Genomic DNA, 56,154 nt, shown 5'->3' with positions numbered 1-56,154 from the left:
CGGCCCAGCAGCGCGCTTACGAGGTCGCCCAGTCCATTCAATTTGACGGCGCCCAATACCGCAAGGACATCGGCCACCGGGCCATCAAGTCCTGATGGGCGCAGCTTGGCGCCCAGGGCTGGCGGTGCCGGATTCCGGTGCCCTGTCGGTGCCGGGTGCCACTGCGGCCTGTAACATGGGTCATTACGTGGGTCAATGAGATGACTGATCTTTTGGGCGTTCGCACCTTTTTGCTGGGACTGCAGGAGCGCATCACCGCAGCCGTTGCTGAACTCGATGGCGGGCAATTTTTGGCCGACCCCTGGCAAAAGGAGCCGGGCGAGCCCTTGCAGGGAAACGGCATCACCAAAATCCTGGAGCAGGGCCAGGTGTTTGAGCGCGCGGGTTGCGGGTTTTCGCATGTGCGCGGCCCCAGGTTGCCTCCCTCGGCGACGCAGCACCGGCCCGAGCTTGCCGGCGCGCCGTTTGAGGCCATGGGCGTGTCGCTGGTGTTTCACCCCCGCAATCCCTATGTACCCACCGTGCACATGAACGTGCGCATGTTGGCTGCCACACCGATTTCCGCCGGTCCGGCAGATGCTGTGTGCTGGTTTGGCGGCGGTATGGACCTGACGCCCTATTACGGGTTTGACGAGGATGCCGTGCATTTCCATCAGACCTGCAAGGATGCGCTGGCGCCGTTCGGCAGCGACAAATATCCGCGCTTCAAGCAATGGTGTGATGAGTATTTTTATCTCAAGCACCGCCAGGAGCAGCGCGGCATAGGCGGCATATTTTTCGATGATTTCCAGGAGCTGGGCCTGGACCAGAGCTTTGCCATGATGCAAAGCGTGGCGGACTCCTTCCTTCAAGCCTACCTTCCGATCGTGAGGCGGCGTCAGAACCTGCCCTATGGGGAGCGCGAGCGCAATTTCCAGCTTTACCGGCGTGGCCGCTATGTGGAATTCAACCTGGTTTGGGATCGCGGCACGCATTTTGGCCTGCAGTCGGGCGGTCGCACCGAGTCCATTTTGCTGTCCATGCCGCCGCTGGCCAGCTGGGCCTACCAGCACCAGGTTGAAGCCGGCTCCCCCGAAGAGCGCCTGTACAAAGAGTTTCTGATCAGGCGGGACTGGGTTTGAGTGCCGCGACCCCTTCCCCGGAAGAGCCTGCCGTCCAGCAGCAGGAGACGCAGGTGAGACGCATCGGGGTGTTTGGTGGGGCGTTCGATCCGCCGCACAATGCCCACGTGGCGCTGGCGCTGGTGGCCCTGGCCCAGCTGGAGCTGGACGCGCTGCACATCATTCCTACCGGGCAGGCCTGGCACAAGGCCAGGCAGCTCAGTGCGGCTGTTCACCGGCTGGCCATGACTCGGCTGGCGTTTCAGGACCTGCCGCGCATTGTGCTGGACGAGCGCGAATTGCAGCGTGCGGGGCCGACCTTCACGATTGATACGCTGGAGGCTCTACAGGCGGAAAATCCGCAGGCCCGGCTCTACCTGATCATCGGTGCGGACCAGTTTTCGGCGTTCCGGCAATGGCACCGCTGGAGGGATATTCTGCAACTTGCTATAATTTGTATAGCTGGTCGCATAGAATCCACGCTGGATCAATCCAAATTTGATGCCTATCCGGGGCAAAGCAGCCGCTTTTTGACGCTGGAACTGCCCCTGATGCCTGTCAGCGCAACCCATATCCGCCATCTGATGGCTTCGGGTGCAGCTACCGCCGGGGAAATCGCGCACTTGGTCCCTGAGCCGGTTGCGCGTTATATTTCGCTCCACCAGCTTTACAGTCTCCCTTAATTCCACCCTCATTGAAGCAAAGCCCTGCATGACCTCTATCACTGTCAAAACCACCAGCACCGCCGACAAGAAAGATGTGCAGAAATTGCAGCGGGCCATCATTGACGGCCTGGAGGATGTCAAGGCGCAGGACATTCAGGTATTTGACACAGAGCACATCACCTCGCTCTTTGAGCGCGTGATCGTTGCTTCCGGAACCTCCAACCGCCAGACCAAGGCCCTTGCGGCCAGCGTGCGCGATGCCGTGCGCGACGCGGGTTTTGCCAAGCCCCGGATTGAAGGAGAAGACAACGGAGAGTGGATCATCGTGGATTGCGGCGCTGCCGTCGCGCACATCATGCAGCCCACGATCCGCCAGTACTACCATCTTGAAGAACTCTGGGGCGAGAAGCCGATCAAGTTGAAGCTGGGAGCACCCGCACCGTTGGTGAAGGCGTCAAAGCCCGAACCCGCGGCAGAGCCCAAACCGAAAGCCGGTGCAAAACCGAAAGCAGGCGCCAAGGCCGGAACAAAATCCACCGCTGCACGCGGCGCGCGCATTGCCAAGCCGGCCGTGAAAACAGTGGTCAAGGACCATGCCCCGGGGTATGTGGGCAAGGTCGGAAAAACCAGTGACTGGACCGCCAAACGGAACCAGGCAACACCCGCCGCCGAGCCGGTAGCGAAAGCGGGCAGGGCAACGGCCAAGCCTGCGGCCGCGAAATCCGCTGCAAAACCTGCCGCAAAGCCGGCTACCAGGACACCGATCGTGAAAGTGCCTGCGCCCAAAAGGGCTCCGGCCAAGAAAGCTGCCGCCAAGACCGCGGCCAAGACTGCAGCCAAGAAGCCGGCAGCCAGGAAATCCGCCCCCCGGAGCAAATGAGGCTGACGATCGTAGCCGTCGGCCAGAAAGTGCCCGACTGGGCGCAAACGGCTTACGACGACTACGCCAAGCGTTTTCCGCCCGAGCTGAAGGTCGAACTCAAGGCGGTTAAAACCGAGCCGCGCGCATCCAAAACCCTCGAGAACCTGCTGGCGGCTGAACGCGCACGCATTGAAGGCGTCATCAGCCGCGGAACCCGCGTGGTGGCGCTGGATGAACGCGGTACCGCAGTGACCACCGTGGCGCTCGCCGAAAAACTCAAGGTATGGCAATTGTCGGGTGACGACGTGGCCATCGTGATCGGTGGGCCGGATGGGCTGGATGCCGCCTTCAAGCAGTCAGCGCATGAACGCCTGCGCCTTTCCGATCTGACCCTGCCACATGCCATGGTGCGGGTGTTGCTGATCGAGCAGCTTTACCGGGCCTGGAGCATCACCATCAACCATCCCTATCACCGCGAATAGCATGGTGTTCACGTCTGACGCCGTGTCTGGTTTTTTACGGGCTGCCCGCGGGCAACCGGGTCCCCGTGTGAGTAGCCATGCCTGCTGCTGATTTTGTTTACCTGGCTTCGCAAAGCCCGCGGCGAGCCCAGTTGCTGGAGCAGCTCGGCGTGCGCTACCAGCGTCTGGCGCCCGCTGCCGGCGAGGACACCGAAGCGCTGGAAGCCGTGCTGGGCAAGGAGTCTCCGGTGGCTTACGTCAAGCGGGTAACCCGCCTCAAGCTGGACGCGGCGAGCGAACGCGCGAAGCGCCAGGGGCTGGCCCCGGCACCTATTCTGTGCTCGGACACCACCGTGGCCCTGGGCCGGTCGATTCTGGGTAAGCCCGAAAACGCGGCTGAAGCGACCCGCATGTTGCGCCAGCTCTCCGGTGCCACCCATCGCGTGCTCACCGCAGTGGCCGTGCAGCAGGGACGCCGGCGGACTGAGGCGCTCAGCATTTCCCGCGTCACGTTTGCACCGATGACCGCGGCCCAGATCAGGTCCTACGTCGCGTCGGGCGAACCCATGGGGAAAGCCGGCGCCTATGCGGTGCAGGGCAGGGTGGCCATGTACATCTCGCATATCAGCGGCAGTTATTCCGGGATCATGGGATTGCCCCTGCATGAGACTGCATGGCTCCTGCGCGCCGCCGGCCTCAAAATCTAGCAGTGGCCAGCCAGCAGCGAAGCCACTAGCGGCTACGATAGAGCCATGCAACAAGACATACTGATCAACTGGTCGCCCCAGGAAACCCGTGTGGCCGTGGTGGAGCTCGGTGCGGTCCAGGAGTTGCAGGTCGAACGCACGCTGGAGCGCGGCCTGGTTGGCAATGTTTACCTGGGCAAGGTCGCACGCGTGTTGCCGGGCATGCAGTCGGCCTTTATCGACATTGGCCTGGACCGGGCGGCTTTTCTGCATGTTGCCGATCTGATGAGCAGCATCAACAGCCGTCATGCAGAGACAGAACTCCAGGCTGCCGGCACATCGACCTCTACCTCGGCATCGCCGGCAATGGCAGCCCTTCAGCCCATCGAAAAACAGCTCTTTGAGGGACAGGCCGTGATGGTCCAGGTTCTCAAGGATCCGATTGGCACCAAGGGCGCGCGGCTGACGGCGCAAATCAGCATCGCCGGCAGGCTGCTGGTTTTTTTGCCGCAGGACAATCACATTGGCGTGTCGCAAAAAATACCCCCGCGCCAGCGCGAGGACCTGCGCCAGCGTGTCCAGGCCCTGACCGGGGACATGGGCGGCGGCTTTATCCTCCGGACCAATGGCGAGGATGCCACCGATGCCGAACTGGGAGAGGACATTGCCTACCTGCGCAAAACCTGGTCGCGCATCAAGGAGGCCTCGCTGCGCCTGCCGCCTGCGTCTGTGCTGCACCAGGACCTCAACCTGCTGCAGCGCGTGTTGCGTGACGTGGTGGTGGAGGGCACGCAAACCATCCGCATCGATTCCCGCGAGCAGTTTGACAACCTGAAGGCCTTCGCGGTGGAGTTCATGCCGGCAACTGTGCAAAAGCTTCAGCTTTACAGCGGTGAACGCCCGATTTTTGACCTTTACAACATTGACGAAGACATTGCCAGGGCGCTGGGCCGGCGTGTTGACCTCAAGTCAGGCGGCTACCTGATCATTGACCAGACCGAAGCCCTGACGACTGTCGACGTCAATACGGGTGGATTTGTCGGTGCCCGGAATTTTGACGACACCATCTTCAAGACCAACCTGGAAGCCTCGCAGGCGATTGCCCGGCAGCTTCGCCTGCGCAATCTCGGCGGCATTGTGATTGTCGATTTCATTGACATGATCAAGGAAAACCACCGCGATGCGGTGCTAGCCGAGTTCCAGAAGCAGCTGGCGCGGGACCGCATCAAGACCGCAGTCAACGGGTTTTCGGCGCTGGGACTGCTGGAAATGACCCGCAAGCGAACACGCGAGTCTCTGGCCCACCAGTTGTGCGAGCCGTGCAGCGCCTGCATGGGAAAAGGCGTGGTCAAGACGGCGCGCAGTGTGGGTTACGACATCCTGCGCGAGATCCTGCGCGAAGCGCGCCAGTTCAACCCGCGGGAATTCAGGGTGGTGGCTTCCCCCAAGGTGATTGAGCTTTTCCTGGACGAGGAAAGCCAGCACCTGGCCGGCCTGAGCGACTTCATCGGCAAGCCCATTTCGCTGCAGGCTGAAGCGGCCATGGCGCAGGAACAGTACGACATCGTTTTGCTATGAGCGCAAGCGACCTTCCGGCCATTCTCGCAACAGCTTGCACCGCGAACCGCAGGCCCATTCCCATTCTGGTCTATCACCAGATTGCCGAAGCGCCGCCCAAAGGCAGTCCTTTTCGCAGCCTCTATGTGTCGCCCAAGGCGTTTGCCCGGCAAATGGCCTGGCTTAAGCTGCTGGGCTACACCGGCTTGTCCATGAGCGGCCTGCAGCCTTACCTCAGTGGCGAGCGCGACGGCCGTGTCGTTGGCATTACCTTTGACGACGGCTACCAGAACAACCTCACGCATGCCTTGCCAGCTTTGCTGAAACAGGGCTTTTCGTCCACCTGCTATGCGGTGAGCGGGCTGCTGGGCAAGACCAATGTGTGGGATGCGGGTTTGGGTATTGCGCAGACGCCGCTGATGAACGAAGCCGAAATACGCCAATGGGTGGCAGCCGGGCAGGAGATTGGTTCGCACACGCACCAGCACGTGAATTTGCTGGCGACTGACGAGGCCGGGTGCCGCGTGGAGATGGCCCAGGGAAAAGCCGGGCTTGAATCGGTCATCGGGCAGCCTGTGCGGCATTTTTGTTATCCATATGGCAGCTACGAGTCCAAGCACGTGGCCATGGCGCGTGAACAGGGCTTTGTGACGGCCACGACCACCGCGCGGAGTCGCTGCCATGCGCAGATGGATCTGTTGCAACTGCCACGGGTGCCCGTGCTTCGCTCGACCAGCCTGCCGGTTTTCTGGCTCAAGATCGCGACCGGCTACGAAGACCGCCGACATCAATGAGCCCGCCTTCCCTGAATCCGGCGGAGCATCCAGGCCCCGCCCGGCAAAAACTGCGCATTGCGGTACTCAACCGGACTTTCTCATCCACCGGCGGCGGCGCGGAGCGCTACTCCATTGCGCTGGTCGAGCAACTGTCCGCCGTACACGAGATGCATGTGTTTGCCCAGGAAATAGACCACCAATGGCCGGGCGTTAGCTACCACCGTGTTTCTGCGCCTTTGCGCAAGCCCCGTTGGATCAACCAGTTGTGGTTTGCCACGGCCACCTGGTGGGCCACGCGGCGCGGCTTTGATGTGGTGCATTCGCATGAAAACACCTGGCATGGGAACGTCCAGACGGTTCACGTGTTGCCGGTCAAATACAACCTGCTCCATGGGATCAATGGCTGGCGCCTGCTGCTGCGGTGGATCAAGATCGTGACCAGCCCGCGTTTGCTGACCTATCTGGCTCTGGAGCGCTTGCGGTATGCGGCCCGCCCCGGCCGTCAGGTGGTGGTGACCTCGGGCAGCCTGCAGGCCATCATGGCCGCCAGTTATCCAGCCTGCAAGGAAATGGTCTCGGTTATCACGCCGGGCATCACGATGCCGGCGCAAGCTGTGACGCTCGCGCTAAAACGGGAGGCGCGGGCGATGCTGGGCTTGCCGGTTGAGGCGCGCTGCCTGCTGTTTGCAGGGAACGATTACCGCAAGAAAGGCCTGCAGGCCCTGCTGGAGGCGATGGTGCACTTGCCTTCCGATGTGGTGCTGGCGGTGGTTGGTAACCCGGCGCATATTCCAGCGTTCAGGGCGCAGGCTGAGGCCTTCAAGCTGGGTGCGCGGGTCCTTTTCCTGGGTTCGCTGAAGGAGGTTGGGCCTGCCTACACAGCCGTGGATTGCCTGGTGCATCCAACGCTGGAAGATACCTTTGCCATGGTGGTCCTGGAGGCTATGGCGCATGGCCTGCCGGTGGTGGTAAGCGGCCCTCGCTATTGCGGTATTTCCGGGCTGCTGCAGCATGGTGTTAACGCCATGGTCCTTGACGACCCCAGGGATGCCGACAATTTGGCGCAAGTCATTCAGCAGGTGCTGGTCCAGCCAGCGCTTCACGACGGGCTGACGCACGGCGCCGTGGAGTTCGCCACGCATTACCAGTGGGGTGAACTCGCTTTACAGCAGGAAGCACTCTATTTGTCAGCACTTGCTGCCACAAAGGTTGCGAGCAGTGCGTCGTGACCGCTGGCAAATGACTACGCGCTGCGGGGCGCTAGTCAGGCTACCAGTTTGAAATGCTTGCGGCTGAAATCCAGCCCGGTCAGCGTTTCAACCTGCCGCATGAAGTGGTACTTGTTTTCCTTGGGCGTCGGTTTGTACGCCGGATCGATGTTTAACACCGGCTCGGCCTCCGTGGCGAGCCATTCCTGCACGGCCAGGGGGTGCGTACCGGTAAACGGCCTGAGCGCACGGCGGTCAAACTGGCTATAGGTGATTTGCGCGGCAGCCTCTTCGCCCCAGTACTTGCTCACCTGGTCGAGTTTTTTCTGCATCTCTTCGTTGCGGCGTATCCATCCGTAGTGGTAGATGTGGGCATTGGCGAGTGCGGCGCGCGGGTTGCGGCCGCGCTTGTGATCGGTGGTGACCAGCCAGTACTGGCCATCGGGCGCGTAGCTGCGAATGGTGTTGCGGATCAAACGGCATTCGCGGCGGTACCAGCCCGGGCTGATGGAGATCCAGTCGGGTGAACCGTAAAAATGATGGTAGTCAAACACCAGCGCTTCGACGGCGGGGTTGGCGTGATGGCGCTCGACGCTGGCGCGTATGGCGGCCAGCTCACCCTCATGCACGACTTCATCGCCTTCCAGGTAGAACGCCCAGTCGCCCGTGCAGGAGTACTGGGCAATCATTTTCTGCTGCGCGTAGACAAATCCGCGGTCGGCCATGCGTTCGTTCCACCGGGTCTCGACGATTCGTATCTTGGGGTCTGCAATGGCCCGCACACGCGCCAGCGTCTCGTCGGCGCCCTGGCCAACGGCCACGACAAACTCATCGACCAGGGGTAGCAGGGAGCGTATGGACGCCTCAAAAGGAAAACCGAGGTCTACGCCGTTGCGAATGAAGGTGAAGCCGCTGATCGAAACACTCATCTTGAAGCACTCATCTGAATTGACTCTTGGATATTCGCTGGATGGCAACGCACGGGAATACATGGGAACGTCACGCCAGGTGTCAGGTATTCTGGAAACCAAGCCGGTAAAGGTGGGCGTAGGCGCCATTTTTTGCCAGCAACTCCGCGTGGGTGCCGGATTCGATCATGCGGCCAGCCTCCATCATGATGATGCGGTCGGCATGCTGCACGGTGGACAGCCGATGCGCAATGACCAGCGAGGTGCGGCTGGCGGTGAGCCGCTTGATCGCTTCCTGCACAGCCAGTTCTGATTCGGTATCCAGCGCCGACGTGGCTTCATCCAGCACGAGAATGGGCGCGTCTTTATAAAGGGCGCGTGCAATTGCCAGCCGCTGGCGCTGGCCACCCGACAGCTGCATGGCGTTGTGGCCGAGCATCGTGTCCATTCCTTCGGGCAGTTCGGCCAGCAACCCGGCCAGATTGGCGGCGGCCAGGCACTCCTTCACCCGGTCGCGCTCGACGGGCTGGCCCAGTGCAACGTTCACAGCGATGCTGCTGTTGAGCATCACCACATGCTGGCTCACAAATGCAAACTGCGCACGCAGGGACACCAGGTTCCACGCACGAAGGTCCTGACCATCGAGGTAGATATTGCCCGAACTCATTTCGACAAATCGGGGCAGCAGGTTGACCAGGGTCGTCTTGCCGGAGCCGGATGCGCCTACGATGGCGAGCGTTTCTCCTGCCTTGATGGAAAGGCTGAACTGATCAAGGGCTGGAACGGCATCGGCTTTGTAGATGACGCTGGCATCGGCAAACTCGATGTCGCCATGCGCCCTGGCCTTGACAAACGAGCCGCCGCTTTCGTCAGGCGTCAGATTCATCAGGTCAAGGCCGCGCTCGAGTGCAGCCAATCCGCGGGTCACCGGCGTGGCAGCATCCGACAGGCTTTTGACGGGTGCAATCAGCAGCAGCATGGCCGTCACAAAGGCCACGAACCCGCCGACGGTTGTCGTATTTTCGGCGCTCTGCAGCAAGGCGATGGAAATGACTGCCGACAGCGCCATCGCGGCCAGCACCTGGGTGATCGCACTCATGCCCGCGTAGGCGGCGGTGGATTTCATCGACAGACGGCGCAGCGAGTTGCTGAGGTGATTGAAGCGGCTGGCCTGGCCGGCCTGCGCGCCATGCAGGCGGACATCGCGGTGCGCCATAACGTTTTCTTCGACGACATACGCGAGATCATCTGTAGCGGTCTGGCTTTCCTTGGTGAGTCGGTAGAGGCGCTTGGACAGCACCTGGATGACAAACGCCACGGCCGGAAACAGCAACGCGACCACCAGCATCAGCTTCCAGTTCAAATAGACCAGATAACCTATCAATGCCAGCAGGGTCAGCACATCCCGCGCCAGTTTCATGATGGCGTTGATCAACATGGAGGAGCCGTTGAAGACCTCATAGACCACGGTATTGGCGATAGCGCTGGAGCTTTGGTCGGCAAACAGGGTGAGCCGCGCACTCAGCAGCTTGTCAAACATGGCTCCGCGCAGCTTGAGCAAGCCGTCATTGGTGACTTTGGCCAGCGCAAACTGGGCCAGAAACCCGGACAGCCCGCGCACGGTGAACAGCAGCATCAGCGCGAGCGGCACCAGCCAGAGGTTGAAGGAATCCCTCTGAAAGCCACGGTCGAGCAGCGGTTTGAGCAGCGCGGGTACAAAGGGCTCAGTTGCGGAGGCAACAATGGTCGCACCAATTGCCAGCGCCCAGCCAGCCCGCGAGCCGCTGAAATAGGGCCAGACGCGCGCAATTCTGCGCCACATGGTTGATTTTTCGGCCGCACTGGCGGCTGCTGTGGCGATTGGTGTTGGGGGGCTCACGTGGGCAGCTCGCGTTGGGGCGCGGCAATGACCGGTCCGGCGGCCGGGCTGAGGCCGAGGGCCAGCAGCAAGCCGATCAGGATGCAGAAAAAATCACCAATCAGTGCGTCGTAAATGATGGAATTGAAAAGGCATGCGACCGCCAGTGCAACCAGCGCCGATTGCGCGGCTCGGGCGTACGGTTGTTCCATCTTCAGGCTGTCCCGCAGCACGGAAAGCATGAGGGCAGCCAGCAGGACGAGGCCGGGAATGCCGAGTTGCACGCCCCATTGAAGGTATTCCTGGTGCGGGTTTCCATTGCCCGGGATGTCCTGGTGGGCCGGGTTTTTTGCACGCTGGAGCCGGTTGTATTCGGTGCTCCAGCTACCGATACCTGCCCCCACCACCGGGTGCTGGCCAATGATCTGGGCGGCGCTCAACCAGAGGCCAAGCCGGATGCCCGATGACGTTTTGACTTGCGGCTGGGTTGCATACGACTCCACCTCGGTCTTGACCGCAGTTAGCCGTTCGTGCACCTTGGTTGAGCTGAAAAAAAGAAGCAAAACCAGGAGAAAAGGCAGCAAAACAATGCCGGCCCGGTATTTTCGGGGCAACTCCCACATGATGGCGATGGACAGCAGTGCGATGGCAACCACGTGTCCGCTGCGTCCGCTCAATACAAAAAGCACATTGAACAAGGCGATCACAGCCACGAAAATCGCGAAGTGTCGGCCGAACCGCCCGGGCGCCAGGTCGCGCAAATGCCAGCACACCGCGCCCAGCACCGCCGCCATGATGCCCTGGTCCAGGTAACTCGAAAATACCGCGTACTCTTTCAGCGCCATGTTGGAGGTCGCCCAAGGCACAGGTAAATGGAAAAACAGCATCCATGAACTGGCCACCAGGAACACCTGGGTCAGCACAAACGCGCCCAGCGCATACATGGCCTCGCGGCGGTCGCGGATGAGAAATATCATCAATGCGATCAGGATCAGCTTGCCATACTTGGCGAGGGAGCCCAACACATCGGCTGGCGGTGCGACTGTCCAGAGCATGCTGATCGCGAACGCGAAAAGTGCCGCCAGCACGGCAATGGGCGTGTACAGGCCAGCCAAAGGCCTGCCCGCTGCGGGCGCTCGTCGCCAGAAGAGCAGCGCAGCGATGCCGCACATCAGCAGCAGGAGTTTGGCAATGCTGATGAGGGCCATCGACAAGCCCACGGCGGCCGACGCCAGGCAGACGATGGCAAGCCTGATGTTGATTGTCTTCTTTGGCAAGATGGTCGCAGGGAGGGCACGCAGGGATTGCATCATGGGTAGCCCGCATTATCAGTGATTCCATTTCCGTGCCGGGCGGGCGAATCTGCGAGGCGCTCTGCTATGCTTTGCACGCTTCAGGCCGGTCAGTTTTGCTGGCAAATGCGGGCCTGGCTAATTGCATGAAGGTAATCATTGGCAAGCTTGTCCGTCACAGTCATCACCAAAAACGAGGCACATAACATGGAGGCCTGCCTGCGCTCGGTAATGTTTGCTGACCAGGTGGTGGTACTGGACTCCGGCAGCACCGATGACACCATCGCAATTGCCCGTGCCATGGGTGCGGAGGTCGTGAGCAGCACTGACTGGCAGGGTTTTGGCATCCAGAAAAACCGGGCACTGGCCCTCGCCAGGTGTGATTGGGTCCTGTCGCTGGATGCCGATGAGCGTGTAACGCCGGAGTTGCAGGCTGAAATCCAGGCCATCCTGAAAGCTCCGTCGTTCGATGTTTATGCATTGCCCCGGCTGTCAAGCTACTGTGGGCAATACATGCGCCATTCGGGCTGGTACCCCGACCGTGTCACACGCCTGTTTCGCCGGCAGGCGGCGCAGTTTTCGGAGGACCTGGTTCACGAGCGGGTCGTAACCTCCAGCCAGATCGGGCAACTGCGTTCTCCGATGCTCCACGAGAGCTTCAGGAACTTCGAGGCGGTTCTCGACAAGGCCAACCGCTATTCAACCGCCGGCGCCCTGAGCCTGTTCAGCAAAGGCAAGCAGGCCTCGCTGGGCAAGGCGCTCGGGCATGGGCTGTGGGCCTTTGTCAGGACCTACTTCTTACGATGCGGCTTCCTGGATGGCCGGATGGGGCTGGTCCTGGCCATCTCCAACGCGGAGGGCACTTACTACAGGTATTTGAAGCTCTGGCTGCTGCAGCGTGATGGCGGCGCAGCACCTCCCTCGCAATGAAGATCAGTTTTATCGTCCTGACCTACAACCGGACGGATGCCCTGCTGCCTGTGCTGCGTTCCCTGTCCGAACAATGCGATGAGCGGCATGAGGTGTTGATCGCCGATGATGGCTCGCGGCCGGAGCAGGTGGCGATGCTCCATGAGCACTTGCCGGTTTTCAAATGTCCGGTCCGCCACGTCTGGCATCCCGATGTCGGTTTTACCGCCGCACGGGCCCGCAATCTCGCGGCCCGCCATGCGACAGGGGATTACCTGGTGTTCCTGGACGGTGACTGTGTGCCGAATAAGGCCTTCGTGGCGCAGCACGTCCGCCTTGCCGAGGCGGGTTGCTTTGTGAATGGCAGCCGGGTGCTGCTGAGCCCGGGCCTTACTGCCCAAGTGGTCGATGGCACAATAGATTTGCCGAGTTGTCCGCCTGCTTTCTGGTGGCGCGCGCGTCTGCGGAAGGACTGCAACAAACTGTTGCACCTCGTCGTCTGGCCGTGGCGCTTATTCAGGGTAAAACAAGGCTTTCAGTGGCGCGGCATCCGAAGCTGCAACTTCGGCGTGTGGCAGCGTGATTTCGCCAGTATCAATGGGTTTGATGAGTCGTTTCAAGGCTGGGGCCATGAAGACGCGGACCTGGTTCTGCGGCTCACTCACTTGGGTATTCAAAGAAAAAACGGGTTTATGGCGACAGAAGTTTTTCACCTTTGGCATCGCGAAAACAAGCGCGACCAGGAGTCCGTCAACAAAAACAGGGTATTGCAACGCATGAAAACGGACTTGATCCTGGCTGAAAAAGGGCTACGCGACATTGACCCTGAATCGCCCGTCAAAATAACCCAACTCCATTGATCAACATTCTTCTATGAGCATCCCATCATCATTGAGCCGTCGTACTGTCATGAGTTTGCTGGCGGCGGGCTTGTCGCCGGCATTTGCACAGTTCCGCGTGGAGGTGTCAGGCGTGGGCCTGACTCAATTACCGATTGCCATCGCCTCTTTTCGGGGCGAGGCGCAGGCGCCGCAGAAAATTGGCAGCATTGTCAAGGCCGATCTTGAGCGCAGCGGCATGTTCCGCCCGGTCGACACGACAGGCATCGTGGCGGACGAAAACACGCGGCCAGACCTCGCAAACTGGCGGCAAAAGGGCGCGGACGCGATGGTGACGGGAAGCGTCTCGCCCCTTGCCGACGGCCGATTTGATGTCCGGCTTCGGCTGTGGGATATCGTGCGGGGCCAGGACCTCGGGGGGCAGAGCTATACCGTGGCCCAGGCTGATTTGCGTCTGTCCGCGCACCGGATCTCCGATTTTGTCTACGAAAAACTCACGGGTGAAAAAGGCATCTTCTCGACGCGAATTGCCTATGTCACCAAAACGGCCCAACGCTACAACCTCTGGGTTGCCGATTCGGATGGCGAAGGAGCCCAGTCTGCCCTCACCAGCCCCGAGCCGGTGATCTCGCCTTCATGGTCGCCCAACGGTTCGCAGCTGGCTTATGTTTCCTTCGAATCCCGCAAGCCCGTGATCTATTCGCATGATGTCGCCACCGGAAAGCGGCGCCTGCTGGCCAATTTCAGGGGCTCCAACAGTGCACCAGCCTGGTCACCCGACGGCAAGCAACTGGTTGCCACGCTGAGCCGGGACGGCGGCTCGCAGATCTACGCCATTGGCCTGAGTGGCGGCGACCCCAAGCGCTTAACCCAGTCATCCAGCATTGATACCGAGCCGGCTTATTCGCCCGACGGGCGGTATATTTATTTCGTCAGCGACCGCGGCGGCGCACCACAGATCTACCGCATGAGTCCCGGCGGCGGAAATCCGGAGCGCGTGACGTTCACGGGCAGTTACAACATCTCCCCGGCGATCAGCCCTGATGGGCGTTGGCTGGCTTATGTTTCGAGGGTCGGAGGCGCCTTCAAGCTGCACGTGATGGAACTTGCCAGCGGAACGACCACTCCCATTACCGACACCACGGCCGATGAAAGCCCGAGTTTCGCGCCCAATAGCCGCCTGATTGTGTATGCGACCCAGCAGCAGGGCCGGGAAGCACTGATGACCACGACGCTGGACGGCAAGATCAAGGCCAGGTTATCCGGCGCCGGCGGTGACATCCGTGAGCCCGACTGGGGACCTTTCCAGCGGTGACAGGCACAAATTTTTTTGAATCATCTTTTTTTGTTTTTTTGTAGAGGTACTCCATGAAGCTGAAGCGCGTTCTCTTTTCCATCTTCTCCTCCCTGGCTCTTGCTGCCACGCTGGTGGCCTGCGGCTCCAATGTCAAGCTCAGTGATGTTCCGGTGGAAGACAGGACAGCCAGTGCCAAACCGTCTGGTGATGCGGGTGCCTCCGCCAGCAGGGGAGTCGCACCGGTGCAAATTGGCGGAACGGATGTGTCGGGCGCGGGGCCTGCCAATACGGCTAGAATTATTTACTTTGATTTCGACAGCTACGTGATCAAACCCGAATTTCAGGGGGTTGTTGAGGCCCATGCACGCTATCTGACGGCCAACAAGGCCCGCAAGATGGCCATCGAAGGACACACCGACGAGCGCGGTGGCCGCGAATACAACCTGGCACTGGGGCAGCGACGCTCTGAAGCGGTGCGTCGCGCGCTGGGACTGCTGGGCGTCGCAGATGCCCAGGTGGAGGCCGTGAGCTTTGGCAAGGAAAAACCTGTCGCCATGGGCTCGGACGAAGAATCCATGGCCAAGAATCGCCGCGCCGAGATCAACTACCGCTAAGCCGGCATCACTATTGTGATCATGTTCAGATTTGCCGCGGCTGCTGCTGCCTGCCTGCTGGCCTTCAATGCGCAGGCCGCTCTTTTCGAAGACGATGAGGCGCGCAGGGCCATCCTGGATTTGCGGCAAAAAGTCGACGCTTCGCAGCAACGCACGGCTGACGACCTGCGCAGGGCCAATGACGACAATGCCCAGCTGCGCCGCAGCCTGCTTGAGCTTTCCAACCAGATCGAGGCCCTGCGCAACGAGATGGCCGGCATGCGCGGACAGAACGAGAGGCTGACCCGTGACCTTGCCGATATTCAGCGCAACCAGAAGGACATTACGCAGGGCGTTGACGAGCGGCTGCGAAAGTTTGAGCCCACCAAGATCGCTGTGGACGGCAAGGAGTTTGTGGCGGAGCCGGCTGAAAAGCAGGAGTTCGAGGCGGCGCTTGCTACCTTGCGCAAAGGTGACTTTGCTGCCGCTCAAGCCAGTTTTGTGGCCTTCATGAAGCGCTACCCGCAAAGTGGCTACAGCTCATCTTCGCTGTTCTGGCTGGGCAATGCCCAGTACGCCCTGCGCAACTATCGCGACGCGGTGGCCAACTTCCGCACCCTGGTGACGCTCGAACCCGGTCACATGCGTGCGCCGGAAGCGCTGTTGTCGATGGCCAATTGCCAAGTGGAACTCAAGGACGTCAAGTCTGCCCGCAAAACGCTGGAAGACCTCGTAAAGACCTATCCACAATCTGAAGCGGCCTCGGTCGCCAAAGAGCGTCTGGCCCGGCTCAAGTAGCCCTGAGTTGCCTCAAGCTGCCCCGAGCAGCTCCACGGACGGAGATCCGGCGGTTTTTCATTCCCACTTAAAATTCGGGAATGGATATTTCCGGATCAGCCGCGCTCAACACCCTCACCACCCAGGTTCTTTGGTCTGGTTTTCTCCTCTCGATGGTTTTTGGCGCCATTGCGCAGCGTACCCATTTTTGCACCATGGGCGCTGTCAGCGACATCGTGAACATGGGGGACTGGACGCGCATGCGCATGTGGGGCATGGCGATCGGGGTCGCCATGATTGGCTTTTTCGGCATGGCGGCCGCAGGCCTCATTGATCCGGCCAAAACGCTGTACGCATCCAACCGCTTCATCTGGCTCTCTGCGCTCGTCGGTGGTGCCATGTTCGGTTTTGGCATGGCACTGTCTTCCGGATGCGGCAGCAAGACGCTGGTGCGGATCGGTGGCGGCAGTCTCAAATCACTGGTGGTTTTTGCCGTGATGGGCATCGCCGCATTTGCCACGCTCAAAGGCATTACCGCTGTAGTTCGCGTGGCCACGCTGGACCGGGTGGCCGTCGAGTTCACGGCCAACGCTTCGGCACCCAGTTGGATGGCCAGTGCGATCGGTGTGGCGCCTGCTACAGCCGGTCTCGGGCTGGCCCTGCTGATTGGCGTGAGCCTGATTGTCTGGGCCTTGTGCGGCGCGGATTTTCGCCGCCTCGACCCGCTGTTGGGCGGTCTGGGCATCGGTGCCGTCATCGCCGGCATGTGGTGGGTCAGTGGCAGCCTGGGTTATGTAGCCGAACATCCCGAAACCCTGCAGGAGGCTTTTATCGCCACCAACTCCGGCAGGGCGGAAGCCATGAGCTTTGTTTCGCCAGTGGCTTACACGCTGGACTGGTTCATGTTTTTCAGCGACAAAAGCAAGGTCCTCACGCTGGGCATTGTGTCGGTGTTCGGTGTCGTGGCGGGCTCTGCCGTGTATTCGCTGTTCTCACGCAACTTCCGCTGGGAAGGTTTCCGTGATGTGCAGGACACCGCCAACCATCTCGCAGGCGCCGCATTGATGGGGGTGGGCGGCGTGTGTGCCATGGGCTGCACAGTCGGGCAGGGCCTGTCGGGAATCTCCACCCTGAGCGCCACCAGTTTTGTCGCACTCGCTGCCATATTGGCCGGCTGCGCAGCCGGATTGAAGTACCAGATCTGGCAGCTTGAGCGTTCCCTGTAAACCCAATCCCCAACAGCACCATGACGACATCCGGCGCAGAGCTGTTTCCGCCCGACCTGGAGCGACGCTTCGGCGGTCTCGCGCGGCTGTACGGCGCGGCGGGCGCCCGGCGCATTCGTGAAGCGCATATTGTGGTGGTGGGCGTGGGCGGGGTGGGCTCGTGGGCCGCTGAAGCTGCTGCCCGCAGCGGTGTGGCCCGCATCACCCTGATTGATTTTGACCACATTGCCGAATCCAACATCAACCGCCAGGTGCACGCGCTCGACAACACACTGGGGCAGGCCAAAGTGCAGGCAATGCGCGAGCGCATCGCCTCCATCCATCCGGCTTGCCGGGTGGACTGCATTGAGGAGTTTGTCGATGAAGGCAATTGGCCCGGCCTCCTTGCGCTGGACAGCGGATTTGACGGCAAGCAGCTGGCCGTTATCGACGCATGTGATCAGGTGAGGGCCAAAACGGCCATGGCCGCATGGGCCATCAGGAACCGGATCACCCTGATCAGCGTGGGCGCCGCAGGCGGCAAGCGGCTCGCCCACCGTGTCGACATTGAAGACCTGTCGCTGGTCACACACGACCCCTTGCTGGCGCAGTTGCGCTACCGCCTGCGCAAGCAGCATGGTGCATCCCGTCAGGGAAAGATCGGCGTGGCCTGCGTTTTCAGTCGTGAGCCGGTGCTGCAGCCTGCAGCCGTGAGCGCGTTGAATGAACAGGAAAACAGCGAGGCAGAAGCGCTGGCGCCACAATGCGAGGCACCCGCGCAGAGCGATGGCAGCCTCAATTGCCACGGTTATGGATCAGTCGTCAGCGTCACATCCACCTTCGGATTTTGCGCGACCGGTTGGGTACTTGGCAAAATTGCTGAGTAGTTTGCAAAGAGCTAAAAAATGACGCTATAATTTGAGGCTGTTCTGCACTAAACGCAGTACGACCCGGGAGAAATCCTTGGGGCCTTAGCTCAGTTGGTAGAGCAGCGGACTTTTAATCCGTTTGTCGTGGGTTCGACCCCCGCAGGCCCCACCAAATACGCCTTACAGGCACTAAAAAGCCCGCTACTGAAAAGATAGCGGGCTTTTTTTATTCATGCTCTGGTGACGGTCTGGCGACACTATTTCTCGCTTGAGTGAACATGTCACCTGGCTTCAGTGCCTGGATGCACAATTCGAATTTACAGCTGCTCCCTGCAATCAAATTTCCACGAACTGATCGCCTTGCGCCTTAAGTTTCTTATGTGGAGCGCTGTTCACAAGTACAACAAGTACAGCTCGTTGAAAGAAACACCGGGCTAAAAAAAAAGCGCAGGACTGTGATGCCGCTCCGGACTGCCTTTTTTGGAGTATGGGTAAAAACACACTCCAATTATTTACATAGTCTTTTTGGCTAATGCGGCCTAGTGTCTATCCGGTATTCATGCGGTATTCGCGATCGACACAGCGAACTGCCTGGGTACAAAAAATCACGTCAGCATCCAGGAGAAATCATGTCTGATATTCCTCATCCTCATCCTCATCTGCTCTCTCGCGAATGGATGGAATTGCACCCAACGTTTGTGTTGCTTGTCAAAAGAATTGGCGTGCCGTTTGGCATAGGAATGCTGCTCGCACTTGCAGCCTTGTTCGTGACCAGGCTTGAGTTGGAGCTGAATGCACCACTGAAATTTGGCGGCGCGACCCTGGAGCATACGGCTCTGTCAGTGCTATCCGTCAATCCAGACTACTTGCCTGATCAGTTTTATCGGCAGCAAAAAGAAGCCCCGGCTTCAGAATTGCCGCCCCAGTTTTAGAGGTTCGCGAGCGGCAAAGCGCCAATGGCTCAGGCCCGCAGGACTGTTTGGGCCGGTGGCTTCGCTCCAGACCATTCCGTATTCACGCATTCCTCTTGCGAGGAGGATGAAAAGCAGTCAAATTTCCCCCAAAGGCGGTGATCTTGTCGCCCGGTGGCGCCTTGCGTGAAATGGGATTTTTAACTATAACTAATGGCGGCCAGTCCGCATTTGCACTTCGCCCGGGTAGACGCCATTCAATCGTGAACTACGCCTTGATCCGAGCCTTGCCATCATTTGCTTGATGAGGAGGTTGAAATGACACGCAAATATATTGATTGCCGGGAATTTCCCAGCACCATGAATTGCACGGTGGCACTGGCTGCCGATTCTGACAAGGAGTTGCTGGAGGCCGCGGTACAGCATGCGGTCGCCATCCATCAGCACCAGGATACGCCGGAATTACGCTCGCAGCTTCAGCAATTGTTCAAGGTCGGCACGCCGCCTGTCGAGGCTCCAGCCAAGTAGACCCCTGGATCAGCTTTGCCTGTCCGCCTGGATGGGGGCAGGCGATGCAATCTGCCTTGCCGAAATACGGCGCCCGTACTCCTCGGGCGAGGCGCACGGCATGTGCGGGAAGCGCTTATGCGCTGCTCGAATCGATGCGTATGGCGTCGGGGCACTACCGGGGCAGCGAGTTACGCCTGAACCCATTGCTTTCGGGTGCGCGTAGCGCTGGGTGGGCGCGGTGGCGGCAAAAGCCCTGCGGTCTGGGCCACCCGCACGCAGTCGCGGATGTGCTCCTCGCCAAAATAGCGGATGGCTGCATAGCCTATCACGGCCGAGAAGGCCTGACCCGCCAGGGGGACGAACCTGGCGGCCTGCTTGCTCGTCAGCCTCACACCCAGGCTGCTCGCAGCCTTGATCACCAGATCACGGCTGATGAATTTTCCGATCAGTACCGAACCCACCATGGCAACTGCTTTCTGGACCTGCTCCCGCTTGCTGGGGTTGAGTTGGTCCAGTTGCGCGGGTGTCAGGCCAAACTCCGCGTTAATCTCCGGAATCAGTCGTGAAAGCAGGGCGGCATCGACGGCCCAGTCGAGACCAGGAACGGGCACTGCGCTGGCGACCGCGGCGACCATGGCACGCCGATTCAGCAGCTGGCGGCTGCGCTTGATGGCAGCCTCCAGTGCTGCATCATTGGGTGCCTTGTTCAGTACGGTAGCAGCAGGCATTTCAGGACCCTTTTTTCAAGCGCGTGAAAAGTCGATGGGCGCTGGATGAAGCTACTTTACACCGTGGCAGTTTCAATCTGCTCGGTCAGTTCCAGCCAGCGTTCCTCGAGCGTGCCGATTTCGTTGTCAATGGCCTTGAGGCGTTTGCCGGCCTGGGCGATTTCCGCCGGCGCGGTGATAGTGGTCAGTGCGGTTTGCAGGCTGTCACGCTCGGTGTTCAGGGACTGCATCCGGCTGTCTATCTTTTCCAATTCCTTGCGCAGGGGTTTGGTGGCGTCGGATTGCTGCTGGCGGCGCTGGGCATCATCCTTTTTATGAGGCGGTTTTTTGGCATCAGAGCCGGCTTTGAGCCCACTGGAATTTGGGCTGTTTGCCATGGTTTTTGCGGCGCTGGCCGTAACCGCTGCTGCAACCCCATTGGTGGTCGACTTTTTGGCTTCTTCGCGCTGCCGCTTGGCTTCATCGAGCAGGTAGCGCTGGTAGTCGTCGAGGTCACCGTCAAACGGGGCAACGCCGCCGTGCGAGACCATCCAGAACTCGTCACAGACGGCGCGCAGCAGTGCCCGGTCATGGCTGACCAGCATGACGGTGCCCTCAAACTCATTGAGCGCCATCGACAACGCCTCGCGCGTGGCCAGGTCCAGGTGGTTGGTAGGTTCATCGAGCAGCAGCAGGTTGGGGCGCTGCCAGACGATCATGCACAGCACCAGGCGGGCTTTCTCGCCGCCACTCATGCTGCCCACGGCCTGCTTGACCATGTCGCCACCAAAATTGAACATGCCGAGGAAGCTGCGCAGGTCCTGCTCGCGGGTTTGCTGCCCGCTGATTTTCCCGGCTGCGGTGACCTCTTTGACGAGGCGAATCATGTGCTCCAGTGGCGTGTCGGCCGGACGCAGCACGTCCAGCTCCTGTTGTGCAAAATAGCCGATGTTCAGGCCCTTGCCTTCGGTCATCTCGCCGCTGATCGGCGCCAGCGCCCGTGCTATGGTTTTGACCACGGTCGATTTGCCCTGACCGTTGGCGCCCAGGATGCCGATGCGCTGGCCGGCCAGCACTGATTTGCTGACGTTTTGCACGATGACGGTGGGCGGCGTGCCATCGGGCGCGTCTTCGGGCGGCGGGTAGCCAAAGTAGGCGTTCTGCATCGACAGCATGGGATTGGGCAGGTTGGCCGGCTCCTTGAACTCGAAGGTGAAGTCGGCTTCGGCCAGCAGGGGGGCGATTTTCTCCATGCGGTCCAGCGCCTTGACCCGGCTTTGTGCCTGTTTGGCCTTGCTGGCCTTGGCCTTGAAGCGGGCAATGAACTTCTGCAGGTGGGCGATCTTGTCCTGCTGCTTCGCAAAAGCGGTCTGCTGCAAGGCCATCTGTTCCGAACGCAGGTCTTCAAACTTGCTGTAGTTGCCGCCGTAGCGTGTGAGTTTGGCGTTTTCAATGTGCACCGTGACGTCGGTTACCGCATCCAGAAACTCCCGGTCATGGCTGATGACCAGCATGGTGCCCTGGTAGCGCTTGAGCCAGGCCTCCAGCCAGACCAGCGCATCCAGATCCAGGTGGTTGGTCGGTTCGTCCAGCAGCAGCAGGTCGGAGGGGCACATCAGTGCGCGCGCCAGCTGCAGGCGCATGCGCCAGCCGCCCGAGAAGCTGTTGACCGGGTTGTCGAGCTCGCTGACCTTGAACCCCAGGCCCAGAATCAGTGCTTGTGCGCGTGCCTGGGCATCATGGGCGCCAGCGTCGTACAGATCCATATAGGCGTGGGCCATGCGGTCGCCGTCACCGCTGGCCTCGGAGGCGTCCACTTCAGCCTGCGCGGCCAGCAGGACCACATCACCTTCGACGACATAGCTGGTGGCGCTTTGCTCGGTCTCGGGCATGTCCTGCGCGACCTGGGACATGCGCCACTGTGCGGGGATGGAATATTCGCCGCCATCTTCGTGCAGCGTGCCATTGAGCATGGCAAACAGCGAGGATTTGCCCGCGCCATTGCGCCCCACCAGGCCGATTTTCTCGCCAGGGTTGAGGCTGACAGATGCGTTGTCAAGAATCACTTTGGCGCCACGACGCAGCACCACATTTTTTAGGGTAATCATTTAAAACACTGACTCAAGATCAATCACGATCAGGAAAATTATTGGGGGGCGCATTGCGCCTCCATCGATCCAGGCACAAATTCCGGGCCAGCGCTTCAGGCCAACTGTTCGCGTGTGAGAAGCATCACCTGATCACTCCCGGCGCTGGTTTCAAACCAGAGCGGTTCAAGGTGAGGGAAAGCGCGTTCAAAATTCCCGCGCTCGTTGCCGATTTCCAGCACCAAGACGGCATTTTCGCTCATATGGCGAGCCGCGTTCAGAAAAAGGCTTCGAATGAAGTCCATCCCATCGGCGCCGCCGGCCAGCGCCAGCCCGGGTTCGGCCCGGAATTCAGCGGGCAAGGCGGCCATGCTGGCGGCATTGACGTAGGGTGGATTGCACAAAACCAGGTCATAAGGACCGAGACAGGCGGTCAGGCCATCGGATTCGATCAGCGTGATCCGCTGCTGCAGATGATGCCGCTCCACATTGATGCGAGCCACGGCCAGCGCGTCCAGGCTGATGTCGGCGGCATCGACCGTGACGTCGGGATAGGTCATGGCTGCGAGGACGGCCAGGCTGCCGTTGCCGGTGCACAAATCCAGCACGCGGCGGGTGTTCTCGCCCAGCCAGGGGTCGATGCTGGCGTCGACCAGCAACTCGGCAATGAGGGAGCGCGGAATGATCACGCGCTCGTCGACGTAAAAGGGCAAGCCCATCAGCCAGGCTTCGTGGGTGAGGTAGGCAGCGGGTTTGCGGGTGCTGATGCGTGCTTCAAAAAGCATGGCTACCTGCTCAATATCTGCAGAGGCCACCGGGCTATTTTCCACCGAATCGAGGTCGTCCAGCGGCAGGCCCAGCTTCCACAGCACCAGCCAGGCGGCTTCGTCAAAGGCATTGGTCGTGCCTTGCCCAAAGCCGTTGGAAAAGCTCAGCCCCGCGGCTTCCAGCCTGGCGGCCATTTGCTCGATCAGCGCCAGCACCGTAACAGGCATCGCAGAACTCATGGCGCGGACGCCGAGGACGCCAAATCAGCCACACCATCAACTACGTCCGCCACACTTGCCGTGCCTGCCACGCCAGCCAGCCGCTCCAGGACGCCCTTGTAGATGTTCTTGAGGGGGTCGAGCGAGCTCACGTCCACACATTCGTTGATTTTGTGGATGGATGCGTTGAGCGGGCCAAATTCGATGACCTGCGGGCAGACTTTGGCAATGAACCGGCCGTCGCTGGTACCACCTGTCGTGGACAACTCGGTGTCCAGGCCCGTCTCGGTGCGGATCGCGCCGCGTACCGCATTGACCAGTTCACCGGGTGTCGTCAGAAAAGGCAGGCCGCCCACTGTCCATTTCAGGTCGTAGTCGAGTCCGTGCCGGTCCAGAACCGCTTGCAGGCGATGTTGCAGGCTCTCGGGCGTGGACTCCGTGCAGAACCGGAAGTTGAAATCCACCACCAGCTCGCCCGGAATCACATTTGACGCGCCGGTGCCGCCATGCACGTTGGACACCTGCCAGCTGGTGGCCGGAAAAAATGCATTGCCCTGGTCCCACTCGGTGGCCACCAGCTCTGCCAGGGCCGGGGCAAACAGGTGAATTGGGTTCTTGGCCAGATGCGGGTAAGCGATATGGCCCTGCACCCCCTTGATGGTCAGCTTGCCGCTCATGGTGCCACGCCGGCCGTTTTTGATCATGTCACCGAGATGGCTGACCGATGTCGGCTCACCCACAATGCAGTAGTCCAATATTTCGCCGCGCGCCTTCAGTTGTTCGCAAACCACCACGGTTCCGTCGGTGGCCGGACCTTCTTCGTCGCTGGTGAGCAGGAAGGCAATTGACAGCCCGGGCTGCGGGTGAGCCGCCAGAAATTCCTCGACCGCAACAACCATGGCGGCAATCGAGGTCTTCATGTCGGCGGCGCCGCGGCCGTACAGCCGGCCGTCGCGGTGGCTGGGCGTGAACGGGTGGCTATGCCATTGCTCCAGCGGACCGGTGGGCACCACGTCGGTGTGGCCCGCGAAAACCAGTGTCTTGACGGGCGTCGTATGGGCCTCAACCTGATCTGCTACTGATTTTGGAGCTGACTGCCCGCGGTTCTGCTGGGCCAAAGGGCTAAACCCTTCGCGCTTTGCCCACAGGTTGACAACCCGGAAGCTGTCGGGGCCGCTGTCCATGCGCTCACACACAAAGCCCAGCGCACCAAGCCTGGCGGCAAGGAGGTCGATGCAGCCCTCGTCGAGCGGTGTTACGGACGGCCGGGAAATCAGTTGTTCGGTGAGTCGAAGGGTAGCTGACATAGAAAAGCTTGACGGGGCCGTGCTCAAAGCGAACCGAAGCCCGTGGTGCCGTATTTCGAGCCGTGGTGAACGTCCAGGGTAATCTCGGTGAACGAGGCCTCATCATCCGGCTCTTCCTCGGCTTCCTTCGCCGCCTTGTCCTTGGCTGCTCCGGCAAAGTCGTTCTCAAGGCGCCACATCAGGTTGGTCGGCGAGTCCGCATGCAGGATGCCTTCCTTGCGCGTGACGGTGCCTTCCACGATCATCCGGGCGATGTCCTGTTCAAAGGTCTGCGAGCCCTCGGCCATGGATTTTTCCATGGCCTCCTTGACCCCGGAGAAGTCGCCTTTTTCGATCAGTTCGGCGACCAGCTTGGTGTTGAGCATGACTTCCACCGCCGGCGTGCGGGCGCCGTCCTGTGTGCGCAGCAGGCGCTGCGACACAATGGCCTTGAGCGCCGCGGCCAGGTCGCCCAGCATGGTCGGGCGCACTTCCACCGGGTAAAAGCTCAGGATGCGGTTCAGCGCCTGGTAGCTGTTGTTGGCGTGCATCGTAGCCAGGCACAAATGGCCCGACTGCGCATAGGCAATGGCGGCCGACATGGTTTCGCGGTCGCGGATTTCGCCGATCAGGATCACATCAGGCGCCTGGCGCAGCGCATTTTTTAGCGCCACCTGCAGGGATTGGGTGTCACTGCCCACCTCGCGCTGGTTGACCACCGATTTCTTGTTGGTGAACAGGAATTCGACCGGATCTTCAATGGTGAGGATGTGGCCCAGCGTGGTTTCGTTGCGGTGGTCCATCATGGCCGCCAGCGTGGTGCTCTTGCCTGCGCCGGTGGAGCCCACCATCAGCAGCAGGCCCCGTTTTTCCATGATCAGGCTGGACAGGATGGCCGGCACGTTCAGGGTGTCCAGCGCAGGGATTTCATTCGGAATGAAGCGAATCACCGCCGCATAGGTGCTGCGCTGCCGGAAACCGCTGATGCGGAAATTGCCCAGCCCGGCAATCGGCAGCGCCATGTTGAGCTCGCCCATTTCCTCGAGCTCTTCGATCCGTTCGGGCGGCAGCACTTCGGCCAGCAGGTTGCGCGGCGCGTCGGGCGGCAGGATCTGGGCATTGATGGGAATGGCCTGGCCATTGATCTTGATGAGGGCGGGCGAATGAGCCGACAGGTAAACATCCGAGGCTTTTTTATCCGCCATCAAACGAAGGATCCTCTCCATCGTGCTCATTGTCCGGCCTTCAGTCATGATCAATTTATCCTTTCAGGTGTCAGCAAATCAATCGCGCAGCAGGTCGTTCAGGCTGGTCGTGGCGCGCGTCTTGGCATCCACCCGCTTGACGATCACGGCGCAGTACAGGCTGTACTTGCCGCCGGCCTTCGGCAGGTTGCCCGACACCACGACGGAGCCGGCCGGAATGCGGCCGTAGGTGACGGTGTCCGCTTCACGGTCGTAAATCGGCGTGCTCTGGCCGATGTACACGCCCATGGAGATTACCGAGTTTTCTTCAACAATCACGCCTTCGACCACTTCGGAGCGAGCGCCGATAAAGCAGTTGTCTTCAATGATGGTCGGGTTGGCCTGCAAGGGCTCCAGCACGCCGCCCAGCCCCACGCCGCCGGAAAGGTGCACATTGTTGCCGACTTGCGCGCAGCTGCCCACGGTGGCCCAGGTGTCGACCATGGTGCCTTCGCCGACCCAGGCGCCGATGTTCACATAGCTGGGCATCAAAATCGCGCCCTTGGCAATGTAGCTGCCGCGGCGAGCCACGGCAGGGGGAACCACGCGCACGCCGGTGGCGCGCATTTCTTCCTCACTCAGATGCGCAAACTTGGTCTGCACCTTGTCAAAAAAGCCTAGTTCACCGGCGCGCATGAGCTGGTTGTCCTTGAGGCGAAAGCTCAACAGCACGGCTTTTTTGATCCACTGGTGCGTCGTCCACTGGCCCACGCCTTCGCGCGTGGCGACGCGCAGCTTGCCGCTGTTGAGTTGGGCAATGGTGTGCTCAACCGCTTCCAGCACTTCTTTGGGGGCTGATTTGGGCGACAGGTTGGCGCGATCTTCCCAGGCCGCGTCGATTGTGTTCTGGAGGGTGCTTTGCAGGTTGTCTTGAGTCATGGAGTGAGTCTTCGTTAAGTTTTTCAGCGAGCTTTGGATTGAATGAATTGAACGATACGCTCCGCCGCTTCCACGCATTCGGCGGTTTCCGCCACCAGTGCCATGCGGATTCTGCCGGCGCCGGGGTTATGGCCTTGGGCATCGCGCGCCAGGTAACTGCCCGGCAACACCACCACATTGTAAAGAGCGAGCAGCTCGCGCGAGAATTCGGTGTCCGAGCCCCCAAATATTTCAGGTATGCCAGCCCACAGGTAGAAACCGGCATCGGGCAGGGCCACTTCCATCACCGAGGCCAGCAGTGGCGTCACTCGGGCAAACTTTTCGCGGTACAGGGCGCGGTTGTCCACCACATGCTGCTCGTCGTTCCAGGCTGCAATGCTGGCGGCCTGTACCACCGGGCTCATGGCACTGCCGTGGTAGGTGCGGTAGAGCAAAAAGGGTTTGATCAGCGCCGCATCGCCCGCCACAAAACCGCTGCGCAGGCCCGGCACGTTGCTGCGCTTGGACAGGCTGGTCAGCGAGATCAGGTTTTGGAAGTCATGCCGGCCCAATTGCGCCGCGGCCTGCAGCCCGCCCAGCGGCGCCCCTCCAGCGTCGCCTTCGCGGAAGTAGATTTCGCTGTAGCACTCGTCCGAGGCGATCACAAAGCCGTACCGGTCGCTCAGCTTGAACAGCAGCTCCCACTCCGTCAGCGACATCACCGCGCCGGTAGGGTTGCCGGGCGAGCAGACAAACACCAACTGGGTTTTGGCCCACACGGCCTCGGGCACACCCGCCCAGTCCACCGCAAAGTTCCGTGCCGGGTCGCTGGGCGCAAACCAGGTCTGCGCTCCGCCCAGCAGCGCGGCGCCTTCGTAGATTTGGTAGAAAGGGTTGGGGCAAACCACGGTGGCGCCCGGTTTGCTGGCGTCCAGCACCGTCTGCGCCAGTGAAAAAAGCGCCTCCCGCGAACCGTTGACCGGCAGGATTTGCGTGGCCGGGTCAATCGTCAGGCTATAGCGGCGGGCCAGCCAGTCGCTCATGGCCTGGCGCAATTTGGGCTCACCCAGGGTGCCGGGGTAGCTCGCCAGGCCACTCAGGCTGGCCGTCAGGGCATCCTTGATGAGTTGCGGCGTCGCATGCCGGGGTTCGCCAATGCCCAGGCTGATGGGCCGGTAGGCCGGGTTGGGGGTGACGCCGGCGTGCAGTTGGCGCAGACGTTCAAAAGGGTAGGGCTGGAGGCGGGAAAGCAGGGGATTCATAGCGCAGATTATCCAGCCTTGGCGCTGGGTTGGCTGGGCGGCGTCGCGCCCGCAGGTACGCCATGGTGGGCGCACCGGAAAAAAGAGCCTTGCAAAGCAAAACCATCACAGTAGTTGCTTCTTCACGGCAGGGCGGGTCGCCATAAGTTCGCCGGCGTTTAGGCCTCAACCCGGCAGGCTGCAGCGAAGCGCATGCGATTCGGGTTGGACTCCCCTGACGTAACGGACACAGCGCCCGATTCGAGCTGCGGGCGAGTAGCGAGTAGCGAGTAGCGAGTAGTTTTCCTTTTGTTGGACTATCCGGGTCAACGACTCTTTTTGATGGCGAGTGCGGCTTCGTTCACCAGCTCCGGGCCCTTGTAGATGAGCCCGGTGTAAATCTGCACGACGTCAGCACCCGCCTTGATTTTGGAGACGGCATCCCGTCCGCTCATCACGCCGCCCACGCCAATGATGGGAAAGCCTGCGCCGAGCGTGGCGCGCAGCTGCTGGATGACGCGGTTGCTGGCTTCGAGCACTGGCGCGCCGCTCAGCCCGCCGGCTTCTTCGGCATGGCGCAGGCCCTTGACAGCGTCGCGGCTCAAGGTGGTGTTGGTCGCAACCACGCCGTCCATGGCGTGGCGCTTCAGCGTGGCGGCGATCACGTCGACTTGGGCTTCGTCAAGGTCGGGTGCGATCTTCACAAAAATCGGCACGCGTTTGCCGTGTTGTCTGGCGAGTGATTCGCGGCGTTCGGCAATCCGGCCCAGCAGCGCGTCGAGGGCTTCGTCGCTTTGCAGCGCGCGCAGGTTTTTGGTGTTGGGACTGGAGATGTTGACGGTGACATAGTCGGCATGGGGGTACACGCCGTCCAGGCACACCAGGTAGTCGTCCACCGCGTTTTCAATCGGCGTGGCGGCATTTTTGCCGATGTTCAGGCCGAGAACCAGCGGGTTGGGCGTGTTCTGCCTGCGAACGCGGGACTGCTGCACGTTGGCCAGGAAGGCGTCCAGCCCTTCGTTGTTAAAGCCCAGGCGATTGATCAGCGCATTGGCCTCCGGCAGGCGGAACATGCGGGGCTTGGGGTTGCCGGGCTGGCCCTTGGGCGTGACGGTGCCGACTTCGACAAAGCCAAACCCCATGGCCGCCAGGCCGTCGATGCAGCGGGCATTCTTGTCCAGCCCGGCCGCCAGGCCCACGCGGTTGGAGAATTTCAGGCCGGCCAGCTCGATTGGGTCGTTCACGCGGCTGGAGCACCACGCCAATGACAGCGGCGTGCCCTGGGTGCGTGCCAGCGAGGCCATGGTCAACTCGTGGGCCGTTTCAGGGTCTAGCCCAAATAAAAAGGGACGGGCCAGGGCGTAGGGGAGCAGGGACATTGGATAATTCGACTTGATTTGAAGCAGCTTGCTGTGGATAGCCCGGGCAGGGCCCGGACATCGGCTCCGATTGTCGCAAAAACCAACTTCCCACCTTTACAGACCCAACATGACTCAAGACGAACTCAAAGCCCTGGTTGGCCAGGCCGCCCTGCATTACGTGGAACCTGGCAGCATTGTCGGCGTGGGCACGGGCTCCACCGTCAACAAATTCATTGATGCACTGGCAACGATGAAGGACCGCATTGCCGGGGCGGTTTCCAGCTCGGTGGCGTCTACCGAACGCCTGCAGGCCATTGGCATCAAGGTTTTTGACGCCACCGAAGTGGATGAGCTGGCGGTGTACATCGATGGCGCCGACGAGATCGACCACGCGGGCTACATGATCAAGGGCGGTGGCGCGGCGCTCACGCGCGAAAAAATTGTGGCGGCGCAGTCACGCAAATTTGTCTGCATTGCCGACGAGTCCAAGCTGGTCCAGACGCTGGGCGGCTTTCCCTTGCCGGTGGAGGTGATCCCCATGGCTGCCAGGCGCATTGCACGTCAGTTTGCTGCGCTGGGTGGCACGGCGACCTTGCGGTCTAAAGGTGGAGCGGAGGGCGGGGAGCCGCTGGTGACCGACAACGGCCAGCATATTCTGGATGTGACCGGCCTGAAGATCACCGACCCCCTGGGGTTTGAGTCCCAGGTCAACCAGTGGCCAGGGGTCGTGACGGTGGGGGTGTTTGCCTTCCAGAAGGCTCATGTGTGCCTGCTGGGGGCGTCGGACGGTGTCAGGACCCTGGCGTTTTAACCGCGGTTTTTGGCCCGAGGTGACGGGCCAGCCTGCTTAAAACTTGATGCCGGCCGGGTTTTCATTGGAAGGTGGCGGCGCGGGGCGGGCAGCGGTGGTGGGTGGGACGGGAGTCGGACGGGCCGTGGCGCTATCACCAGTCGCTGCTGCAGGGGCCGTGATAGCGGTCACGAGCGGCGTAGCTGCCGGGGGGCGGTAACTTGAAGGCAATACCGACGATGCCGGGTAGCCGGCAGCGTTGAGGAACTGGGTCCATTCGCTATCAGAAAATCCCTTGAGCTGCTGGCTTCCGATCGTCAGGAAGGGCAGCGACGTATCGCCGCTCAAACGCTGAAGTGCTTTGCCGTCTTCAGTCGTATTGACCGTTTTTTCGGTAAACGGGATACCGCGGCTGGTCAGCAGGGATCGACCTGCACCGCAAGGCCCGCAGTTGTCGCCGACGTACAAGGTAACAGGGTATTTGGTGGCAACCTGCCTCAACTCGAAGGGCAGGCCCGTCGGAGCGGCGCTTCCACCCGGACTGGTGTTGGCGCCGCTGACTTTGGCGTTGCTGGAGGCGGGCGGTGGCTGGTCGGAAAAGGTCACTTTGCCGTCAGGCCCCACGATCCGGTACACCTGCTGGGCTTGCGACAGCGGTGAAACAAGACTGCCCGCGGCGAATGCCAGGGCCAGGAGAGCGTTGGGCATCAAGGATTTAGCAGCATTGAGTCTCATGGTTTTCCAGTCGGTCACAAGTACAAATTTTCAGTCCAGAGCTTATAACGTTTCTAACCCATGCCTTGATGACGCAGCAAGGCATCAATGGACGGCTCCCGGCCCCTGAAGGCTTTGAACGACTCCATGGCCGGGCGGCTTCCGCCGGCCTCCAGTATGGCTTGTCGGTATTTTCTGCCGGTTTCCACCGTTACAGTTGTCTTGCTGACATCTTCGCCAACGGATGAAGCCGGTGCCGCCGCAGTTTCTTCAAAGGCCGCATAAGCGTCGGCAGACAGCACCTCGGCCCATTTATAGCTGTAGTAACCCGCCGCATAACCACCGGAGAAAATGTGGCTGAAGGTGTGTGCGGTACGGCTGTAGGGCGGGGCCGGAATCACGGCGACTTCCCTGCGCACTTCATGGAGCAGGTCCATCAGGTCATCCGAGGGGTTGTGCGAGGTATGCAAGAGCATGTCGAACAGTGAAAACTCGACCTGGCGCAGGGTCTGCATGCCGCTCTGGAAGTTCTTGGCGGCCAGCATTTTTTCAAACAGCGTGCGTGGCAGGGGTTCACCCGTTTCGACATGAGACGTCATGTGCTTGAGCACGTCCCACTCCCAGCAGAAGTTCTCCATGAACTGGCTGGGCAGTTCGACCGCGTCCCATTCGACACCACTGATGCCGGAGACGTCACGCTCGTTGACCTGCGTGAGCATGTGGTGCAGGCCGTGGCCGAATTCGTGAAATAGCGTGGTCACATCGTCGTGGGTCAGCAAGGCAGGCTTGCCGCCAACACCATCGGCAAAATTGCAGACCAGATGCGCGACGGGCGTCTGCAGCTTGTCGGTGTCGGGGCGCAACCAGCGTGCGCGCACATCGTCCATCCAGGCCCCCCCGCGCTTGCCGGTGCGGGCCGGCTGGTCCAGATAGAACTGACCTATCAGCTCATCGTTGCGCTCAATGCGATAAAACGCAACGCCTGGTGTCCAGACGGGCGCGGAATCCTTGCGGATGGTCACTTCAAAGAGGGTCTCGACAATCTTGAACAGGCCCGCCAGCACCTTGGGGGCGGTGAAATACTGTTTGACTTCCTGCTCGCTGAAGGCGTAGCGGGCTTCCTTGAGCTTTTCGCCGATGTAGGCGTAGTCCCATGGCTGTGGATCGGGCTGGTTCAGCGTCTCGGCCGCAAATGCGCGCAGGTCAGTGACGTCTTTTTCCGCATAGGGGCGGGCGCGCCGGGCCAGGTCACGCAGAAAGCTGATGACCTCTTCCGGGGATTTGGCCATCTTGGGCACCACCGACACTTCGCCAAAATTTCGGTAGCCCAGCAACCGGGCCTCTTCAAGGCGCAGCGCCAGAATTTCACGCATGACGGCGCTGTTGTCGAACTGGCGAAATTCGGCCGGCGCCTGGTCGCTGGCGCGGGTGGTATAGGCCTTGTAAAGGGTTTCCCGCAGCGCGCTGCTGTCGGCAAATTGCATGACGGGCAGGTAGCTCGGCATCTTCAGGCTGAGCCGGTAGCCAGGCTTGCCCTCGGCTTCTGCCTGGGTGCGCGCCGTTTGCAGCACATCCTCGGGAATGCCGGCCACTTCATCCGCCCTGGCGTAGTAAGCGAAGGCGTCTGTGGCGTCCAGCGCGTTCTCGCTGAATTTCTGGCTCAACTCGGCCTGGCGCTCCTGGATCCTGGCAAAGCGCTCCTTGGCGGCGCCGATGAGTTCAGCGCCCGACAGCACAAAGTTGCGAATGGCATTTTTGTGGGCCTGGCGCTGTTCAGCGTTCAGCGCGGCCGGATCAATGGCCTTGTATTTGGCGTAAAGGCGCTCATCAGCGCCCAGGCGTGTCCAGAATTCGGTCACGCGTGGCAGGGCAGCGTTGTAGGCGGCGCGCAGCTCGGGTGTATCGGCCACGCTGTTCAGGTGGCTGACCGCGCCCCATGCCCGGCCCAGGTTCTCGGTGGCCACATCCAGCACACGGGCGATATCGCTCCAGGAGGCCGGGAAGCCGGGCGCGGTCACCTGTTCCAGCGCGGCATCCGCCTTGACCAGCAGTTCGTCGACCGCCGGGCCCACATGCTCGGGCTGGATACGGTCAAACAGCGGGAGGTCGGAGAAGTCGAGAAGGGGGTTGGTCATGGTGTCTAACTGTGGGCGAAAACTTGAAATCTAAGGGGCTCACCAGATCCGTGCAACAGGAATGTCGCTATTGCGGCGATTGCGGCGATCGCGCCTTCCGCCCTCTGCGCGGGGCGTACCCGCACCGCTGGCGACCGGCGGGCTAGTCCTGTGAGCTTTTCTTGATGCTGCGCTGCTTGGGCTTGGCGCGTTTGACGGTACCGCCCGGCGTCAGGCGCTGGTTGCCGAGCACGCGCAGGGTTTTGACCTCGGGCCGCTGGCCGTAACGCGAGCTGTTCTTCAGCACTTTCACATCGCGCGGACCGGGCATGCGGTCTTCGTTGATTTTCTTTTCCTTGGGCGGCATGGGCCGCCACAGCACCAGCAGTTTGCCGATGTGCTGGATAGGTGCGGCATTGAGCTCGTTTGCCAGGGTTTGAAAGATTTCTTCGCGGCTGGCGCGGTCGTCGGACTGCACCCTTACCTTGATGAGCCCGTGCGCGTTGAGGGCCGCATCAGTTTCTTTCTGAACGGCAGCGGTCAGCCCGTCGGAGCCGATCATGACGACCGCGTTGAGATGATGGGCCTCGGCGCGGTGTTCTTTGCGCTGGGCGGGGGTAAGTTGAATTTGAGCCATTCGCCAATTATCGGTGGAGTCCACAGGAGGACAATAGCCGGCATGAAAGTAAATCCCAAGAACAGCCCCAAGGACAACATCAAGGACAGCCCAAAGGTGAGCGCCAAGGGCAAAAAGGTGAACAAAGCGTGGTTGCATGAGCACATCAATGATCCTTACGTCAAACTTGCCCAAAAAGAGGGTTATCGCGCCCGTGCGGCCTACAAACTCAAGGAAATTGACGAAACCCTGGGCCTGATCAGGCCGGGTGATTGCGTGGTGGACCTGGGCAGCACGCCCGGCGCCTGGAGCCAGTATGTGCGGCGCAAGCTTTCGCCCACCGGGGCTGCTGCGGGTGAACTTAACGGCCGCATCATTGGCCTGGACATGCTGCCGATGGAACCCATCGAGGGCGTGACGTTCATTCTGGGCGATTTCCGGGAGCCGGAAGTGCTGCAAAAACTGGAGCAGGCTTTGGCGACGGACAAGGGCCAGGTCAAGGTTGACCTGGTCATTTCGGACATGGCCCCGAATCTTTCGGGCATTGAGTCGGCGGATGCGGCACGCATTGCCCACCTGGTGGAGCTGGCGGTGGAGTTTGCCCAGAACCGGATGAAACCGGACGGCACGCTGGTGGTCAAACTGTTTCACGGAAGCGGCTATGACGAGCTGGTCAAGCTGTTCAGGGCCACTTTCAAGGTGGTCAAGCCCATGAAGCCCAAAGCGTCGCGTTCCAATTCTTCTGAAACCTTTTTGGTTGGCAAGGGGCTCAAAAAACGGGCTGACACAGTGTCTGAGAGTGCCTGAGCCGGCCTGAAAGCCGGCCGGAAGTGCCAAAAGTCACTTAAAACCGCTTCAAACCAAGGGACGTAAGCCGGCTTCTTGTCGTTTTTGTCCTTGAAACGCCTAAAATCGGTCGCATGTGCCATCTCATCGGCTTTGGGTTCTTTCGGCCCTTTCATCGGAGTAGTCCTTGAACAATCAGTGGTTTTCAAAAATTGCAATCTGGCTGGTGATCGCCATGGTGCTGTTCACCGTTTTCAAGCAATTTGATACACGTGGTGGCGCAGGCTCCAACTACTTGGGTTATTCCGAGTTTCTGGAGGAGGTGCGGGGCAAGCGCATCAAGACGGCAACCATTGCTGAAGGTCAGGGCGGCACCGAGATCTCCGCCACGACTACCGACGACCGCAAGGTCCGCACCACGGCAACTTACCTGGACCGCGGCCTGGTGGGTGACCTGATCGCCAATGACGTCAAGTTTGACGTCAAACCCCGCGAAGAAGGTTCCCTCCTGATGACCCTGCTGGTCAGCTGGGGCCCGATGCTGCTGCTGATTGGCGTCTGGGTGTATTTCATGCGGCAAATGCAGGGCGGGGGCAAGGGCGGCGCGTTCAGCTTCGGCAAGTCCAAGGCCCGCATGCTTGATGAGTCCACCAATCCAGTGACCTTTGCCGACGTGGCCGGCTGCGACGAAGCCAAGGAAGAGGTCAAGGAAGTTGTCGACTTCCTGAAAGATCCGCAAAAATTCCAGAAATTGGGCGGTCGTATTCCGCGCGGTTTGCTGCTGGTGGGCCCTCCGGGGACCGGTAAAACCCTGCTCGCCAAAGGTATTGCCGGCGAAGCCAAAGTACCGTTTTTCTCGATTTCCGGTTCTGATTTCGTCGAAATGTTTGTCGGCGTGGGTGCGGCCCGCGTGCGCGACATGTTCGAGAATGCCAAGAAAAACGCCCCCTGCATCATTTTCATCGACGAAATTGACGCCGTGGGTCGCCAGCGTGGCGCAGGCCTGGGTGGTGGCAATGACGAGCGCGAACAGACGCTGAATCAGATGCTGGTCGAGATGGATGGCTTTGAAACCAATGTAGGCGTGATCGTGGTGGCTGCCACCAACCGCCCCGACATTCTGGACGCTGCGCTGCTGCGCCCCGGCCGCTTTGACCGCCAGGTGTATGTGACGCTGCCCGACATTCGCGGCCGCGAGCAGATCCTGAACGTGCACATGCGCAAGGTCCCGCTTGGCCAGGACGTGAACGCCAGCGTGATTGCCCGCGGCACGCCCGGCATGTCCGGTGCCGACCTGGCCAACCTCTGCAACGAAGCCGCCCTCATGGCTGCGCGCCGCAATGCCCGCACCGTGGAGATGCAGGACTTCGAAAAAGCCAAGGACAAGATCCTCATGGGCCCCGAGCGCAAGAGCATGGTGATGCCCGAGGAAGAGCGCAGGAACACGGCCTACCATGAATCCGGCCACGCGCTGCTTGGCAAGATGCTGCCCAAGTGCGATCCGGTGCACAAGGTCACTATCATCCCGCGCGGCCGTGCGCTGGGCGTGACCATGAGCCTGCCGGCACAGGACCGCTACAGCTATGACCGCGAGTACATGCTCAGCCAGATCAGCATGCTGTTTGGCGGCCGTATTGCCGAAGAAGTCTTCATGAACCAGATGACCACTGGCGCGAGCAACGACTTTGAACGTGCCACGGCACTGGCCCGCGACATGGTGACGCGTTACGGCATGACCGAGGCTCTGGGCCCCATGGTGTATGCCGAGAACGAAGGCGAAGTGTTTTTGGGCCGTTCGGTTACCAAAACGAACAACATGAGCGAAGCAACCTTGCAAAAGGTTGATGGCGAAGTGCGCCGCATCATCGACCAGCAGTACGCCCAGGCGCGCAAGCTGATCGAAGACAACAAGGACAAGATACACGCCATGGCCAAAGCCCTGCTTGAGTGGGAAACCATTGACGGTGAGCAGCTGGACGACATTATTGCCGGCAAGGAACCGCGTCCTCCCAAGGACTGGACACCGCGCAACTCCTCCGTGGGCGGCGGTGGTGGTCCCAGCGGCGGTACACCGGCGGTGAGCACGGATCCAGCGCCCACGGTGGCCTGATCGATCAGTTGAAGACCGTCCGCAAGTCATGACAACCGGGGCCAGTCCCCGGTTTTTTCTTTGTCGCGGGCTTTGTACCACAACAGCCTCACGGCTCATTTTCAGGAAGACAGCTTCGTGATTTGGCAAACCTCACGTTTTCAAATTGATGTGTCGCAGCCGCGCGTGATGGGCATCGTCAATGTCACGCCCGATTCGTTTTCCGACGGTGGCAAGTACTTCACGCGCAGCGGCGGGTTTTCCGGGGTGTTCGCGCATTGCGAGCAGTTGATCAGCGACGGTGCCGACATGCTCGACATCGGCGGCGAATCAACCCGCCCCGGCGCGTCGCCGGTACCGCTTCAGGACGAGCTGGCGCGCGTGTTGCCGGTTATTCGCCACGCGGCCACTCTCGGCGTACCGCTCTCGGTAGATACCTACAAACCCGAGGTCATGCAGGCTGTGCTGGATTTGGGCGCCGACATCATCAACGACATCTGGGCCCTGCGCCAGCCGGGCGCCAGGCAGGTCGTGGCCGGTCACCCGAGCTGCGGCGTCTGCCTGATGCACATGCATCGCGAGCCGCAAACCATGCAGATGGCCCCCATGGAAGGGGATGTGGTGCCTCAGGTGCTGTCGTTTCTGGAGCATGCTGCGCGCGAGCTGCAATCCGCCGGCGTTGACAGGGCCCGCATCGTGCTCGACGCGGGTGTGGGGTTCGGGAAAACCGTGGCACAGAATTTTTCGCTGCTGGCACGCCAGCGGGAGTTCCTGGCCGCTGGCTACCCGCTGCTGGCCGCGTGGTCTCGCAAATCGTCACTGGTGGCGGTGAGCAGCACTTCACCAGCCGACGCCCCGCTGGCGATTGAGGACCGCCTGGTGCCCAGCGTGGCGGCCGCCTTGCTGGCCGTAGAGCGGGGAGCCCGGGTGGTGCGCGTGCACGATGTGCGCGAAACCGTTCAGGCCCTGAAGGTATGGTCGGCTGCGAGCAGTTAAGTTGCCTGCGTTTGTTTCTGTACTTTGCCGCTGCTTGCCGAGTTTTTCCCCCGAGGGAAAGCGTTCGAAACAACGCCTGACACTTCTCCTGGGCGAATCTGGGCGAACGACCGAGCCTGCAAACCTAAAATAGGCACACACTTCCTGCACAACCAGGCTTCACAGGGACAAGAAACATGACCAGAAAATACTTCGGCACCGACGGCATTCGCGGCACGGTGGGCCAGCCGCCCATCACACCTGACTTTGTGCTGCGGCTGGCACATGCGGTGGGCCGGGTGCTCCGCCGAACGGAATCACGCCCGACCGTACTGATTGGCAAGGACACCCGGATTTCCGGCTACATGCTCGAAAGCGCGCTGGAGTCCGGTTTCAACTCCGCTGGCGTGGACGTGGTGCTTCTCGGGCCGCTGCCAACCCCCGGCGTGGCCTACCTCACGCGGGCCCAGCGTGCCAGTCTGGGGGTCGTCATCAGTGCCAGCCACAATGCCTACCCCGACAACGGCATCAAGTTTTTCAGCGCCCAGGGCACCAAGCTCAGCGACGAGTGGGAACTGGCCGTGGAGGCGACGCTGGAGGAACCGCCGGTATGGGCAGATTCGGCGACGCTGGGCAAGGCGCGCCGCCTGGACGATGCGGCGGGGCGTTACATCGAATTTTGCAAGAGCACGTTTGCCTATGACCTGACGCTCAAGGGCCTGAAGATCGTGGTGGACGGTGCCCACGGGGCGGCCTATCACATCGCACCCAAGGTCTTTCATGAACTGGGTGCCGAAGTGATCGCCATCGGCTGCGCGCCTGATGGCCTGAACATCAATCACGAGGTCGGCGCGACCCATCCTGATGCGCTGATCACGGCAGTCAGGGCCAACCAGGCCGATTACGGCATTGCACTCGATGGCGATGCCGACCGCCTGCAGATGGTGGACGCCGAAGGACGGCTTTTCAACGGCGATGAGGTGCTGTTCCTGATGGTCAGCGAACGCCTGGCGCGCGGCGAGAAAGTGCCGGGCACGGTCGGCACGCTGATGACCAACATGGCCGTGGAGCTGGCCCTGAAAAGCAGGGGAGTCGAGTTTGTGCGCGCCAAGGTTGGCGACCGCTACGTGCTGGAGGAACTCGAAAAGCGTGGCTGGCTGCTGGGCGGTGAGGGCTCGGGCCATTTGCTGGCGCTGGACAAACACACCACCGGCGATGGCCTGATCAGCGCGCTGCAGGTATTGCAGGCCTGTGTGCGCAGCGGGAAAACCATTGCCCAGTTGCTGGGCGATGTGGTGCTCTTTCCCCAGACGCTGGTCAATGTGCGGCTCAAGCCCGGGCAGGACTGGAAAGCCAGCGAAAAACTGGCGCTTGAGACCAAAGCGGTGGAAGCCGAACTGGGCGACACAGGCCGCTTGCTGATTCGTGCGAGTGGCACCGAACCGCTGCTGCGCGTGATGGTCGAAGCGCGCGACGCTCAGCAGGCCAAAGCCTGTGCCGAGCGTGTGGCTGATACGGTGCGCTCCTGACAGGCGCTTGTTCCGCGTTTACTTCTGGATGACCAGCTTCGCCAGCACCTTCTTCAGTGACTCGCGGTCGCTCTCGATCGATGCCTTGAAGGGCGTGGCATCGAGATAAGCTTCGCCCAGGTTGGCCTTGACCAGCGTCTCTTTGTAAGCCGCGTCGCTCGCCGTGCTGCGCGCGGCATTCTTCAACACCTCCACCACGTCTGGCGGCGTATTTTTGGGCACGGCAAGACCACGCCACACGCCGATGGCGAGGTCGATCTTCCTTTCCTTGAGCGTCGGCGAATCGGCAAACACGCCGCCCAGCCTTTGCTCGGACATCACGGCCAGCGTGCGCAATTTGCCGCTCTGCACGTGCGACATCACCTCGCCGGGGCTGACGGAGACGGCGTCCACGTGGCCACCCAGCAGGCTGAGAATGGCCGGCGACGCGCCCTGGAATGGCACATGGTTGAGCTGTGTGCCGGTCCGGTCCTCAAACGCGGCGGAGGCCACATGCCAGATGTCGCCGACGCCGCCGTTGCCGACCTGCATTGCGCCCGGCCGTTTTTTGGCGTCGGCAATGAATTCCTCTATCGTTTTCCAGGGAGCATCGGCCCGCACCGTGATCGCCGAGGGATCGTAGTTCAGGCGCGCGATCGGGATGAAGTCGTCGCTGGTGAGCTTCATGAGGTTCAGCGCCGGCAGGATCACCAGGTTGACGCTGACCACGGCGACCTTGTAGCCGTCGGGCTTGGCGTTGGCGACATCGCCGAAACCGATCGCGCTGGCGGCGCCGGGCTTGTTGATCACGACGATAGGTTGCGGGAAGTGCTTGCGCGCCGCGTCGGCGAAGGCGCGCGCCATCACGTCCGTGCCGCCACCGGCCGAGGCGGCGACCACCAGTTCGACCGGCCGGGTCGGGTAGTCGGCGGCCAGCACTGCAGTGGCGGCCAGCGGTAGCAGGGCAAGGGTCAAGGCGCGACCCGCGCGAGCGAGTGCGAGTGCGAGTGTCAGGGGGATGTTCATGGTGTCTCCGTTATTAAAATTTGAGGGCAGAAAAAAGGTGTAGGCCCCCTGCATGATGACCAGTCCGCCGAGAGCGGGCGCTGCGTCAGGCCAGTGTGTAGGCGGTCTTCACCGTCGTGAAAAATTCCTGCGCGTACCGGCCTTGCTCGCGCGGGCCGTAGCTGCTGCCTTTGCGTCCACCGAATGGCACGTGGTAGTCCACCCCTGCGGTGGGCAGGTTGACCATCACCATGCCGGCCTGGCTGTGCCGTTTGAAGTGGGTGGCGTGTTTCAGCGACGTGGTGGCAATGCCCGCAGACAGGCCAAATGGTGTGTCGTTGGCGGCAGCCAGGGCCGCCTCGTAATCCTTGACGCGGATGATGCTGGCGACCGGGCCGAAGATCTCTTCGCGGTTGATGCGCATGCCGGCCGTGCTTTCGCTGAACAGCGCCGGCGCCATGAAGTAGCCCTCTGCGCCGCTACCGGTGTGGCACTGCACGCGGTCTCCGCCGAACGCCAGCGTCGCGCCTTCGGAATTGCCGATCGCGATGTAGCTCAGGTCCTGCTCGAGTTGCGCCTGCGAGGACACGGGCCCGATGTCGGTGCCCGCGGTCAGCGCATCGCCCACCTTGATCCGGGCCATGCGTTCCTGCAGGGCTTTGACAAAGGCCGGGTAAATGCCGTCCGTCACGATCAGGCGGCTGGACGCCGTGCAGCGCTGGCCGGTGGAATAAAAAGCGCTCTGCGCGCTCAGCTCCACCGCCTGGGTGAGGTCTGCATCGTCCAGGATGACCTGCGGGTTCTTGCCGCCCATCTCGATCTGTACCTTCTTGAGGTTCTTCGCACAGGCCTCGGCAATGCGGCTGCCCACGCCGACCGAGCCGGTGAAGCTGATGGCGTTGATGCCCGGATGGTTGACCAGCGCGTCGCCGATCACGCGTCCCGGCCCCATCACCAGGTTGAAGACACCCGCCGGGATGCCGGAGCGCGAGATGATCTCGGCCAGGGCCCACGCGCTGCCCGGCACCAGGTCGGCCGGCTTCAGGACCACGCAGTTGCCATGGGCCAGCGCGGGCGCGATTTTCCAGGCGGGAATGGCAATCGGGAAATTCCAGGGCGTGATCAGGCCGACCACACCGACGGGCTCGCGGGTAATTTCCACGCCGATGCCGGGACGCACCGACGGAACGGTTTCACCCGACAGACGCAGGCATTCACCGGCGAAAAACTTGAAGATCTGGCCGGCGCGGGTGGCTTCGCCAATGCCTTCCGGCTTTGTTTTGCCTTCTTCGCGCGAGAGCAGGGTGCCCAGCTCCTCACGGCGCGCCAGAATCTCGGTGCCGATCCTGTCGAGTGCATCCGAGCGGGCCTGGATGCCGGAGGTGGACCAGGCGGGGAAGGCCGCTTGCGCCGCCTGTACGGCCGCATCAAGGCCTGCAGCATCGGCCTGCGCGTACTCGCCGATGACGTCGGACAGGTTGGAGGGATTGAGGTTGGCACTGGTGCTGTTGCCGGCCAGCCACTCGCCGTTGATGAAGTTGTTGTGTTGAGTCATATGGTTTATTCCGCGGTGATTTTGGCTTGGGTGATGAGGCGTTTGTAGGACACGTACTCTGCAAGATTGAAGCGCGCAAAGGTTTCGCCATACATCGGCAAAATGTCGCCGCCCAGTTCGCGAATGCGGGCCTTAACTTCAGGCAATGCCAGCACGCGTTTGAGCTCGTCAGTCAGTTGCCTGACCGTGGCGTCGGGCGTGCCGCCCGTCACGTACAGGCCGTACCAGGTCGACATGCGAACTTTGTTATTTTTTTTATGGACTCGATGCGCCTAGACGCGAACCGGTGTTGATGCCCCGTCGCCCACGACGGTGACCCAGGGACGCACGTGCCAGCGCACGACCAGCCCATGCGTGACATAAGGGTCGGCCGCCGCGAAGGCTTGCGCCGCATCGGGCGAGTCACCCTGGAAAAGCAGGGCGGCGCCTTTGACCGGACCGTCGAGTACACCGCCCAGAACCAGTTCGTCACGCGCATGGGCTTGCCAGGCCAGCGTCAAATGCTCGGCGCGCAATGAGGTGCGGCGTTCCATGTAGTCAGGGGCGTAGTCGTAGAACAATAGGTAGCGCATAAATCGTCTTCAGGTGTTTGGGGTGATTCGGTAAAAGCGCAGCGCGTTGTCGCACATCACGGCCCGCTGCTGCGCGGGCGCGAGGCCATCGAGCATGCGCAGCACACCGCTGACCAGTTCCGGGTAGCCGATGCGCAAACCCGCCACCGGGAAATTGCTGGCAAACATGCAGCGCTGCCAGCCGAAGATGGCGAGCGTGTCGCGCACGATGCGGGCGTTGTCCTGCCAGTCCCAAGCGCTGTCGCGCAGCCCGAATTCGGACAACTTCACATGCACGTTGGGTTGACGCGCCAGCACTTCCATCCAGCCACGCCAGCGCTTGAGTCCTTCCTCGCTGCGGTCCCAGGCAAAGCCGTGGTGGTTCAGCACGATGGGTACATCCGGGAACATCTGTGCCACCTGCGCCGCCTCGGGCAAATGCCAAGCGGGTACCCGCAGGTCCCAGCTCAGACCGTGTTTGTGCAGCAGCGAGAAGCCGCGCAGCCAGGCTTCGTCCTGCATGGTGCCGGGCTGGCCTTGCACGCTGTCGGCGGGCGAGCGGGAAGTGACGGGCTTGCTGCGGATGCCGCGCACCAGAGGGTAGCGCAGGTGGTCAAGAAGACATTCCTCGGTGTCGGGCCGGTCAAACCAGGCGTGCGCGACCACCGCGTTGGGGAAGCCGTATTCAGCATGCACCTCGTGCAACCAGGCGGTCTCGGCTACCTGTTCGCTGCGGTCGCGCTCGGCTTCCACGTGGACGGTAGCGAGCACATTGCAGTCATTGCTGGCTGCCCGGTAGTCCGCCGGCAGGAAATTGCGGCACAAAGGCTGGTAGCCGCCCAGAAAGAATTCCTGCGGGTTGTAAGCATCCTGCAGCCACGGATAGTGGCCGCGCGACAGGTCCCACAGGTGATGATGTGCATCAACGATGGGCATGGCATCCTGCCGGGAAGTCGGCTCGTTCACGGTGCGCGCTTTATCAGAAGTGCAAGGAAGGGGGCGGAGTTCGAGGGGGCGGGTCAGCGGGCGCCTTGCACCGCGTCCACCAGTTGCGTGCCGTGCTTCTCGGCAAACAGCTGCTTGATGGGTTCGCCCACCAGTTTGCGGAATGGTTCCGGATTGATGTTTTCCTCGATCTGCATGCCCTGGGATTTCAGGTAGGCGATGTCACCGGCCTCGCTCTTGCGGTTCAACTCGCGCTGAAAGGTGCCGGCCTCGCGTGCGGCGTCGAGCAACACCTTCTGCTGCGCGGGCGTCAGGCTGTCAAAGCGGGCCTTGTTGATGATCACCGGCATGGCGGTATAGGCATGCCGGGTCAGCGACATGTACTTCTGCGCTTCATAAAGCTTGGCTGCCCTGACGATGATCACGGGGTTTTCCTGCCCGTCCACCGTCTTGCTTTCCAGTGCCGGGAAAACCTCTGAAAAGGGCATGGGCGTCGGGCTGGCCCCCAGAATCTGGAACGCCTTGATGTGTGCCGGATTGGGTGTCGTGCGCACCTTCAGGCCCTTGATGTCCTCGGGGCTCTTGATCGCGCGGCGCGAATTGGTCAGGCTGCGAAAACCCACTTCCCAGTACGCCAGGCCCTTCATGCCGTGCGCGTCGAGTTCATCCAGCAGTCCACGGCCGATGGCCCCATCCAGCACTTTGTAGGCGTGCTCGGCATTGGCAAAAATGTAGGGCAGGTCCAGCACGTTCATGCGCCCGACGATGCCGGTGTAGTACGGCGTGCCCGAGGTCGCCATGTCAATGGTGCCGCCCCGTACCCCGGCGATCGAGCTGGTGTCATTGCCCAGCGCACTGTTGGGATAGACCTGCACTTCCACCTGGCCGTTGCTCCGCTCCTTGACCTTGCGCGCGAACTCCAGCGCCGCCGCGTGCTGCGAGTCGGCTTCGGTGCCCGAATGGCTGAAGCGCAGTTTGACTGCCTGTGCCTGCGCCAGTTGCGGCAGGGCCAGCGTCACGGCCAGCAGGCTGCCAGCGAGGGTGGTGGTGATGGCGCGCAGCGCGGTCCGGCGAATCTTCATGCTTTGTCTCCTGTTGTATTTATGAAGCTGGGGCTCGAACTATCAGTGTTGCCACACGTAGGAAGAATCAGGCTCGCGCAAGGTCTTGATCTCCTGCTCGAACTCGAAACTGTCGAGGTTGAGGCGGCGCACCGTCTCGTCCTGAAACGAGATGTAGACCGCGCGCTCCACAGGGTGAAACGACAGCGCCAGCGGATTGCTGGGCAGGGCAAAGCAACGCTGCTCTTGCAGATCGGTGCCGAAGATGGACAGCGACTGCTCGCCCGAATTGGTGGTGAGCAGCAGGTCCTGGCCCTGCGCGCCGCGGAAGCGGTAGACCCGGTTCGGATCACGTCGTGTCTTGCCCGACGCGACCACTTTCATGCTGGCCGTGTCGACGGCGACGATGGTGTCGTCACCCCGGTTGGCCACATACAGCAGCGACTCATCCGCAGACAGCACATTGCCCTCGGGCACCGGGCCCGGCACCATGGCCACCGGCGTGAAGGTCGGGTCATTCGGCTTGATTTTGGTGACCGTGTTCGACAGCAGGTTGAGCGCATACGCAGTTTGCGCGTCCTTCGTCAAGGCGAACAAGTGGGTCTTGTAGCCACCGGAGGGCACGGCGAGGTCGGGCACATGGCGGTTGACCGGGTCGGAGAAGCGCAGCAGCGTGTTGTGTGCCTCCGACATCACGTACAAGCGGCCTTCGGCATCTACCGTCAGGCCGTGCGGGCGGTAAAAGGGCCAGATATTCAGCGTTGCCACATGCGCTTGCTTGTCAAGATCGATCACGAAGACCGAGTGCCCGCCCACGTCGCCCAGGTGGCTGGCGGTCTCGATGCCGTAGTGGCCCACATAGGCACGCCGGCGCACCGGGTCTACCGTGAACTCGTGCGGAAAGTTGGGCAGCACGATGTGTTTTTTAGCCTGGCCAGTGCTCAGGTCGTAAAAGCTGAAGGTGTGGGCGCATTTCTGCACCAGGAGCAAGGTTTCGTGGGATGACATGGCAAACTTTCGTGAGGTTCGTTGATTGGCTATTTATTGCTTATTTGCTGTGGGCCAACTCGGATGAGGCGAGTCTGCGGGAGAAATAGCTTCCACTCTGCTTCGTAGCCAGCAGGCGGAACGGCCTGGAGTCCACTGACTCCAGCACGTTCACACCCTGGCGCCTGAGGTCGGCCAGAATGGTTTTTTCGTTCTTTGCATTCAGCTCCCGCTGGAAATTGCGACCGGCCACGGCCGCTTCCATCAGCGCTTTCTGTTGTACCGCAGTCAGCGACTCGAAGCGGCCCGCGTTGATCGCCACCATCAGGGCCGTGTAGGCATGCCGCGTCATCGTGACGTACTTTTGCACTTCATAGAGCCTGGAGCTGTAGGTGATGGGCAGCGGATGGTCCTGCGCATCGAGCTTGCCGGCCCGGATGGCCTCGTAGAGCTCACCCAGCGGCATGGCCACGGTCTGTGCTCCCAGGGCCTTGAAAAACTCGTGCTGCTCAGGATTGCCCACCACACGCAGCCGGAGCCCCTTCAGGTCATCGGGCGTTTTCACAAACCCCTTGTTGCTGGTGATGATGCGAAAGCCTACTTCCCAGAAGGCCAGACCCTTGATGCCTTTGGCCAGCGGCTCATTGAGCAGTGACTGGCCATAGAACTTCGAGTCCAGCTCCTGGTAGGCCCGCTGTGGCGTGTCGAACGAATAGGGCAGGTCGATTTCGACTAGCCGCGGCGCAAGGGCGACGAAGTTGGGGCTGCCGGCCATCACCATGTCCAGTGCGCCCTTTTGTGTGTCGGCAATTGCCTTGGCATCGTTGCCTAGCTGGCTTTCGGGGAAAACGTCAATGCGCAGCGCGCCCTGCGTCTTTTCCTTCACGACTTCGGCCATTCTGAGCGCCGCCAGGTGCTGGCTGGAACTCAGCGAGCCTGCGTGACTGAGGCGCAGGACGGTCTGGGCAGACACCGTGAGGCTGCAAAACCCCAGCAGTGAGCACAGCGCGAGGTGATGGACGGTGCGCATGATGATTCCTGGTATGAAGGGGTGGAAGGGATGGAGCGGATGGGAGGGGTTGGAAGCACCCACCGGGTGTTCAGCGGAACCAGGCCGCCGGCCCCGTGATGAGTTGCGGGAACAACACGAACAGAAACAGCAAAACCGTTTGCGCCAGCAGGAAAGGCCAGACGCCCTTGATGACTTTGTCCAGGTTGACCCTTGCGACACCTGCCACCACATTGAGTACCGTTCCTACGGGGGGTGTCAGCAAACCAATCGCGTTGTTGATGATGAACATCACACCGAAATAGACCGGGTCAATACCCGCTTGCCTGACTACCGGCATCAAAATGGGCGTCAGGATCAAGACGGTGGGCATGAAGTCCAGCGCGGTGCCCACCACAATGACCAGCAGCATCATCACCAGCATGAGCAGCTTGGGGCTGTCCATGAACGGCTGCAGCAACGCAACGGCCTGTGCTGGAATGTCGGCGATGGTGATGAGCCAGGCAGAGACCAGTGCGGTAGCCACCAAAAACATGATGGTGCTGGAGGTCTTGGCGGCGGCCAGCATCAGTTCGGGCAGCTCTGCCAGTTTGAGTTCGCCATAGACAAACAGGCCAACCCCGAGGGAATACACCACCGCAACCACGGCCGCTTCGGTTGGCGTGAACACACCAAATTTCATGCCGCCGATGATCACGATGGGCAATGCCAGCGCCCAGGTGCCACTTACGATGGCGCTAGCCACTTTGGCCAGGCTAAAGGCGCCGCCATTGATCAGCGGCTCCTTCTTGGCGCAAAACCACCACGTGATCCCGAGCGCCACGCCCATCATCACACCCGGAACAATGCCGGCCATGAACAGCTTGGTAATGGATACCTGCGCGGCCACTCCAAAGACCACAAAGCCAATCGAGGGCGGAATGATGGGCGCGATGATGCCGCCCGAGGCAATGAGGCCAGCAGCACGCGGCACGTTGTAGCCCGCCTTGCGCATCATGGGTATCAGTAGCGCTGCCAAGGCAGCTGTATCGGCCACCGCCGAGCCGGAAATACTGGCCATGACGACCGCCGCAATGATGGCGGTGTAACCCAGCCCACCGCGAACATGGCCCACCAGGGCGTTGGCCACGTCGACAATGCGCCGCGACAGGCCGCCGGCATTCATCAGTTCACCGGCAAGCATGAAGAACGGAACAGCCATCAACGGGTAGTTATTGGCACCTTCGAGCAGGTTTTGCGCCAGGATTTGTGTGTCAAAACTGTTCAAGTGCACCATCAGGGCGACGCCGCACACCAGCAGGGAGAACGCAATGGGAACGCCCAGGGTCATGGCTCCCATCAGGGAGGTTAAAAAAATCACAATGGTCATGATGGTCTTTCGCGCTTATTCGCCGCCGTCGCCGCTATGGGAAACGAGCTCTTCTCTTGGCATTCGCCCCGTGGCTTGCCGCCACAGCGACCAGGTCATGACCAGCGCCATACCGGCGCTGCTGATGAGCAGGCTCATGTAGATCAGGCCCAGAGGGACATCGGTCACAGGGGCCCGGTTATCCATGCCAAGCACTACCTGTTTCCAGGTGCCGTGGGCCAGCAGGGCACAGCACGTAAATGTCAGGCTGTCGGCCAAAAAGCGGCAGATGCGCTGCCCTCTTTCGCCCAAGCGGTCTATCAGGCTTGTCATGCCCAGATGAGCGTTGTCCTTCATCACCACCAGCGCACCTATCAGGGTAAGCCACATGAAGACAAAGCGCGAGACCTCTTCAGAAAATACGATGCCGGAATTAAACCCGTAGCGCAGAACCACGTTGCCGAAAATCAGGACGACCATCGTTCCAAGCAGGACGATGAGCAACCAGTCCACGGCGCGGGTGAACATTTTGACTGCCATAAAGCGTTACCGAGTGGCTGCTTACTTGACGGCTTCGACTGCGACAAGCAGCTCGGGCCCGTTTTTGGCGGTGTAGGTTTTCCGTACTTCTTCGCCCACCACGGCTTTGAAGGGGGTCGGGTCAAAGGTCTCGATCACGTTCATGCCGTTCTTGCGCAGATCGGCAATGATTCCTGCCTCGTTTTTCTGGTTCATGGTGCGTTGGAAAACTTTTGCATCGGCGGCCGATGACAACAACACCTTTTGCAGTTCCGGGTTGAGTGCGTCAAACTTTGTTTTGCTGAACACAACCGGCATTGCGGTAAAGGCGTGCCTGGTCATGGTGAGATGCTTTTGCACTTCGTAAAATTTGGCCGCGTAGGTGATGTCAACCGGGTGTTCCTGTGCATCCACCGCACCCGATTCGAGCGCCTGGTACAACTCGCCCAAAGGCATGGGAACCGGGTTGGTGCCAAGCAGCTTCCAGGCTTGCAGGTGAATCGGGTTGGGCATGGTTCGAATCTTCAAACCCTTGACATCGGCCGGTGTCTTGACGGGCCGATTTTTTGTCGTGATGGAGCGAAAGCCCACCTCCCAAAATGCCAGTTGCTTCAGACCGTTGCCTTCGAGCTCTTTCATCAGGCCCTGACCGATTGCACCGTCTACCGTGGCATAGGCATGCGCCGGGCTACGGAACAAAAAGGGAATGTCCAGCACTTCAAAATGCGAGGCCATGCCTGAGAAATTGCCGCTGCCTGCCATCATCATGTCGATGGTGCCGCCGCGCACCGCGCCCAAAACGGTCGAGTCATTACCCAGTTGGCTACCGGGGTAGACCTGAACCTCCAATTGCCCCTTGCTGCGCTCTTTGACGAGTTTGGCAAACTCCAGCGCGGCCAGATGCTGCGACGCGGTTTCCGGCCCGGCATGGGCAAAGCGGATTTTGGTGGTTTGCGCGTTGGCGCCCAGGGCTGAGGCAAGCACAGCGACAGAAAGAGCGAGTTTGAGAAAGGAACGGGTTTTCATGGTTTGTCTCCAGATTCAGAATTTTTAAGGGCCGGCCAAGAAACTATTTGCCCCAGCGCAAGACCATGGGGTCCAGCCTCTGGGCGGTTTCGATCAGGCCTTTGCGGACTTCGGGATGCATCGCGGGAAAGGGGTGGCGCGGGGCTTCGCAGGAAATGACGCCACCGGCCTTCATCAGCGCCTTGGCCGTCAGAATGCCGCCCTGGCGGTTTTCGTAATTGATCAGCGGCAGCCAGCGCGTGTACTCGGCCACGGCTTCTTCGCGCCGTCCCGCCGCATAGGCGTCCACGATGCGGCGTATGCCGTCGGGGTAGCCGCCGCCGGTCATGGCGCCTGTGGCGCCGGCGTCCAGGTCGGGCAGCAGGGTGATGGCTTCTTCGCCGTCCCACGGGCCTTCGATGGCGTCGCCGCCCAGGCGAATGAGCTCGCGCAGTTTGGAGGCGGCACCGGCTGTTTCAATCTTGAAGTACGACACCTGCTTGATCTCTTTGGCCATGCGCGCCAGGAACGCTGGAGACAGCGGCGTGCCGCTCATGGGGGCATCCTGGATCATGATCGGGATGTTGATGGCGTCTGACAGCGCTGCGTAGAACTCGTAAATCTTCTCCTCACTCGCCCGCAGGGTGGCACCGTGGTAGGGCGGCATGACCATCACCATGGCGGCGCCGGCATCCTGTGCGCGGCGGCTGCGTTCGGCGCATACCCGCGTGCCAAAGTGCGTGGTGGTCACAACCACCGGCACCCGGCCCGCGACGTGCTTGAGAATGGTTTGCGTGAGCGTTTCGCGCTCGTCATCCGACAGCAAAAACTGCTCGGAAAAATTCGCCAGAATGCACAGGCCGTTCGAGCCCGCGTCAATCATGAAGTCGATGCAGCGCTTCTGGCTTTCGAGGTCCAGCTCGCCCGCATCGTTGAAGGTGGTGGGCACCACCGGAAATACGCCCTTGAACCTGGCTGCCATGGTGCTCACTCGATGATGTTGAAGTCTTTGAGGAACTCGGTCTTGAGCGTCAGGCCCAGGCCGGGCTTGTTGTCGTCGAGTTGCAGGAAGCCGTTTTCCGCCACCGGCTCGCCGTCAAAGATGTAATAAAACAGTTCGTTGCCCACTTCGACGTCAAACATCGGAAAGTACTCGCTCATGGGCGAGGCCAGCGTGCTCATGGTCAGGTGGTAGTTGTGCATCTGGCCGGCGTGCGGAATCACCGGCACGCTGTAGGCCTCACACAGCGCATTGATCTTGTGGGCAGCCGTGATGCCGCCGACACGGTTGGTGTCGTACTGCACCACCGACACCGCTTTTTTGTCGAGCAGCTGCTTGAAGCCGTAGAGGGAAAACTCATGCTCGCCACCCGAAATCGGGATGCTGGTGAGCTGGTTCAGTTCGGCGTAGCCGTCAATGTCGTCGGCGATCACCGGTTCCTCGACCCAGCGCGGCTGGAATTTCTCCAGCTTGGGCAGCATGCGCTTGGCGTACTCCAGGTTCCAGCCCATGTAGCATTCGAGCATCAGGTCGTTGTCGTAGCCGATCACTTCACGGATCGCTTCGACTGCCTTCAGGTTTTCCGCCACACCCTTGGTGCCGTGGGCAGGGCCGTAACCGAAGCGCGACTTGAACATGGTGAAACCCTGGTCCAGGTATTTCTGCGCTTCGTCCTGCATGGCTTTGAGGTCGGTGCGGTAGAGCTTGGAGTAGTAGCAGGGGATTTTTTCCTTGGTGCGGCCGCCCAGCAGCTTGAACACCGGCTTGTTCACGGACTTGCCCAGAATGTCCCAGATAGCCAGGTCGATCGCCGAGATGGCGGCCATGGTCACGCCCTTGCGGCCCCAGGCGTGCGTGGCACGGTACATGCGCTGCCACAGGTACTCGTAGTCCCAGGGGTCCTGGCCCAGCACCAGCGGTGTGAGGTACTGGTCAATGATGGCTTTGGCAATGGCGGGCGCCAGTGCCACGTTGCCCAGGCCGATGATGCCGTCGTCGGTTTCGATTTCAACCACTGTCCACGAATGGAAGCGGAAGGTGCTCATGGTCTCCTTGTTGGAGTAGAGCAGGTCCATGGCGTTGGAGCAGAAATTACCCTGAGGCGGAACGGTTTTGCCTTTCCACTCAAACACACGTGCGCGAACTGATTTGATTTTCATGCTGGTTTCCTGTGAGGTGAATCTTTCGAATCCCCCCGGAGGGGGAGGGTTGGGGCGGGGTGAGCCGGATTACTTTCCTTGGGGAGGCGCCGTCAGGCGTCCTCCCATGCGCTGCGCAATCTGAAAAGCGTTGAGCATGGCATTCACATCGGCCACGCCCTGGCCCGCAATGTCGTAAGCCGTGCCGTGTGCCGGCGTGGTGATGGGCACCGGCAAGCCGCCTTGCACCGTCACGCCCTTGCTGAAGCCCATGAGCTTGATGGCGATCTGCCCCTGGTCGTGGTACATGGTGACGATGGCCTGGTACTGACCGTCGCGTGCCTTCAGGAAGATAGTGTCGGCGGGGAAGGGGCCATCGACCGGAAAGCCGCTGGCGCGCAACTCGCGCACGGCCGGCTCGATGATGTCGATCTCTTCGCGTCCGCACATACCGCCATCCCCGCCATGCGGGTTGAAGGCCGCGATCGCCACTGTGGGGCTGGCGGTGCCGCTGGCCTGCAGCGACCGGTAAATCAGGCGGGCGGCATCCACGATGCGCTCTTTGCTGAGCATGGACGCCGCGTCTTTCAGCGGAATGTGCGAGGACACGCGCGAGGTCCACAAGTCGCCGAGGGTGTTGAATTCGCAGAAGTAGCCGGTCACGCCCAGGTATTCGGCAAAGTGGTGCAGTTCGTCCTCGTGCTTCAGGCCGCCCAGCTTCATCGCCTGCTTGTTCAGCGGGGCAAAGCAAATGGCGTCGACCTCGCCGCGCTTGGCGCCGTCCATGCACAGGTTGAGCACCCGCAGCACCGCGGCGCCGCACGCGGCCTGCGCCTGGCTGCGCTGTACCTGCTCCGGACGAATGGTGTCGACGGCGAGGAAGGCCGGCAGGCGCTGGTCGGGGCGCTTGCGCACCTCGGCGAGGCTGGCAACGGCTTGCGTGGCCACGGGCTGCCCGGCAATGGCCTGGCCGTCCTGCCAGACCCAGGGGTCGCCGATCAGCACGATATTGGCGTTGGCGGTGATGCCGGGCTGGCTCAGCAACCGCGCAATCAGCTCGGGGCCGATGCCTGCAGCATCGCCCAGTGTCAGGGCAATGACCGGTGTGGTTGCCGGTGTGGTGTGTTGGCTCATGAGGTCAATCCAGTCTGATGTTCTTTTTGGCGATCAGGTCGCCGTATCGTTTGTTTTCAGCCGTGTGAAACTGTGCGAACTGCGCCTGCGTCATGGGCGTCAGGTCCGCGCCGATGGCGCCCAGGCGGGTCTGCGTCTCAGGCATGGCCAGTACCTTGGTAACTTCGGTGTAAACGCGCTCCTGCACGGCTTTGGGTGTGGAGGCCGGCATGTAGATGCCGTACCAGGCGCTCATTTCCACGCCCTTGAGACCGGCTTCGGCCATGGTGGGCACATCGGGAAGCTGCGGGTTGCGGCGGGAAGCCGCCACGGCCAGGGCCCGGATGCGGCCATTCTTGATCTGCCCGATCACCGAGGGCATGGTGTCAAAGCTCAGCTGCACTTGGCCACCGACCAGGTCGACCAGCGCCGGGCCGCTGCCGCGGTAAGGAATGTGCGTGATGAAGACGCCCGCCTGGTCCTTGAACAGCTCGGCCGCGATGTGCTGCGTGCTGCCGGCGCCGCTGGTGGCGTAATTGAGCTTGCCGGGCTGGCTCTTGGCCAGCTTGACGAGCGACTGGACCGAATCCGCAGGCAGGGCGTTGTTGACCACCAGTACATTGGGCACCGCGCCGACAAACACCACCGACACCAGGTCCTTGTTGTTGTCGTAGCCGAGCTTGAGCAGGTGGGGCGCAATCGCGTGAGCGGTGGAAACACCCATCACCATGGTGTGGCCGTCAGTGGCCTTGGCGGTGACGTCGGCGGCCAGTGTGTTGGACACACCCGGGCGGTTTTCCACCACCACGGGTTGCTTGAGCAGCGGGCCCAACCGGTCCGCCACAGCACGGGCCATGGCGTCGGTTCCGCCACCGGGGGCCGAGCCCACCAGAATGCGGACGGGCTTGGTCGGCCACTCCTGGGCAAAAGCCTGGGTTTGGCCGCTCAGCGCGCAGGCGGCCAGCACAACGGCGGGAAATATTCTCGATAGTTGCGAGGGTTTCATCATCAGATGTCTCCAGATTTTTGTTATGAACGAATGCGCTGATGGTAGAGACCCAGACAGTTAACGTAAATTGAAAATTGATGATTATTTGATAATTTGTAGTTATCATTTAAAAATACCCATCGAGGCCCTCAAGGCGCTCAAGGTCACCATCTTTTTTTTGCACTGCTTTCATGTCCCATCCTGCACCCATTCCCCAGCTTCTTAACCGCCTGCGCATGCGCCAGGTGGCCCTCATCCTGGCGGTGGGCGAGCACGGCACCCTGCGCAAGGCTTCGGCTGAGCTGGGCATGACGCAGCCAGCGGCCACCAAAATGATCCAGGAGCTGGAGTCGGCTCTGGGTCAGCGCCTGTTTGAACGGGTCGGGCGCGGGCAGAAGCTCACCGCAGCGGGCACCAGCGTACTGGGCTACTTTCGCGGCATGCGGGGCTCGATGGAATCGATGACGCGCGAACTGGCAGAGTTGCAGCTGGGCTCTTCGGGGCGGCTCTCAATCGGTACCATCATGGCGCCGTCACCCACCTTGCTGACGAACGCCATCATTGCGCTCAAGAAGGCCTACCCACTGTTGTCGGTCGGCATCACCATGGACACCAGCGACCGACTGCTGGAGTTGTTGCGCGAAGGCGCGCTGGACGTGGCGATTGGCCGTATGCGTGATGAACACTGGCAGGACTACAGTTTTGCGTCGCTGGATAACGAAGCGCTGTCGGTGGTGGTGGGGGCGCACCACCCGCTGGGCCACAAAAAATCGGTGAAGTTCGCCAGCCTGCTGAACTACCCCTGGATATTGCAGCCTACCGGCAGCCCGATGCGTGAGGTGCTGGACCAGGAGTTTCGCATGCTGCAGATGCCGGCGCCCCGAAGCCTGATTGAAACCGCTTCCATCCTGACCACGACCGACCTGATCGACAAGACGGACATGATTGCCGTCATGCCGCGGTCGATTGCCGACACCTATGCCCAACACGGCCTGCTCAAGGTCCTGCCTTGCGAGATCCGGCACAAGATGGAGTCGTTCGGCTCCATCACCCGCAAGGACAGGCCACTCAGCGAGGCGGCGCGGTTTTTCCTCGGGGCGCTGCACCAGCGGGCGCCGTCTGGCCTTGCCGATGGGGTGTAGTTACCTGAAATTCAATCCGTCCCCGACCGCCACACCCGCGCCAGCGCAGCGAGCTTGCCGCGCACGCTGAGGCGGTCATTCGACAGTGCGTCGATAAAGTCGGACAGCTGTTTTGACTTGACCATGGTGTACAGCGTCAGCGTGGTGGTGGCGACAAACACCACGCCAAACCAGATGGCCTTGCGCCACAGCGGTGCGTCCGCCTCGGCCAGCAGGTTCATGCCCAGAAAGCCGGTCGTGATGGTGCCTATCAAACCGAACAGCGTGACCACGGTCAGCCGCACTACCGTGCTGGCCTGTCGACGCAGGCTGTCGGCGTCCAGGTAGGTGTTCATGTCGGCAATGCGCTCTTTGACCTCGTTGTAGAGCGGGTCAAGCCCCAGGTGGGTGGTGCACAGGTGTGACAGTGCGCGTACCTGGGCTTGCTCTGAAATCTCGTGAAACCAGTAGCGGTGAGTGAAGCGCAGAAAGCGCTCAAAACTGGCGCGAATGGCGCGCTTGAAGTCCTTGACGCTGGGCGTGTTATGGATGTCCAGCCGCTTGAGTGCTTCGACCAGCTGGTCGGAAAACATCAGCAAGGCGGCTTTTTGAAAGTGCGCAATCAGGAACAGCAGGAAGTGCTGGTGCCGAAACTGCGCCAGCACGCCGCGGTCGCCGCAGCAAAAGAAGGCTGAGTGTGCGTCGCCCACCACAATCAGGGCGTGGCCGTTGCACAGGTAGCGCGTGTTGGGTGCCGCGCCGGTATCGCCCCAGAAGCGGTCGTAGCAGTAGCGCTGTTCAAAATCAGCCAGGTGTTGTGCGGCGTAAGGCAGATTTCCGTCGGTCGCGCCCGCGCCAGTGACCAGCCCAAGCCGGATGAAGTCGGTGCGCGTGAGGCGGCGCGGGTCGTCGAGCGACAGGTAAGCCATCACCGGCATCCGGTGGTACTCAATCTGGCGGTAGCGCAGGGCACCGGGCGTCTCCGAATGGTCGCTCACCAAGGGCTGCATCAGATAGGCCCAGTGGGCGGCGATGCGCGGCGCCCGGTGCTGGGCGACATGCGACAGGAATGTTTCGCGTTGCTGCGCGTCGGAACTGGCGAGCACGGTGCCGTCGGCGGCCAGCCACTCCACGCTGGCCATGCAGTGCTGCGCAGCACCGTCGGCATCCCAGCCAGCGGGGTAGGCGCGGCCAAAGCGGTAAAGCAGCTCCTGGGCCTGCGCCAGGCTCAGGTCGTTGGCGCAAATCTCAAGGTTGAGCAGCACCACGTCGATATCAAAGAAAAAATGGAGGTTGCAATGCTCCACGGCGAGCGTGACGGGCGCATCACCGGGCTGCGCAACCACGCGTACCGCGGCAATGTCGCGGCGCCGGAAGACCCGCATGGGCGAATCGCCATCGCTGCCGGGCGCTTTGCTGCCCTGGTTTCGCGAGCGGCCTTCGCCGTACAGAAAACGCTGCACATAGGGCAAAAAGCTCACAAATTCGCTGTAGTGGCGCTCATGAAAACCTTCCCGATCGCCGGTGTACTCGTCAAATTCTTCGCGCCAGGGTGTGGCATCTCCGAGCTCCCGAAGAACCTCCCAGGGGCCGTGGTGCAGGCGCTTTGCGTCTGCCGCCGCTATAAGACGCAAGGGCCAAAGCAGTGATTGGCGAAACTGCTTCACGGCTGGTGTGCTGGAAGCGGCGGTTGTGTCCCCGAGAGTGGGGCTGGTGATGGGTGAAATCAGCATCGCTTCAGTGTAAGCGTGCAGGTCTGCCGGAGCATCCGGTATGCCCCCTATAAAACCGGTTTTATGTGCCGCAGCCCGTCGCATCGAAACCCGGCCGGCCGCCGCCCGGCCACTGGATCATGGCCGCGGTGGCGATTTGGTGGTCCACCCTGGCTTGCCCCTGCGAACACCACCCTTAGCGTGAATGGCACTTACTTTGGCAGGTTGGCCTTCGGCGACGTGCGTAAGTGCTTGAAAGCAAAGGGAGATGGCTGACCAAAGGGTCGATAGGATGGTTGTTTACGAAGCACCCAAACCATCTTCCCAAAGGCCAGCCACCATGGATCGTAATGCCCAAAGCGTCTTGCATCAACGTTGCAGCAGCATTGGACGCCGGGCGAGATCGACCCAGGCGGTGGAATTCTTCAACGTTCTGACGAGTCCGGAGTTG

General features: G+C 61.2%; 54 protein-coding genes and 1 tRNA gene (1 of these 55 only partly in view). 25 read left to right on the top strand and 30 right to left on the bottom strand.

Going from position 1 to position 56,154, the window contains the following annotated elements; translation table 11 throughout:
- The 9 genes from purD to AC1DS5_RS05615 form a co-directional block, all read left to right on the top strand.
- A protein-coding gene (gene purD, locus AC1DS5_RS05655) for a phosphoribosylamine--glycine ligase (protein ID WP_477717281.1) crosses the window boundary here: on the top strand, positions 1-95 show its 3' portion. The gene continues 1,198 nt to the left of window position 1, outside the view; only the last 95 of its 1,293 coding nucleotides appear in the window; its start codon lies off the left edge, out of view; it ends in the stop codon at positions 93-95.
- 105 nt (positions 96-200) lie between these two features.
- Positions 201-1,121 (top strand): oxygen-dependent coproporphyrinogen oxidase, encoded by a 921-nt coding sequence (hemF, locus tag AC1DS5_RS05650; RefSeq protein WP_477717280.1) that lies wholly within the window; start codon positions 201-203, stop codon positions 1,119-1,121.
- Between the two features lie 53 nt (positions 1,122-1,174).
- Positions 1,175-1,783 (top strand): nicotinate (nicotinamide) nucleotide adenylyltransferase, encoded by a 609-nt coding sequence (nadD, locus tag AC1DS5_RS05645; RefSeq protein ID WP_477717279.1) that lies wholly within the window; start codon positions 1,175-1,177, stop codon positions 1,781-1,783.
- Positions 1,784-1,811: 28 nt separating this feature from the next.
- Complete coding sequence (gene rsfS, locus AC1DS5_RS05640; RefSeq protein WP_477717278.1) at positions 1,812-2,645, top strand: ribosome silencing factor; 834 nt, start codon at positions 1,812-1,814, stop codon at positions 2,643-2,645.
- Positions 2,642-3,109: a 23S rRNA (pseudouridine(1915)-N(3))-methyltransferase RlmH gene (gene rlmH / locus AC1DS5_RS05635; RefSeq protein ID WP_477717277.1), complete on the top strand. Its 468-nt coding sequence runs from the start codon at positions 2,642-2,644 to the stop codon at positions 3,107-3,109. The genes rsfS and rlmH overlap by 4 nt, the downstream gene beginning before the upstream one ends.
- 77 nt (positions 3,110-3,186) lie before the next feature.
- Complete coding sequence (locus AC1DS5_RS05630; RefSeq protein WP_477717276.1) at positions 3,187-3,795, top strand: Maf family protein; 609 nt, start codon at positions 3,187-3,189, stop codon at positions 3,793-3,795.
- 45 nt (positions 3,796-3,840) lie between these two features.
- The gene (rng, locus tag AC1DS5_RS05625; RefSeq protein WP_477717275.1) at positions 3,841-5,352 is read left to right on the top strand and encodes a ribonuclease G; all 1,512 of its coding nucleotides are present in this window, start codon (positions 3,841-3,843) and stop codon (positions 5,350-5,352) included.
- Positions 5,349-6,125: a polysaccharide deacetylase family protein gene (locus AC1DS5_RS05620; RefSeq protein WP_477717274.1), complete on the top strand. Its 777-nt coding sequence runs from the start codon at positions 5,349-5,351 to the stop codon at positions 6,123-6,125. The genes rng and AC1DS5_RS05620 overlap by 4 nt, the downstream gene beginning before the upstream one ends.
- Positions 6,122-7,336: a glycosyltransferase family 4 protein gene (locus AC1DS5_RS05615; RefSeq protein WP_477717273.1), complete on the top strand. Its 1,215-nt coding sequence runs from the start codon at positions 6,122-6,124 to the stop codon at positions 7,334-7,336. The genes AC1DS5_RS05620 and AC1DS5_RS05615 overlap by 4 nt, the downstream gene beginning before the upstream one ends.
- Before the next feature lie 35 nt (positions 7,337-7,371).
- On the opposite strand, the gene AC1DS5_RS05610 is transcribed toward AC1DS5_RS05615, so the two are convergent.
- From AC1DS5_RS05610 to AC1DS5_RS05600, 3 genes are all read right to left on the bottom strand, one after another.
- Positions 7,372-8,244: a glycosyltransferase family protein gene (locus AC1DS5_RS05610; protein WP_477717272.1), complete on the bottom strand. Its 873-nt coding sequence runs from the start codon at positions 8,242-8,244 to the stop codon at positions 7,372-7,374.
- A gap of 82 nt (positions 8,245-8,326) precedes the next feature.
- Complete coding sequence (msbA, locus tag AC1DS5_RS05605; protein ID WP_477717271.1) at positions 8,327-10,045, bottom strand: lipid A export permease/ATP-binding protein MsbA; 1,719 nt, start codon at positions 10,043-10,045, stop codon at positions 8,327-8,329.
- Between the two features lie 53 nt (positions 10,046-10,098).
- The gene (locus AC1DS5_RS05600) at positions 10,099-11,358 is read right to left on the bottom strand and encodes an O-antigen ligase family protein (RefSeq protein WP_477717270.1); all 1,260 of its coding nucleotides are present in this window, start codon (positions 11,356-11,358) and stop codon (positions 10,099-10,101) included.
- A 174-nt stretch (positions 11,359-11,532) separates the two neighbouring features.
- Here AC1DS5_RS05600 and AC1DS5_RS05595 point away from each other — a divergent pair, with 174 nt between their 5' ends.
- The 10 genes from AC1DS5_RS05595 (at position 11,533) to AC1DS5_RS05550 (ending at position 19,301) form a co-directional block, all read left to right on the top strand.
- Positions 11,533-12,303, top strand: a complete 771-nt coding sequence (locus AC1DS5_RS05595; protein ID WP_477717269.1) for a glycosyltransferase family 2 protein — start codon at positions 11,533-11,535, stop codon at positions 12,301-12,303.
- On the top strand, positions 12,300-13,142 hold the full coding sequence (locus AC1DS5_RS05590; protein ID WP_477717268.1) for a glycosyltransferase: 843 nt from the start codon (positions 12,300-12,302) through the stop codon (positions 13,140-13,142). The genes AC1DS5_RS05595 and AC1DS5_RS05590 overlap by 4 nt, the downstream gene beginning before the upstream one ends.
- Before the next feature lie 13 nt (positions 13,143-13,155).
- Positions 13,156-14,436 (top strand): Tol-Pal system beta propeller repeat protein TolB, encoded by a 1,281-nt coding sequence (gene tolB / locus AC1DS5_RS05585; protein ID WP_477717267.1) that lies wholly within the window; start codon positions 13,156-13,158, stop codon positions 14,434-14,436.
- Positions 14,437-14,489: 53 nt separating this feature from the next.
- Positions 14,490-15,032 carry a peptidoglycan-associated lipoprotein Pal gene (pal, locus tag AC1DS5_RS05580; protein ID WP_477717266.1) on the top strand — a complete coding sequence of 181 codons (543 nt, stop codon included), beginning with the start codon at positions 14,490-14,492 and terminating at the stop codon, positions 15,030-15,032.
- A gap of 21 nt (positions 15,033-15,053) precedes the next feature.
- On the top strand, positions 15,054-15,809 hold the full coding sequence (gene ybgF, locus AC1DS5_RS05575) for a tol-pal system protein YbgF (RefSeq protein WP_477717265.1): 756 nt from the start codon (positions 15,054-15,056) through the stop codon (positions 15,807-15,809).
- Between the two features lie 80 nt (positions 15,810-15,889).
- Positions 15,890-17,014 (top strand): YeeE/YedE family protein, encoded by a 1,125-nt coding sequence (locus tag AC1DS5_RS05570; protein ID WP_477717264.1) that lies wholly within the window; start codon positions 15,890-15,892, stop codon positions 17,012-17,014.
- Positions 17,015-17,034: 20 nt separating this feature from the next.
- Positions 17,035-17,880, top strand: a complete 846-nt coding sequence (locus tag AC1DS5_RS05565; RefSeq protein WP_477717263.1) for a tRNA threonylcarbamoyladenosine dehydratase — start codon at positions 17,035-17,037, stop codon at positions 17,878-17,880.
- 78 nt (positions 17,881-17,958) lie between these two features.
- Positions 17,959-18,034 (top strand) — tRNA-Lys (locus tag AC1DS5_RS05560).
- Between the two features lie 457 nt (positions 18,035-18,491).
- Positions 18,492-18,794 carry a hypothetical protein gene (locus AC1DS5_RS05555; protein ID WP_477717262.1) on the top strand — a complete coding sequence of 101 codons (303 nt, stop codon included), beginning with the start codon at positions 18,492-18,494 and terminating at the stop codon, positions 18,792-18,794.
- 297 nt (positions 18,795-19,091) lie between these two features.
- On the top strand, positions 19,092-19,301 hold the full coding sequence (locus tag AC1DS5_RS05550) for a DUF1059 domain-containing protein (protein WP_477717261.1): 210 nt from the start codon (positions 19,092-19,094) through the stop codon (positions 19,299-19,301).
- A 170-nt stretch (positions 19,302-19,471) separates the two neighbouring features.
- Here AC1DS5_RS05550 and AC1DS5_RS05545 read toward each other — a convergent pair whose 3' ends face one another.
- From AC1DS5_RS05545 to AC1DS5_RS05510, 8 genes are all read right to left on the bottom strand, one after another.
- The gene (locus AC1DS5_RS05545; RefSeq protein ID WP_477717260.1) at positions 19,472-20,011 is read right to left on the bottom strand and encodes a hypothetical protein; all 540 of its coding nucleotides are present in this window, start codon (positions 20,009-20,011) and stop codon (positions 19,472-19,474) included.
- A 56-nt stretch (positions 20,012-20,067) separates the two neighbouring features.
- Complete coding sequence (locus AC1DS5_RS05540; RefSeq protein WP_477717259.1) at positions 20,068-22,098, bottom strand: ABC-F family ATP-binding cassette domain-containing protein; 2,031 nt, start codon at positions 22,096-22,098, stop codon at positions 20,068-20,070.
- A gap of 95 nt (positions 22,099-22,193) precedes the next feature.
- Positions 22,194-23,084, bottom strand: coding sequence for a 50S ribosomal protein L3 N(5)-glutamine methyltransferase (gene prmB, locus AC1DS5_RS05535; protein ID WP_477717258.1), 891 nt, complete (start codon positions 23,082-23,084; stop codon positions 22,194-22,196).
- On the bottom strand, positions 23,081-24,370 hold the full coding sequence (gene dapE, locus AC1DS5_RS05530) for a succinyl-diaminopimelate desuccinylase (RefSeq protein ID WP_477717257.1): 1,290 nt from the start codon (positions 24,368-24,370) through the stop codon (positions 23,081-23,083). The genes prmB and dapE overlap by 4 nt, the downstream gene beginning before the upstream one ends.
- Before the next feature lie 23 nt (positions 24,371-24,393).
- Positions 24,394-25,584 carry a PilT/PilU family type 4a pilus ATPase gene (locus AC1DS5_RS05525; RefSeq protein ID WP_477717521.1) on the bottom strand — a complete coding sequence of 397 codons (1,191 nt, stop codon included), beginning with the start codon at positions 25,582-25,584 and terminating at the stop codon, positions 24,394-24,396.
- Positions 25,585-25,632: 48 nt separating this feature from the next.
- Positions 25,633-26,472: a 2,3,4,5-tetrahydropyridine-2,6-dicarboxylate N-succinyltransferase gene (dapD, locus tag AC1DS5_RS05520; protein ID WP_477717256.1), complete on the bottom strand. Its 840-nt coding sequence runs from the start codon at positions 26,470-26,472 to the stop codon at positions 25,633-25,635.
- Positions 26,473-26,495: 23 nt separating this feature from the next.
- Positions 26,496-27,713: a succinyldiaminopimelate transaminase gene (gene dapC / locus AC1DS5_RS05515; RefSeq protein WP_477717255.1), complete on the bottom strand. Its 1,218-nt coding sequence runs from the start codon at positions 27,711-27,713 to the stop codon at positions 26,496-26,498.
- 305 nt (positions 27,714-28,018) lie between these two features.
- Positions 28,019-29,071 (bottom strand): quinone-dependent dihydroorotate dehydrogenase, encoded by a 1,053-nt coding sequence (locus tag AC1DS5_RS05510; protein ID WP_477717254.1) that lies wholly within the window; start codon positions 29,069-29,071, stop codon positions 28,019-28,021.
- Between the two features lie 109 nt (positions 29,072-29,180).
- On the opposite strand from AC1DS5_RS05510, the gene rpiA reads away from it, so the two are divergent.
- Positions 29,181-29,864 carry a ribose-5-phosphate isomerase RpiA gene (rpiA, locus tag AC1DS5_RS05505; protein WP_477717253.1) on the top strand — a complete coding sequence of 228 codons (684 nt, stop codon included), beginning with the start codon at positions 29,181-29,183 and terminating at the stop codon, positions 29,862-29,864.
- Positions 29,865-29,900: 36 nt separating this feature from the next.
- On the opposite strand, the gene AC1DS5_RS05500 is transcribed toward rpiA, so the two are convergent.
- The 3 genes from AC1DS5_RS05500 to AC1DS5_RS05490 all read right to left on the bottom strand — a co-directional run bounded on the left by AC1DS5_RS05500 (position 29,901) and on the right by AC1DS5_RS05490 (position 33,308).
- Entirely contained in the window at positions 29,901-30,551 is a 651-nt protein-coding gene (locus AC1DS5_RS05500; protein ID WP_477717252.1) for a glutaredoxin family protein, read from the bottom strand.
- A gap of 80 nt (positions 30,552-30,631) precedes the next feature.
- Positions 30,632-32,692, bottom strand: a complete 2,061-nt coding sequence (locus AC1DS5_RS05495) for a M3 family metallopeptidase (protein ID WP_477717251.1) — start codon at positions 32,690-32,692, stop codon at positions 30,632-30,634.
- Between the two features lie 142 nt (positions 32,693-32,834).
- Positions 32,835-33,308 carry a YhbY family RNA-binding protein gene (locus tag AC1DS5_RS05490; RefSeq protein WP_477717250.1) on the bottom strand — a complete coding sequence of 158 codons (474 nt, stop codon included), beginning with the start codon at positions 33,306-33,308 and terminating at the stop codon, positions 32,835-32,837.
- A gap of 42 nt (positions 33,309-33,350) precedes the next feature.
- Between AC1DS5_RS05490 and AC1DS5_RS05485 the strand changes: the two genes are divergently transcribed.
- From AC1DS5_RS05485 to glmM, 4 genes are all read left to right on the top strand, one after another.
- The gene (locus AC1DS5_RS05485) at positions 33,351-34,094 is read left to right on the top strand and encodes an RlmE family RNA methyltransferase (RefSeq protein WP_477717249.1); all 744 of its coding nucleotides are present in this window, start codon (positions 33,351-33,353) and stop codon (positions 34,092-34,094) included.
- A 166-nt stretch (positions 34,095-34,260) separates the two neighbouring features.
- Entirely contained in the window at positions 34,261-36,183 is a 1,923-nt protein-coding gene (ftsH, locus tag AC1DS5_RS05480) for an ATP-dependent zinc metalloprotease FtsH (protein WP_477717248.1), read from the top strand.
- A gap of 117 nt (positions 36,184-36,300) precedes the next feature.
- Complete coding sequence (gene folP / locus AC1DS5_RS05475) at positions 36,301-37,158, top strand: dihydropteroate synthase (protein WP_477717247.1); 858 nt, start codon at positions 36,301-36,303, stop codon at positions 37,156-37,158.
- A 176-nt stretch (positions 37,159-37,334) separates the two neighbouring features.
- The gene (gene glmM / locus AC1DS5_RS05470; RefSeq protein ID WP_477717246.1) at positions 37,335-38,666 is read left to right on the top strand and encodes a phosphoglucosamine mutase; all 1,332 of its coding nucleotides are present in this window, start codon (positions 37,335-37,337) and stop codon (positions 38,664-38,666) included.
- An 18-nt stretch (positions 38,667-38,684) separates the two neighbouring features.
- Here the strand turns inward: glmM and AC1DS5_RS05465 are convergent, their stop codons facing one another.
- From AC1DS5_RS05465 to AC1DS5_RS05395, 15 genes are all read right to left on the bottom strand, one after another.
- Complete coding sequence (locus AC1DS5_RS05465) at positions 38,685-39,671, bottom strand: tripartite tricarboxylate transporter substrate binding protein (RefSeq protein WP_477717245.1); 987 nt, start codon at positions 39,669-39,671, stop codon at positions 38,685-38,687.
- 85 nt (positions 39,672-39,756) lie between these two features.
- A complete protein-coding gene (locus tag AC1DS5_RS05460; RefSeq protein WP_477717244.1) occupies positions 39,757-41,205 on the bottom strand; it encodes an aldehyde dehydrogenase family protein in 1,449 nt (482 codons plus the stop codon).
- A 5-nt stretch (positions 41,206-41,210) separates the two neighbouring features.
- Positions 41,211-41,441: a hypothetical protein gene (locus tag AC1DS5_RS05455; protein ID WP_477717243.1), complete on the bottom strand. Its 231-nt coding sequence runs from the start codon at positions 41,439-41,441 to the stop codon at positions 41,211-41,213.
- 36 nt (positions 41,442-41,477) lie between these two features.
- Positions 41,478-41,777: a YciI-like protein gene (locus AC1DS5_RS05450; protein WP_477717242.1), complete on the bottom strand. Its 300-nt coding sequence runs from the start codon at positions 41,775-41,777 to the stop codon at positions 41,478-41,480.
- A gap of 9 nt (positions 41,778-41,786) precedes the next feature.
- Positions 41,787-42,692, bottom strand: a complete 906-nt coding sequence (locus tag AC1DS5_RS05445; RefSeq protein WP_477717520.1) for an amidohydrolase family protein — start codon at positions 42,690-42,692, stop codon at positions 41,787-41,789.
- Between the two features lie 83 nt (positions 42,693-42,775).
- Entirely contained in the window at positions 42,776-43,783 is a 1,008-nt protein-coding gene (locus AC1DS5_RS05440) for a TRAP transporter substrate-binding protein (RefSeq protein ID WP_477717241.1), read from the bottom strand.
- Between the two features lie 42 nt (positions 43,784-43,825).
- Positions 43,826-44,770 (bottom strand): YncE family protein, encoded by a 945-nt coding sequence (locus AC1DS5_RS05435; RefSeq protein WP_477717240.1) that lies wholly within the window; start codon positions 44,768-44,770, stop codon positions 43,826-43,828.
- Positions 44,771-44,810: 40 nt separating this feature from the next.
- Positions 44,811-45,779 (bottom strand): DctP family TRAP transporter solute-binding subunit, encoded by a 969-nt coding sequence (locus tag AC1DS5_RS05430; RefSeq protein ID WP_477717239.1) that lies wholly within the window; start codon positions 45,777-45,779, stop codon positions 44,811-44,813.
- A gap of 70 nt (positions 45,780-45,849) precedes the next feature.
- The gene (locus AC1DS5_RS05425) at positions 45,850-47,127 is read right to left on the bottom strand and encodes a TRAP transporter large permease subunit (protein ID WP_477717238.1); all 1,278 of its coding nucleotides are present in this window, start codon (positions 47,125-47,127) and stop codon (positions 45,850-45,852) included.
- Positions 47,128-47,142: 15 nt separating this feature from the next.
- A complete protein-coding gene (locus AC1DS5_RS05420; RefSeq protein ID WP_477717237.1) occupies positions 47,143-47,634 on the bottom strand; it encodes a TRAP transporter small permease in 492 nt (163 codons plus the stop codon).
- Positions 47,635-47,667: 33 nt separating this feature from the next.
- A complete protein-coding gene (locus AC1DS5_RS05415) occupies positions 47,668-48,651 on the bottom strand; it encodes a TRAP transporter substrate-binding protein (RefSeq protein ID WP_477717236.1) in 984 nt (327 codons plus the stop codon).
- Between the two features lie 43 nt (positions 48,652-48,694).
- Positions 48,695-49,612, bottom strand: coding sequence for a dihydrodipicolinate synthase family protein (locus AC1DS5_RS05410; protein WP_477717235.1), 918 nt, complete (start codon positions 49,610-49,612; stop codon positions 48,695-48,697).
- 5 nt (positions 49,613-49,617) lie between these two features.
- Positions 49,618-50,790 (bottom strand): L-rhamnonate dehydratase, encoded by a 1,173-nt coding sequence (locus AC1DS5_RS05405; RefSeq protein ID WP_477717234.1) that lies wholly within the window; start codon positions 50,788-50,790, stop codon positions 49,618-49,620.
- 69 nt (positions 50,791-50,859) lie between these two features.
- Positions 50,860-51,903: a 4-hydroxythreonine-4-phosphate dehydrogenase PdxA gene (locus tag AC1DS5_RS05400; RefSeq protein ID WP_477717233.1), complete on the bottom strand. Its 1,044-nt coding sequence runs from the start codon at positions 51,901-51,903 to the stop codon at positions 50,860-50,862.
- A gap of 4 nt (positions 51,904-51,907) precedes the next feature.
- A complete protein-coding gene (locus AC1DS5_RS05395; protein ID WP_477717232.1) occupies positions 51,908-52,891 on the bottom strand; it encodes a Bug family tripartite tricarboxylate transporter substrate binding protein in 984 nt (327 codons plus the stop codon).
- A 170-nt stretch (positions 52,892-53,061) separates the two neighbouring features.
- On the opposite strand from AC1DS5_RS05395, the gene AC1DS5_RS05390 reads away from it, so the two are divergent.
- Positions 53,062-54,012, top strand: coding sequence for a LysR family transcriptional regulator (locus tag AC1DS5_RS05390; protein WP_477717231.1), 951 nt, complete (start codon positions 53,062-53,064; stop codon positions 54,010-54,012).
- Between the two features lie 11 nt (positions 54,013-54,023).
- On the opposite strand, the gene AC1DS5_RS05385 is transcribed toward AC1DS5_RS05390, so the two are convergent.
- On the bottom strand, positions 54,024-55,724 hold the full coding sequence (locus AC1DS5_RS05385; RefSeq protein WP_477717230.1) for a hypothetical protein: 1,701 nt from the start codon (positions 55,722-55,724) through the stop codon (positions 54,024-54,026).
- Positions 55,725-56,154 lie beyond the last annotated feature (430 nt).

Source organism: Polaromonas sp. P4_H1, assembly GCF_056400945.1.
This window is presented reverse-complemented; position numbering and strand designations above follow the sequence as displayed.

Bases quoted from the DNA above. Each gene is read 5' to 3' on its own strand.
- AC1DS5_RS05405 (WP_477717234.1), bottom strand. From the start codon at position 50,790: ATGAAAATCAAATCAGTTCGCGCACGTGTGTTTGAGTGGAAAGGCAAA.
- AC1DS5_RS05545 (WP_477717260.1), bottom strand. From the start codon at position 20,011: ATGCCTGCTGCTACCGTACTGAACAAGGCACCCAATGATGCAGCACTG.
- glmM (WP_477717246.1), top strand. From the start codon at position 37,335: ATGACCAGAAAATACTTCGGCACCGACGGCATTCGCGGCACGGTGGGC.
- dapD (WP_477717256.1), bottom strand. From the start codon at position 26,472: ATGACTCAAGACAACCTGCAAAGCACCCTCCAGAACACAATCGACGCG.
- AC1DS5_RS05570 (WP_477717264.1), top strand. From the start codon at position 15,890: ATGGATATTTCCGGATCAGCCGCGCTCAACACCCTCACCACCCAGGTT.
- AC1DS5_RS05620 (WP_477717274.1), top strand. From the start codon at position 5,349: ATGAGCGCAAGCGACCTTCCGGCCATTCTCGCAACAGCTTGCACCGCG.
- AC1DS5_RS05565 (WP_477717263.1), top strand. From the start codon at position 17,035: ATGACGACATCCGGCGCAGAGCTGTTTCCGCCCGACCTGGAGCGACGC.
- AC1DS5_RS05395 (WP_477717232.1), bottom strand. From the start codon at position 52,891: ATGATGAAACCCTCGCAACTATCGAGAATATTTCCCGCCGTTGTGCTG.
- AC1DS5_RS05610 (WP_477717272.1), bottom strand. From the start codon at position 8,244: ATGAGTGTTTCGATCAGCGGCTTCACCTTCATTCGCAACGGCGTAGAC.
- hemF (WP_477717280.1), top strand. From the start codon at position 201: ATGACTGATCTTTTGGGCGTTCGCACCTTTTTGCTGGGACTGCAGGAG.
- AC1DS5_RS05415 (WP_477717236.1), bottom strand. From the start codon at position 48,651: ATGAAAACCCGTTCCTTTCTCAAACTCGCTCTTTCTGTCGCTGTGCTT.
- AC1DS5_RS05400 (WP_477717233.1), bottom strand. From the start codon at position 51,903: ATGAGCCAACACACCACACCGGCAACCACACCGGTCATTGCCCTGACA.
- AC1DS5_RS05630 (WP_477717276.1), top strand. From the start codon at position 3,187: ATGCCTGCTGCTGATTTTGTTTACCTGGCTTCGCAAAGCCCGCGGCGA.
- AC1DS5_RS05390 (WP_477717231.1), top strand. From the start codon at position 53,062: ATGTCCCATCCTGCACCCATTCCCCAGCTTCTTAACCGCCTGCGCATG.
- AC1DS5_RS05450 (WP_477717242.1), bottom strand. From the start codon at position 41,777: ATGCGCTACCTATTGTTCTACGACTACGCCCCTGACTACATGGAACGC.
- AC1DS5_RS05410 (WP_477717235.1), bottom strand. From the start codon at position 49,612: ATGGCAGCCAGGTTCAAGGGCGTATTTCCGGTGGTGCCCACCACCTTC.
- AC1DS5_RS05425 (WP_477717238.1), bottom strand. From the start codon at position 47,127: ATGACCATTGTGATTTTTTTAACCTCCCTGATGGGAGCCATGACCCTG.
- rpiA (WP_477717253.1), top strand. From the start codon at position 29,181: ATGACTCAAGACGAACTCAAAGCCCTGGTTGGCCAGGCCGCCCTGCAT.
- AC1DS5_RS05445 (WP_477717520.1), bottom strand. From the start codon at position 42,692: ATGCCCATCGTTGATGCACATCATCACCTGTGGGACCTGTCGCGCGGC.
- AC1DS5_RS05460 (WP_477717244.1), bottom strand. From the start codon at position 41,205: ATGACTCAACACAACAACTTCATCAACGGCGAGTGGCTGGCCGGCAAC.
- AC1DS5_RS05465 (WP_477717245.1), bottom strand. From the start codon at position 39,671: ATGAACATCCCCCTGACACTCGCACTCGCACTCGCTCGCGCGGGTCGC.
- AC1DS5_RS05430 (WP_477717239.1), bottom strand. From the start codon at position 45,779: ATGCGCACCGTCCATCACCTCGCGCTGTGCTCACTGCTGGGGTTTTGC.
- AC1DS5_RS05615 (WP_477717273.1), top strand. From the start codon at position 6,122: ATGAGCCCGCCTTCCCTGAATCCGGCGGAGCATCCAGGCCCCGCCCGG.
- tolB (WP_477717267.1), top strand. From the start codon at position 13,156: ATGAGCATCCCATCATCATTGAGCCGTCGTACTGTCATGAGTTTGCTG.
- rng (WP_477717275.1), top strand. From the start codon at position 3,841: ATGCAACAAGACATACTGATCAACTGGTCGCCCCAGGAAACCCGTGTG.
- msbA (WP_477717271.1), bottom strand. From the start codon at position 10,045: ATGTGGCGCAGAATTGCGCGCGTCTGGCCCTATTTCAGCGGCTCGCGG.
- AC1DS5_RS05555 (WP_477717262.1), top strand. From the start codon at position 18,492: ATGTCTGATATTCCTCATCCTCATCCTCATCTGCTCTCTCGCGAATGG.
- dapE (WP_477717257.1), bottom strand. From the start codon at position 24,370: ATGTCAGCTACCCTTCGACTCACCGAACAACTGATTTCCCGGCCGTCC.
- AC1DS5_RS05455 (WP_477717243.1), bottom strand. From the start codon at position 41,441: ATGTCGACCTGGTACGGCCTGTACGTGACGGGCGGCACGCCCGACGCC.
- ybgF (WP_477717265.1), top strand. From the start codon at position 15,054: ATGTTCAGATTTGCCGCGGCTGCTGCTGCCTGCCTGCTGGCCTTCAAT.
- AC1DS5_RS05490 (WP_477717250.1), bottom strand. From the start codon at position 33,308: ATGGCTCAAATTCAACTTACCCCCGCCCAGCGCAAAGAACACCGCGCC.
- AC1DS5_RS05510 (WP_477717254.1), bottom strand. From the start codon at position 29,071: ATGTCCCTGCTCCCCTACGCCCTGGCCCGTCCCTTTTTATTTGGGCTA.
- pal (WP_477717266.1), top strand. From the start codon at position 14,490: ATGAAGCTGAAGCGCGTTCTCTTTTCCATCTTCTCCTCCCTGGCTCTT.
- dapC (WP_477717255.1), bottom strand. From the start codon at position 27,713: ATGAATCCCCTGCTTTCCCGCCTCCAGCCCTACCCTTTTGAACGTCTG.
- AC1DS5_RS05435 (WP_477717240.1), bottom strand. From the start codon at position 44,770: ATGTCATCCCACGAAACCTTGCTCCTGGTGCAGAAATGCGCCCACACC.
- AC1DS5_RS05440 (WP_477717241.1), bottom strand. From the start codon at position 43,783: ATGAAGATTCGCCGGACCGCGCTGCGCGCCATCACCACCACCCTCGCT.
- AC1DS5_RS05550 (WP_477717261.1), top strand. From the start codon at position 19,092: ATGACACGCAAATATATTGATTGCCGGGAATTTCCCAGCACCATGAAT.
- rsfS (WP_477717278.1), top strand. From the start codon at position 1,812: ATGACCTCTATCACTGTCAAAACCACCAGCACCGCCGACAAGAAAGAT.
- AC1DS5_RS05525 (WP_477717521.1), bottom strand. From the start codon at position 25,584: ATGAGCACGATGGAGAGGATCCTTCGTTTGATGGCGGATAAAAAAGCC.
- AC1DS5_RS05500 (WP_477717252.1), bottom strand. From the start codon at position 30,551: ATGCCCAACGCTCTCCTGGCCCTGGCATTCGCCGCGGGCAGTCTTGTT.
- AC1DS5_RS05590 (WP_477717268.1), top strand. From the start codon at position 12,300: ATGAAGATCAGTTTTATCGTCCTGACCTACAACCGGACGGATGCCCTG.
- AC1DS5_RS05540 (WP_477717259.1), bottom strand. From the start codon at position 22,098: ATGATTACCCTAAAAAATGTGGTGCTGCGTCGTGGCGCCAAAGTGATT.
- rlmH (WP_477717277.1), top strand. From the start codon at position 2,642: ATGAGGCTGACGATCGTAGCCGTCGGCCAGAAAGTGCCCGACTGGGCG.
- AC1DS5_RS05420 (WP_477717237.1), bottom strand. From the start codon at position 47,634: ATGTTCACCCGCGCCGTGGACTGGTTGCTCATCGTCCTGCTTGGAACG.
- AC1DS5_RS05485 (WP_477717249.1), top strand. From the start codon at position 33,351: ATGAAAGTAAATCCCAAGAACAGCCCCAAGGACAACATCAAGGACAGC.
- prmB (WP_477717258.1), bottom strand. From the start codon at position 23,084: ATGAGTTCTGCGATGCCTGTTACGGTGCTGGCGCTGATCGAGCAAATG.
- AC1DS5_RS05495 (WP_477717251.1), bottom strand. From the start codon at position 32,692: ATGACCAACCCCCTTCTCGACTTCTCCGACCTCCCGCTGTTTGACCGT.
- AC1DS5_RS05385 (WP_477717230.1), bottom strand. From the start codon at position 55,724: ATGCTGATTTCACCCATCACCAGCCCCACTCTCGGGGACACAACCGCC.